Genomic DNA, 57,671 nt, shown 5'->3' on the forward strand with positions numbered 1-57,671 from the left:
GCAGATTCGGTGATAGATTGGTCTGAGACGCACATCACGGAGGTGAAGAATGGACCCGCTTCTGCCGAACGGCAGCGGTTCCCGACTGGGGAATCTCGACGAGAAATCTAAGGCGATCATCGTCGAGCTGCAGCACGACGGAAGGAAATCCTATTCGGCCATCGGCAAGTCCGTCGGCCTGTCCGAGGCCGCCGTGCGCCAGCGGGTGTCGCGGCTCATCGATTCGGGCGTCATGGAGATCGTCGCCGTGACCGACCCGCTGAGTCTGGGATTCGCGCGGCAGGCGATGGTGGGGCTCAAGGTCCGCGGGGACATCTCCGCGGTCGCCGAGAAGCTCCACGACTACGACGAGATCGACTACCTCGTCGTCACCGCCGGTTCGTTCGACCTCCTGGTCGAGATCGTGTGTGAATCGGATCGGCATCTGATCGAGTTCGTCAATGAGGAGCTCCGCTCGATCGATGCCGTCGTGGATACGGAGCTCTTCATGTACCTCTCACTCGAAAAGCAGAAATACAACTGGGGGACGCGATGACAGAAAATGTCACCAGGGCCGGCACTCCTTATCAGGATGCCATCCGCAACAACGTGTGGATGCACATGTCACCACACCAAGCACTGTTCAACGGTGGTGAGGCGCCGGTCATCGTACGCGGCGAGGGCCACCACATCTTCGATGACAAGGGCAAGAAGTACCTCGACGGTCTCGCCGGCCTGTTCACCGTTCAGGTGGGCCACGGTCGTGAGCAGATCGCGAAGGCGATGTACGACCAGACACTGAAGCTGCCGTTCATGCCACTGTGGTCGTATGCCCACCCACAGGCGATCGAGGTCTCGGAACGTCTGGCCAGCTATGCGCCGGGCGATCTCAACCGGGTCTTCCTCACGTCCGGCGGCGGCGACTCGGTCGAGTCTGCCATGAAGCTGGCGAAGAACTACTTCAAGCTCGTCGGCAAGCCCGGCAAGCACAAGATCATCTCGCGGGCCACCGCCTACCACGGCACGCCGCACGGTGCGCTGTCGGTGACCTCGCTGCCGGGCCTGCGTGAGCAGTTCGCTCCGCTGGTCCCCGGTGCCCACAAGGTGCCGAACACGAACTTCTACCGGGCACCTGAGCACCTCGCCCACGATGAGAAGGCCTTCGGCCGCTGGGCCGCCGACCGCATCGGTGAGGCCATCGAGTTCGAAGGTGCCGACTCCGTGGCCGCCGTGTTCCTCGAGCCCGTGCAGAACTCCGGCGGCTGCTTCCCGCCGCCGCCCGGATACTTCGAGCGGGTCCGCGAGATCTGCGACGAGTACGATGTGCTGCTGGTCTCGGACGAGACGATCTGCGCCTACGGCCGCATCGGCGACATGTTCGCCTGCAACGACTTCGGCTATGTTCCCGACATCATCACCTCGGCCAAGGGCATCACCTCCGGCTATGCACCGCTGGGTGCGATGATCGCCTCCGATCGGCTCTTCGAGCCCTTCGGCCCCGGCGGCGATGAGACCTTCTACCACGGCTACACCTTCGGCGGTCACCCCGTCGCCTGTGCCGCGGCGATGGCGAACTTCGACGTCTTCGAAGAGGAGAAGCTCAACAACCACGTGCACGAGAACGCTGCGGCGTTCAAGTTCACGCTCGAGAAGCTCAAGGACCTGCCGATCGTCGGCGACGTCCGCGGTGAGGGATTCTTCTACGGAATCGAACTCGTCAAGGACAAGGACACGAAGGAATCGTTCACCGAAGAGGAGTCCGAGCGAATCCTCAAGAACTTCGTGTCGGCGAAGATGTACGACAGCGGTCTGTACTGCCGCGCCGACGACCGCGGCGACCCGGTCATCCAGCTCTCGCCTCCGCTGACCGTCGGTCAGAACGAGTTCGACGAGATGGAGCAGATCATCCGCGGCGTCCTGCAGGAAGCCTGGACAATGTTCTGACCCCAATTGCTACCCGACGGCGGCCCAGCAACCTGGCGCGAGGTTGCTGAGCTGTGTTGTCTCATGACGTTGCTGACAACCTGACTCATGACGTTGCTGACAGTATGTCTCAATACGTTGTTGACACACTTCGGGCCATGCCTGAAGCCCTTTCACTAGCCAAACGCCGCGCGATCATCGACTTCGACCCCAACGCACCAGACTCACCATCGATCACCGAGTTCTGTCGCCAACACGGCATTACTCGAGCGTCGTTCTACGCAATCCGCAAACGCTACAAAACCGAGGGACTACAGGCACTCCACGCTCGTTCATCGGCACCGAAGAACACCGTGCGAATCTACGACCGGGCCACCACCGATCTCGTGTTGAAGATCCGCACCGAACTCGAGTCCACCGGGTGGGATGCCGGACCGAAATCGATCTGGTATCACGGCGTCGATACCGGACAATTCAGCGAACCCATCCCATCGGTGGCCACGATCGGACGGATTCTTTCCAACTCCGGGCGAGTGAAGGCGAACCCGAAGAAACGTCCCCGATCATCATTGATCCGATTCGTCCGCGCCAACGCCATGGAACTGTGGCAACTCGACGCTTTCGAATTCCCACTCACCGGCAGTGACACCAAGATCACGGTGTATCAGCTCCTCGACGATTCCACCCGCTTCGACGTCGGCACACAAGCCTTCCACGGCGTGGAAAACGGCAATCATGCGATCAAGACGATCTCTGACGCCATCGCCAACTATGGGGTGCCTCAAGAGATGCTGACCGATAACGGTAACGCCTTCAATGGCAACCGTCAGGGTTGGGTCGTGGCCACTCAGCTCTTCCTCGCTGACTATGGGTGCCGAGGAATCTCTGGCAGGCCCGGACACCCACAAACCCAGGGGAAGAACGAACGTGGCCACCAAACACTGCTGAATGTCCTCAGGGCCCACAGACCCCGCAGCCTCGCTGAAGCGCGGAAAGTGGTCGCGATGTTCCGCGACCGCTACAACTATCATCGCCGGCATCAGTCACTGCCAGGCGATATGAATCCTCATCAGGCCTGGCAGGCAGCAATCCACACCCCTTCGGACGGTACGCCGATCCCGCATACTGAAGTCGAAGCGATCGCACGTGAATACGCTCAACGACGACGCGCCCAAGCCGCGATGAACGAGCCACGCGTCGACGAGAAGTCAGTCGGTGAACCTCTCCAGACCGCGGCTGACTCGGTGCCAGACCGTGTCGTCATCGCTTCTGGCAATGCGCAGATCTATTTTCAAGCAGTTGGACTCGGAGTACCGAGATCATTGGCCGGCACCTATCAATCAGTCGTCACTGACGACTTCTACGCACTCTTCGATCCCACCACTGGTGAGGAAGTGGTGTACTTCCCGCTTCCGATCCGCACCGCGGAAACACAGAGACGATATCCGCTGTGGAGAGTCGTCGGCGCCAGGATCCGTGGAGCCACGGATGTGTGGTTGAAGAAGCAACGGGACTACATGCTCATGCACTTCCCCGGCGAGGCCCCGCCTGATTGAACTGTCACGAAATGCCGCTGACAACCTCGTTCGTTTGGTGTGAGCAACCTATGGAGTCAGGTCGTTCACAACCTAGTGAGCGAGGTTGTCAGCAACGTATTGAGTGAGGTTGTCAACAAGGTCGCGAGTTTCCACACGAGGTTGCTGGGCCGCCGTCAGGTAGTTCCGGGGCGAAGTTCAGCGGTTCTGGTCGCGTTCACGGGCCTCGCGACGGGTCATCGGCGGCCGCTCCTCGGTGAGGTCGGCAGCCGTGATCATGCCCGAGTCCGCAGCCGTGATCGTGCCTGGGTTCGGAGCCGTGATCGTGCCGGGCGCAGCAGCGGATCCGGTGGGCCGCCTCGGCGGGCGCACTCCCGATTTCACTACGAGGACACCGAGTCCGGTCGTCAGCGGAATCGCAATGACCAGACCGATCGAGCACACGAGGATGCTCACCACCTCCACTGACATGTCCCCGAGTGTGAACGTGTCGAACAGCGGCTGATCGTGCGCGGAGACGATGATGAGCGTCATCAGCGCCGAGCCCACATACGCGAACGTGATCGTGTAGACGGTCGAGGCGATATGGTCACGCCCGATGCGCATCGCCCGAGAGAACAGCTGACCGGGCTTCATCTCCGGGGCAGCGGCTGCCAGCTCCCACACCGCCGAAGCCTGTGTGATCGTGACGTCGTTGAGCACTCCGAGTCCGGTGATGAGGATCGCGCACACGATGATGTCGGTCATCCCTAGATCGGTCGTATCGACCAGCAGATAACCGTCCTCCGAATAGGCGATGCCCAGATTCGCCCAGGACGTCATCCACGCACCGAGGATGCCTGTGATGACGATGCCGAGCACCGTTCCGAACAGCGCCGTCGACGTCCGCGTCGAGATTCCGTGTGCCAGGTAGAGCGCGATGACCATGATCAGGCTCGCCGAGACCATCGCCACGAGCACCGGCGGTTTGCCGTCGAGCATCGCCGGGAGCATGAAGACGAACAGCACGGCACCGGCGAATCCGAGTCCGATGAGTGCGCGCAGTCCCCGCAGACCGGCGACGAGGAGGACGACGATCCCGTAGATGATCGCCAGGGCGAGCATCGGCACGTTGCGGTCGAAATCGATGAACACGTAGTCGGTGCCCATCTCCGCCCGGTCCGGTGACTTCGTGAAGTCGAGGGCCTTGATCGTGTCTCCGACATCGACGCCGGCCTTGACCGCGTCGGGGGTGACGTAGAGGCTGCCTTCCTGCCCGTTCGCCTCCACGGTGTACGTCGTGCAGTCGGCGCGGACCATCGGGTCCGTCTCCCCCGGGTCGCAGTCCGAAGCGTCGACGGCGGTGACGGTGACCTTCGTATCGGTGGTCCCCTCGGCCGTGTTCGTCGTCGGTCCGCCACCTGGCAGATCCTTGTCGGGTCCCGACGGCCACAGTACGAAGAGTCCGGCGATCGTGACGACGATGAGCGGGATGAGGCAGGCGAGCATGATCAGACGAACCTTCGGCGAGGCCTTCGGTTCGTGTGTGGACGTCATATGCATGGCGATCCTTCAGGGACGGCTGACCGGACAGATGCGGGGCGGTCGACCAGGGCGGAATGGCGGCTGGTGCTCACCGAGGCAGCCAGCCATTATCAGAACTACCTGACGGGGGCCCAGCAACCTGGCGCCAGGTTGCTGGGCCGCCGTCAGGTAGTAATTGGGGTCAGGCTCCGGCGAGGTGGTCGGCCAGGTAGTTCTCCACCTGATCGATGCTCACGCGCTCCTGGCTCATGTCATCACGCTTGCGGATCGTCACTGCCTGATCATCGAGGGTGTCGAAGTCGACGGTGATGCACAGCGGCGTTCCGATCTCGTCCTGGCGACGGTAGCGACGGCCGATGGCGCCGGCATCATCGAAGTCGATGTTCCAGCGTCGACGCAGCGTCGCAGCGAGATCCTTCGCCGCCGGTGTCAGCTTCTCGTTGCGGCTCAACGGCAGCACCGCAGCCTTGACCGGGGCCAGACGCGGATCAAGCTTGAGCACGACGCGCTTGTCGACGCCGCCCTTCGTGTTCGGCGCCTCGTCCTCGCTGTAGGCCTCGACGAGGAAGGCCATCATCGACCGGGTCAGGCCGAAGGAGGGTTCGATGACATATGGGGTGTAGCGGTCTCCGCTGGCCTGGTCGAAGTACTGCAGCTTCGCCCCCGAGACCTCCGTGTGAGTGCCGAGGTCGTAGTCGGTGCGGTTGGCCACACCCATCAGCTCGCCCCACTCGGATCCCTGGAAGCCGAAGCGGTATTCGATGTCGATGGTGCCCGCCGAATAGTGCGCACGGTCCTCGGCGGGAACGTCGAGGCGGCGGACGTTGTCCTCGGAGATGCCGAGATCGAGGAACCAGGACCAGCAGTCTTCGACCCACTGCTTGTAGTAGTCGTCGGCCTCGTCCGGGTGGACGAAGTATTCGATCTCCATCTGCTCGAACTCGCGGGTGCGGAAGATGAAGTTGCCGGGGGTGATCTCGTTGCGGAAGGCCTTGCCGATCTGGCCGATGCCGAACGGCGGTTTCTTCCGGGCAGCGGTGAGCACATTGTTGAAGTTGACGAAGATGCCCTGCGCGGTCTCCGGACGCAGGTAGTGGAGTCCGGCTTCGGAGTCGACGGGTCCGAGGAAGGTCTTGACCAGACCGGAGAACTCCTGCGGCTCGGTCCACTGACCGCGGGTTCCGCAGTCGGGGCAAACGATATCGGCCATGCCGTTCTCCGGAGCCTTCTTGTTCTTCGCCTCATACGCCTCGACGAGGTGGTCCTCGCGGTGGCGCTTGTGGCAGTTGAGGCACTCGACGAGAGGATCGACGAAGGTGGCGACGTGGCCGGAGGCTTCCCAGACGCGCTTGGGCAGGATGATCGAGGAGTCGAGGCCGACGACGTCTTCGCGACCGCGCACGAACTGCTGCCACCACTGGGCCTTGATATTGTCCTTGAGCTCCACGCCCAGGGGCCCGTAGTCCCATGCCGAGCGGGAACCGCCGTAGATCTCTCCTGCTTGGAAGACGAATCCTCTGCGCTTGGCCAGGGCGATGACGGCATCCAACTTGGACTGTGCCACTAGTTCTCTCCTTGTTTCAGTTCGCCGACGGCCGGCTGCCGTGGCTCGCAGGTACCAGCCTAACTGGTCACGCCGTCGCTTCCTCAACACCGACCCGAGCCACCCTGACGCCCGACCTCGGCAACGGCAGGAGACCACCGGAGGCGACTGATCTCACACTCGGATTCCCACTCCGGGACCGCCTCGGCGAGCGTGTGGCATGTAGACTTGGGGTACACCCAAACCTTTCTCCGTACCGACGTCTTCACGTCTGTCCAAGCGAGTTCTTGGATCTCTACGGTTTCGGCCCGGATTGCTCACGATGATTGCACAAGCGGCCGCAGGGTAGATCGCCACTACAGTCATCTGCGATCAAGTGTGTGCCGACGTGAGAGAGATCACTCATGACCGATGTGTCCGCAAACGACGAAACCACTCCGAGATTCTCCGAACTGGGACTCCACCCGCTCGTGCTCAAGGCCGTAGAGGCGCAGGGCTACGAGATCCCCACCCCCATCCAGGCCGAGACGATCCCGACCCTCCTGTCGGGCCGTGACGTCATCGGTCTCGCCCAGACCGGAACCGGCAAGACCGCGGCTTTCGCCCTGCCGGCCCTGTCCGACCTCGCCGAGGCGGGGCGCGCCGACGACGGCCCGTTCGCTCTCGTACTCACCCCCACTCGCGAACTCGCGATCCAGGTCGCCGAGGCGTTCACCTCCTACGCCACGGAACTGTCCGACTTCTCCGTGCTCCCGATCTACGGCGGTCAGGCCTATGGCCCGCAGCTGGCCGGTCTGCGCCGTGGTGCGCAGGTCGTCGTCGGCACCCCCGGTCGTGTCATCGACCACCTCAAGAAGGGATCGCTCAAGCTCGGCAGCCTCAAGCACCTGATCCTCGATGAGGCCGACGAGATGCTCAAGATGGGCTTCGCCGAAGACATCGAAGAGATCTTCAGCCAGGTCGGTCCCGACCGTCAGGTTGCGTTGTTCTCTGCGACCATGCCGACGTCGATCCACCGGATCACCGGCAAGTACCTGGACGACCCGAAGGAAGTCCGGATCGCTGCGAAGTCGCAGACCGGCGCGAACATCCGCCAGCGCTACTTCATGGTTCAGCACTCGCACAAGCTCGATGCGCTGACCCGGATCCTCGAGGTCGAGGAGTACGAGGGCATCATCATGTTCGTGCGCACCAAGCAGGCCACCGAGGAGCTGGCCGAGAAGCTGCGTGCCCGCGGGTTCAAGACCGCCGCGATCAACGGCGACATCCCGCAGCAGGCACGTGAGCGCACGATCGACATGCTGCGTGAGGCGAAGATCGACATCCTCGTCGCCACCGATGTGGCCGCCCGCGGTCTCGACGTCGAGCGCATCACGCTCGTCGTCAACTACGACATCCCGCACGACACCGAGTCCTACGTCCACCGCATCGGCCGCACCGGTCGTGCCGGACGCTCCGGTGAGGCGATCCTCTTCGTCACTCCGCGCGAGCAGCGCATGCTCGGCTCCATCGAGCGCGCCACGAAGCAGAAGGTCGAACCGCTGACCCTGCCCAGCGTCGAAGAGCTGACGAACACTCGCGTCGACAAGTTCACGAAGCGCATCGACGATGTGCTCGCGCAGACCGAACTATCCGAACTCACCGACGTCATCGAGCAGTACTCGCTCTCCCGTGATGTGCCGGCCTCGAACATCGCCGCCGCGCTGGCGTCCCTCGTCCTCGAGTCGAACACGCTCAAGGCCGAGCCGATGCCCGAACCGGCACGTCGTCAGGGACGTGACCGGGACCGCGACGGCGGTCGTGACGGCGGCCGTCCGGGCCGTGGCGGACGTGCCCGTGACGAGAACATGACGACCTACCGTCTGGCCCTGGGACGCAATGAGCGCCTGCAGCCGGGCGCCGTCGTCGGTGCGATCGCGAACGAAGGTGGAATCACCTCGAAGCAGATCGGCCATATCGACATCCGTTCGAACCACACGCTCGTCGACCTGCCCAAGGACCTCGATCCGTCGGTGCTGCGCAAGCTCTCCCACACCGAGATCCAGGGCCGGCCCATCGACATCCGTCCGGATTCCGGTCGTCCGGGACGCCCGTTCAAGAAGCGCAACTTCGACAAGCAGCCCGGTGACGGCCGCAACTTCCGCGGTGATCGCCGAGGCGGCGGCAAGAAGTTCGGCGGACGAGGCGACCGCTCCCGCGACCACTACTGATCCGCCTCCGGGACACGACCGGGGCTCCAGCTCCACGGACATGCTCCCTGACCTCGGTTCGCTCTGAAGTGACAGTTCGGCCCCGCAGCATTGCGCTGCGGGGCCGATCTTCGTACCCAGACCAGTTCTTGACTACCCTCGCGGCTCCATAGCTTGGTGAAACTGCAGCAGCTTGGTCCCTGCACCAAGCTGCTGCAGTTTCACCAAGCTGCTACGGAAATTGCGCGGGGCACCTCAGAAGCCCGTGGCCGCTGTGGCGCAGTCCTCAGCCTTCGCGTCAGGCCGTAGGCGTGTCGACGGCGCCGCCGAAGCGACGGTCGCGGCGGGCGTACTCTTCGATCGCCGCCCACAGGGTGCGCCTGTCGACATCGGGCCACAGCACATCCTGGAAGACCATCTCGGCATAGGCAGACTGCCAGAGCAGGAAGTTCGAGGTCCGCTGCTCCCCCGACGACCGCATGAACAGGTCGACGTCGGGCACGATGGGTGCGTAGAGGCGGGAGCGGACGGTCTTCTCCGAGACCTTGCCGGGTTTGAGCTTCCCGGCGGCCACCTCGGCGGTGATCTCATTGATCGCGTCGACGATCTCGGAGCGTCCACCGTAGTTCACGCAGAACTGGAGCACGAGACCTGTGTTGTTCTTCGTCATCTCCGCGGCGGTCTCGAGTTCGTCGATGACCGAACGCCACAGCCGACCGCGCCGGCCGGACCACACGATCCGCACGCCCAGGGCGTTGAGCTCATCGCGGCGGCGGCGGATGACATCACGGTTGAACCCCATGAGGAAGCGCACCTCTTCGGGTGAGCGCTTCCAGTTCTCCGTCGAGAACGCATACGCCGACAGATAGTCCACGCCGATCTCGATCGCGCCGTGGATGACGTCGAGCAGCGAAGCTTCCCCGGCTCTGTGCCCTTCCGTGCGCGGCAGCCCCCGCTGATTCGCCCACCGACCGTTGCCGTCCATGACGATCGCGACGTGCCTGGGCACGAACTTCGCGTCGATGCGCGGAGGTCTCGTTCCGCTGGGATGGGCCGGTGGTGCGGGGTAGCTCATGTGCTCTCCAGAACTCTCAGTGATCGGATATTGCGCTCGAGGTGCCAGGACACCCAGTCCGAGACCAGCTTCGACCCGTCGATCTGATCGTGCAGGTCGGAGGCCTCGGCACGCTCCCAGTCGCCGGACAGGAGCGCGGCCATATGCTCGAGCGCATCGGTGTCGGGCAGCGCGGCACCGGAGGGGCGACAGTTCGTGCACACGGCCCCGCCCAATGCCGCGGAGAACGCGCGGTGGGGTCCGGGATTCCCGCACTGGGCGCAGTCGAGCAGGCTCGGTGCCCACCCGGCCACGGACATCGCGCGCAGCAGGTACGCATCGAGGGACAGCCTCGGCGGGTGTTCGCGGTTGCACAGCGAACGGATGGCAGAGACGAGGAGGAGGAAATGCGTGCGGGACTGGGGCTCGGCTTCGGTGATGCTGCGTGCCGTTTCGGCCATCACCGAGGCGGCCGAATAGACATCGAAGTCCGTGGCGATTCCGCGGGCGAAGGGTTCGACGAGTTCGACCTGAGTGACGATGTCGAGGCTGCGCCCGACGTGGCATTGCAGGTCGACGAGCATAAAGGGTTCGAGGCGGGAGCCGAACCGCGATTTCGTTCGGCGCACCCCCTTCGCGACGGCGCGGACGAGGCCGTGGCTGCGAGTGAGCACGGTGACGATGCGGTCGGCTTCGCCGAGCTTGTGCCCCTGGAGCACGATGCCTTCATCACGATAGTTGTGCACTCGCCCATTATCGCTGAAGCGCGGCGGGGAATCACCCCGCCGCGCTTAAGCGACTGCTGTGAGATCGACCGCGCAGCCTCAGCTCTGGCGGTCGCGGGCGGCTCGGTTGACGGCCGAGACGACGGCCTTGAGCGAGGCCTTCGTGATGTTCGGGTGCAGACCGGCGCCCCAGACGACGCGGTCTTCGACGGCGAGTTCGACATAGGCTGCGGCGTTGGTGTCAGCGCCGGAGCCGATGGCGTGCTCGGAGTAGTCCTGGAGTCGCACGTCGACGTCGAACTGGTCGATGAGGATCTTCACCAGCGCGTCGATCGGTCCGTTGCCGCGTCCTTCGTAGGTGCGTTCCTGACCGTCGACGATGAGGTCGACCTCGATGCGCTCTGCCGATGAGCCGCCACCGTCGACATTGCCCGATTCGGTGCGCAGACCGACGATCTGGAAGCGGCCCCATGCCTTCTCTGGGTCGTCGACGGGCAGGTATTCGTAGTTGAAGATGCGGCGGATCTCCTCGGCGGTGACCTCGCCGCCGGCTTCGGTGTGCTGCTGCACGGCGCGGGAGAATTCGACCTGCATGCGACGCGGCAGGTCGAGTCCGTACTCGCTCTTGAGCAGGTAGGTCACTCCGCCCTTGCCGGACTGCGAGTTCACACGGATGATCGCCTCGTAGCTGCGGCCCAGGTCCTTCGGGTCGACCGGCAGGTAGGGCATGTCCCATTCCATGAGGTCGACAGGGGTGCCCTGGGCGTGCGCCTTCTTCTCACGATCGGCGAAGGCCTTGTTGATCGCGTCCTGGTGCGAGCCCGAGAACGAGGTGAAGACGAGGTCGCCTCCATAGGGGTGACGTTCGTGGACACCGATCTGGTTGCACTCGGTGACGGTGTGGATGACCTCGTCGATATCGGAGAAGTCGAGCTCCGGGTCGATGCCCTGCGTGTACAGGTTGAGGGCGACGGTGACGAGATCGAGGTTGCCGGTGCGCTCACCATTGCCGAACAGGCAGCCTTCGATGCGGTCGGCACCGGCCATCATTCCCATCTCCGCCGCGGCCACGCCGGTGCCCCGGTCGTTGTGCGGGTGCAGGGACACGGCCACTTCGTCGCGGTAGGGCATATTGCGGCAGAACCATTCGATCTGGTCCGCGTAGGTGTTCGGTGTGCCGCGTTCGACCGTGGCAGGCAGGTTGACGACGGTCTCGCGGCCGGCTGCCGGCTGCCACATGTCGAGGACGCTGCCGACGATGTCGAGGGCGAACTCGGGTTCGGTGTCGACGAAGATCTCCGGCGAATACTGGTAGCCGAAGTCCGCATCGGACAGCAGCGTCTCGGCGTGCTTCATCACGGCCTGAGTGCCCTGCAGCGCGATATCGCGAGTCTGGTCGAAGCCGTCTCCGTCGAAGCCGAAGACGACCTTGCGGAAGACCGGCGCGGTTGCGTTGTAGAGGTGCACGGTGGGCATCTTCGCGCCGACGAGGGATTCGACGGTGCGTTCGATGAGATCCTCACGAGCCTGTGTGAGCACGGAGATGCGGACGTCGTCGGGAATCGCGTCCTGTTCGATGATCTCGCGGACGAAGTCGAAGTCGACCTGGCTGGCGGCCGGGAATCCGACCTCGATCTCCTTGAAGCCGAGCTTCACGAGCAGATCGAACATCTTGCGTTTGCGGTCCGGGGTCATCGGATCGATGAGCGCCTGGTTGCCGTCGCGCAGGTCGGTGCTCAGCCAACGAGGTGCCTTGCTGATGATCTGGTCGGGCCAGGTGCGATCGCGCATATCCAACGCGATGCGGTCCTGGAACGACTTGTACTTGCCGAACGGCATGGGAGAAGGCTTCTGCAGTTTCATTGTTCCTCTATCTCGGTTTCTCAGCGCTTGACCAGCATACGAGGACTCCGCGACGAGCGTGCTGTCCGTTCAGGACTCGTCGCGGCAAGGAAGGAGGAGGAACCTATGAGCCACACGGTCACCGTAGTCCCCCTTCCGCGGTCCGTCCGAATCCCGTCCACATCCTAAGATCGCCGAGGCGGCTCCGGGCTCCTACTTGAGGAAGTCGACCGAGGCGCGGCGGACGTTGAATCCGACTCCGGTGTCGTCGGATTTGCAGGTCATGCCCTCTTCGCTGGAGGTGCAGGTCATCCCCGCCGCGGAGATCGAATCCCCGTAGCCGAGGACGCGTGCCGGGCCGTTGCTCTCGGGAGCCTCGACGCAGGAGAAGCCTGAGCCTTCCTTGTTCGCCACGACGATGGAGCCCCAGTCGTCGAGCTTGCAGTCGTCGGGCTTCTCCGGCGGCGAGTACTCGTAGTCCTTGATCACGCAGCGCGCTCGTTCGGAGTCGATGGTGCAGGCGATATTTCCCGACGGGGAGGTGAAGGTCTCTTCGGCGACGGGAGCCTCCGAGCTGCCCGAATCGGACGGCTCGGGATCATCGGTCTGACCGATCGACGGTTCGTCCGTGGGTCCGACGGTGGTGGTGTCGTCACCCTGGGTGGAGTCCCAAGCGATGTAGCCGACGATGCCGAGGGCGAGGATGAGCGCGATGGCAGCGAGCACCCACAGCCACGCGGGGACCTTCTTCGTCTCATTTCGCCGACCATAGGGGTCGTGCGGTCCGCCGGGATTCCCCGGTCCGCCAGGGCCTCCCGGCCCTCCTGGTCCGCCTGGTCCACCGGGACCGGCAGGTCCGCCCGGCTCATATCCGGCGGCATAGGCACCGCTGTAGGCGGGGGCGGGCCCCGCCTGCCCGTATCCGGGCCCCGCAGGGCGACCGGTGCCGGGCTGAGCGCGATCGGGTCCCGCCGGCGACTGCACCGGCCCGGCGGACTGCGGCTGAGAGGCTGCGGCCTGACCTGCGGCACCGAACTCTCCGCCCCACTGCCCCTGGTGCGGGTGAGAATCTCCTAGATGCGGGTGTGATTCGGGCTGCTGCGAATGCGGCGCGGCCCGGTGCGCGTCCGCAGGCGTCGACTGCGTGCCGGGCAGCGGGTTCCACTGCTTCGGAGCCGAGGGCGCCTCGGCACCGGCGATATCGTCGGAGTTCACCTTGCGCGGCGCGGCCGGCAGACCTCCGGTCTGATATCCATCGGCGGCGGCGAGTCCGCGCAGCTCTTCGAGGCTGAGCACCTCGGTGGCATCGGTGCCGTCGGATTCGACCATCGACCGCAGCCTCTGCAGTTCTGCGGGAGTGAGTGCTTGGGTGGAGCCATCAGCGGCCGCGGACTCATCCTCGCCGATGAACAACTGGGTTGTGATCGACTCCGGAGACTCCTCGGCCGGCTTCCGACGCCCGGGGCGCGGAGGATGGTTCGGCACAGGTGGAATGCTCATGGTGTCATTTTCGCATAGTCGCTACCGGCGAGTTCTCATGCTTCGTGAGATGATGACCTCATGTCCGATGAAGTCCTCCGGCGCGCGGGAGTGCCCGCGCTTCTCGCCTGCGCTCTGCTGGTGACCGCCTGTGGGGCCGATGCCGACGACGGCACGGACGATTCCTCGGCGGCCGAGTCCGCCGGATTCGCCGCTCCGGCACAGCAGACGAGCTTCGGTGATTTCGCAGCCCCGGCACAGGACTCTCCCACCGGCGCCGACTCCGATTCGACTGCATCCGATCAGTCCGGCACCGAGGCGACCGGACCGGTCCACCCCGTCCCTGTCCCCGGTCTGGCGAAGGAGTTCACCGACCAGATCCCGGCAGAGACCTCGCAGGTCCTCGTCGCGACCTCGCCGACAGCCGCTTCGGAGAAGTCGAGCCTGAGCTTCTATGAGTTCACGGACAAGAAGTGGAAGAAGCTCAAGACCTTCGACTCCCACAATGGCTCCAAAGGATGGCTGAAGGATCGCCGCGAGGGCGATAAGACCACCCCGATCGGTGTGTTCACGCTCAGCGACGCGGGCGGTTTCAAGGCGAACCCGGGCACCGACCTGCCGTACACCCAGGACGATCGTCTGCCCTCCTCGGCGACGGTGGCCTATGGGGCGGACTACGAATCGGTCTTCGACTACATCATCGCCATCGACTACAACCGCAGACCCGGCACTCCCCCGACGGACAAGACCCGACCGATGGGCTGGGACAAGGGCGGCGGAATCTGGCTGCACCTCGACCACGATTCGGGCACGAACGGCTGCGTCACCCTCGATGAGGCGGACCTCAAGTGGATCATGCGCACGATCGATCCCGACGCTCACCCGCGCATCGCCATGGGTCCGGCACCCGAAGTCAAGAAATAGCAGAGCCGAAGAAGCAGAAGAGCAGGAGTCCGTGCGCCGTCTCATCATCTCCCTCGTCCAGTCGATCAACGGATCCTTCGCCGAGAACGGCTGGTCGACCGGTGTGTCCACGGACGCTGACTTCCGGCGCTTCCTCGCCCTGCGTCGCAGCGCGAATGCGATCATCGTCGACCGCCGCACCGCGCTGAATCCGCAGCTGCCCGTCATCAACGCCGCAGGCAAAGCGTTGGAGCACACCCCCGTGCATGTGCTCACCGAGTCCGATCCGACGGCCCTGCAGAGCAAGCTCGACGCCCGCGGTCTCGACTATCGTGCCCAGCACTTCACAGCAGACACCATCACCGAGGTGGCTGCCTCGCTGCAGACGGCACCGTCCCCCGAATCGGCACCGACCGATGAGACGGTGCTGCTGTGCGAGTCGGGTCCGAATCTCGCTTTCCGGCTGCTCGAGCATTATCCGGGTGCGGAACTGCATCTGAGCGTGAGTCCTTGCTATATCCGCACTCCCGGCAGCCACTTCTCCGGACTCGAGGCCGAGATCGCACTGCGCCTCATCGATGTGCGCGCCGAGGACGACCAGGTCTTCCTCCGCTACACCCGCGCCTGAGTCGAAGCAGTCAGCCGGCAGAGGTCCCAGCGTTCGCGTGGATCTCGGTGCTCACCTCGAAGCGATCGGGTGAGTCAAGGATCTCAGTGATCCCGTCGGCCACCTCGGTGAGATGGACGGTTTCGACTCCCCCGGACAGATCATTGCGATCATCGCCGCCGATGGGAGCCATGATCCGCAGCTCGCGGAAGGCCACACTCGTCGATTCCGCTGCGGCGACCTCGATGAGCATCTTCTGCGCGGCGCCGAAGACGCTGATCGCCCCTGACCCGGCCAGCGCTTCGACGCTGGCGACACCGTTGAGTGCCAGGTGGACGAATCCCTGGCCCCCGCTCGTCCGGCCGGTGGCCAGGGACTGCGAGATCGCACAGGCCGTGAAGTGCCCGCGCAGGTAGGAGTCATAGTCCGCATCGAACTTCTCCAGGCCTCGGTCGAGCACCGGTTCGTCGATGTACCACCCGCCGATGGCGGCGATGACGGCATCGACCGGCGGCAAGCCACTGGAGGCGAGCGCCGAGGTGACCGCCTCCGGCTCGTCCACCCAGTCCGGCACGGTCACCGGTTCGTATGCCGTCTCCGTGTCCGGAGTGCGGCGGACGATGCCGGTGACTGTGTGCTGCGGACTGAGCTTCTGGGCGAGCCCGGTGCCGACGTGGCCGGAGGCGCCGAAGAGGAGGATGTGCATGAGGCGAGTCTATGTCCCCTGTGTTCGGTCAGGTGAGATAGACCTTGACGCCCTGACTCTTCGTGTAGGTCATGTACCCGTGCTCGAAGTTCTGACGGATCTTGCCCGCCGAGGAGAACTGGTCCGTCTTCGGCAGTCCGAGCTTGCTGCGTTCCCAGCCGAGGGACTTCCACTTCTTGAGCATCTCGCCGCGCATCGGCTGTCCCTTCGTCGCCGACGACCACGTGATCATCCCGTTCTCGTAGTTCTGGTAGTAGGCGCTCTTGCGGTATTTGAAGGTCTTCTCATCGCTGCTGGGGTAGCCGAGGAAGCCCTTGGTGTATCCGGCGCGCTTGTACCCGTTGCGGATTCCGCCCTTGTTCAGGTGCGCCCCTGTCTTCGACGACCAGTACACGGTGCCCTTGGCGAAGCGCTGATAGGCGCCGTTCGGTTTCGACAGCTTCCCTTCGAGGCTGCGGGCCTCGCCCGTCTGCGCGGAGTGCGACCGGTAGTACGTGCCGATGGCTCCCTTCACCGGATAACCACCGACATCGGATTGCATCGACTTCGCACCGGACCGGATCGATCCGAGTCGCGAGTAGAAGGCATTTCCCGGGCAGGCGGTGTAGCTCGTGTCCCGGTGGCCGGAGACCACATTGAGGCTGACCTTCCTGCCTTCGGGATACCGGCTCGTGCTTCCTCCGCCGGAGGTCAGCGTCATCTTTCCCGTCGGGTTGAAGGCGTACTGGTTGGCCTTCCACGCGATGAGCCGCTTGACCGAATTCTGGGCCGCCGTGCTCGGCGCGGACCCTGTGTAGGTGCCCAGTACGCTGATGCCGATCGTGTACGAGTTGAATCCGGAGGCGTGGGCTCCGGTCACAGACAGATCGATGCTGCCGGCACGGCCCTCGTAGATAGTTCCGTATTTGTCGACGAGGAAGTTGTACCCGAGGTCGCACCATCCTCGTTCTTTCGTGTGGTACGCGAGGTAGCCGCGGATGATGCCCGGGGCCTGTGCCTTCGTATAGGAGTTCGATCCGGCGGTGTGGTGGATGAAGACGCCCTTCGAAGTCGACGTCTTGTCGGTGGTGCAGCGGACGAGCTTCTCGTCGGCGCCCCATTCGCGGCGGGTGACGATGTTCGCCCTCAGTTCGTGGTGGGACACCTGCGCTGTCGCCTTCTGTGCGGTGACCGAGGCGGGCTTCTTCACCACGGCCGCATCGGCACCGGTGACGGGGCTTGCGACGTTGGTCACTGCGAGGTCGTTCGTGTCGGCGTTCTTCGCTGTCGCACGGATCTCCACCGAGGTGGAGTCGACCACCGGCACGGCCTCTGTCCGTCCTTCCTGAGCCGCTGCGGGGACCTGCTCGGCCTCGGCCGAGGAACGGTCAGGGCCGGCACCGTCATCGGCCGGCAGGGTCTCCCACGAGGACCAGCCGCCGGAGTCGCGGTAGCGAAGTTCGAGACGTGGGTCGTCTCCCGTCCACTTGGCTCCGATGACATTGACTTCGGAGTCTTTGAGTTTGAGTGCTGTGACTTTTGCCGGAGTGGCCGAATACGTCTTCGTCGTCAATCCTGCGTTCCGGCTCACCTGGGGAGCGTCCGCGGATTCCGCTGTCTTGGTCGCTGCAGGCTCCGTCGGTGTATCCGAATCGGATGATTCCTTCGTCGGTGCGGGCTGCGGCTGGCCCCCGCCGTCGAGTGACGGTGAGCCGCTGTCGCCGAGCGATGGCGCTTCGGCGGCGAGCGCGGGACCACCGGTCATCATCGACACGGTGAGCACCGCAGCCAGTGCGGGGGTGACAAGTCGGATCGGTTTCATCGGGGCTGCTTCCTCTGCAGTCTGTCCGCCTTCTGGTTATCACGGACGCCAATGGGTTCGCGTCGCCGTCGACACTGCCTTGTCGGCGCCGCAGCGTCGCAGCACTCCTGCGACACTGATGCACAGATTAACGGCATTGCCAGTTTCTGTGAAGGTGACTCGCAAGTTCTATTCAGAATTTCACCTCCTTCGGACACGGCGATGTCACACTGCCCGCTCCGACAGCCCGGCCCACTCGCGCGATACGCTGGCACTCCACATTCCCCGCGTCCCCGCCGAAGGACCCAGATGGCCGATCGCCGCGAACTCACTCGGCTCGAGGCAGTCCTCGACGCCTTCGCCGACCGCATTCTCCCCCGCGTCCCCGCCGGGATGCGGGAGTTCCTCGCCTTCGGAATCAAACAGGCGTGGGCGTGTCTCTTCGGTGCTCTCATGCTCGCCGCGATCATCCTCACCGCTTGGCTCTACCCCGATGACGCGGCCATCGCCCGCAACGACTTCCTCGTCATCCTCGCCGTGCTCATCCAGATCGGCATGCTCGTCTCTCGGCTCGAGACCGGCCGCGAGCTCATCGTCATCATCGTCTTCCACATCGTCGGCACCGGCATGGAGATCTTCAAGACCGCCGTGGGGTCATGGAACTACGCCCCCGGCGGAGTCCTCCACATCGGCGCCGTGCCGCTGTTCACCGGGTTCATGTACGCCGCCGTCGGCTCCTATATCGTCCGCGTGTACCGTCTCTTCGACTTGCGTTTCAGCCATTACCCGCCGAGGTGGCTGACCGTGATCATCGCCGCCGCCATCTATGTCAACTTCTTCACCCACCACTTCATCGTCGACCTCCGACTGCTCCTCGTCTTGGCCACCGTCATCGTCTTCTTCCGCTGCCGCATGTACTTCCATATCCATCGCAGGACGCTGACGATGCCCGTGCTGCTCGCTTTCGTCCTCGTCGCCTTCTTCATCTGGGTGGCGGAGAACATCGGGACCGCGGCCGATGCCTGGCTGTATCCGAGTCAGGACGACGGCTGGCACCTGGTGCCGCTGACGAAACTGGTGGCCTGGTTCCTGCTCATGATGATCTCCGTCGTCCTCGTGACCTTCGTCCACAGACCCAGGCCGCCTGAGGTCCGCAGTCCCGAGCCTCCTGACACCTATACTTGCTGAGAACCGAAACTTCCAGGACAGCCGAAGGAGACTCATGGCGGCACCCGATGCGCAGAATGAGAAGGAATCGAGCGCATTGCTCAAGGTGCTCCGCCCATCCAGCGGATCCAACCTGTCGGTCAGCGCTCGTGTGCTGCTGCGCGTCATCGCCGGAGTCCTCGTCCTCGCTCTCATCCTCGCCCTCGTCGGACTGTTCCTCGTCCGCCGGTCCTTCCCGACCACCGACGGCGAGATCTCGCTGCCGGGTCTCGACGCGCCGGTCACCGTCCACCGTGACGAATCAGGTGTTCCCACCATCGAGGCCGAAACCGCCCACGACCTGTTCCTCGCTCAGGGGTTCGTCCACGCTCAGGATCGGTTCTGGGAGATGGACTTCCGCCGACACGTCACCTCGGGACGACTCTCCGAACTCTTCGGCAAATCCCAGCTGGGCACCGACACCTTCATCCGCACACTCGGCTGGCGGAAGGTCGCCGAGCAGGAGGTGAAGAAGCTCGACAAGACGAGTCTGGGCTACTACGAGGCCTACGCGGACGGCGTCAACGCCTATCTCAAGGACAAATCCCCCACCGAGCTGTCCCTCGAATACGCCGTGCTCGGCCTCGAGACCGGCAGCACCGAGGTCGAGAAATGGACCCCGGTCGACAGCGTCGCCTGGCTCAAGGCCATGGCGTGGGATCTGCGATCGAACCTCGAAGACGAGATCGACCGGTCGATCCTCGGCTCGGAGCTCACCGACGAGCAGATGAGCGACCTCTATCCGGATTACCCATATGCCACGCGTCCGACGATCCTCGGCGGCAGAGCCGGCGACAAGGCACCGAAGGACCGCAGCGGCGACGACGTCGAGCAGAAGCCGCGAGTCGACGACCGTGCACGGGAGGACGATGAGGCACATGCCGGAGGCACCGTCACCGAGGCACCCCGAACAGGGAACACCGACACCGAGGCGGCCGTCCCCACCGATGATCTCCTCGAACTACGGAATACGCTCACATCGCTGCCGCCGATGCTGGGACAGAACAGCGACGATATCGGGTCGAACTCGTGGGTGATCTCCGGGGACCACACGAACACCGGTCGACCGCTGCTGTCCAATGACCCGCACCTCGCCCCGGCGATGCCCTCGGTCTGGTACCAGGTGGGACTGCGATGCAAGAAGGTCACCGATGCCTGCCCCTTCGACGTCACCGGTTTCTCCTTCTCCGGACTGCCGGGAGTCGTCATCGGCCACAACCAGTCGATCGCCTGGGGACTGACGAACCTCGGCGCAGATGTCACCGACCTCGTCGTGGAGAAGATCCGCGACGGGAAGGTCATCCACGACGACGGAGACGAACCGCTGCAGGTGCGCAAGGAGACGATCGAGGTCGCGGGCGAGGACCCACGCGAGATCACCATCCGCTCCACCCGCAACGGCCCACTCGTGTCGAAGCTCGACGGCACGTATCGCAAAGCACTCGATGCGACGACCGGGGCGGATTCGCAGGACCCGAAGTCGGGACCGGCCGAGGAGCACTACGGTCTCGCCCTCGATTGGACGGCTCTGCGTCCGGGTACGACCGCCTCGGCGGTGTTCGCCATCAACAAGGCCACGAATTGGCAGGAGTTCCGGCACGCGGCGTCCCTGTTCGACGTGCCCTCCCAGAACCTCGTCTACGCCGATGTCGCCGGGAACATCGGCTATCAGGCCCCCGGAATGATCCCACGCCGAGGCAAGGCCGACGGCACCGTGCCCCGCCGCGGGTGGAAATCCGACGAGGATTGGCAGGGCTGGGTCGATTTCGAGGATCTTCCACACCTGTACAACCCCGAACGCGGATGGATCGTCACCGCGAACAACCCGGTCGCCGCCCCCGGTGAGACAGTGCAGCTGGCTGAGGACTTCGACTACGGGGATCGTGCCCGCCGCATCACGAAACGCATCAAGGACGCGGTCGACGAGGGCCGGAAGCTGCGGCCGATGGACATGGCGGAGATCCAGAACGACGACCAGAATCCGTTCGCCGCGAAGCTCGTACCCGAAGCGGTGAAGATCCACTCCCATGGTGACGAGGACATCCTCGAGGCGAAGAAGCTGCTGAAGAGCTGGAACGGCTTCGACTCCGCGAACAGCGCGGGCGCCGCCTACTTCAATGTGCTCACGAAGACGCTGCTCGAGCAGACGATCAGCTCGAAGCTTCCCGACGGGGTGTCCCCCGCCGGCGGTTCACGGTGGTACCTCGTGCTCTCGGAACTGCTCGAAGACCCGGATTCCCAGTGGTGGTCGAGCAAGGGCGTCGAAGGTCGGGACGAGGCTCTGCGCAAGGCCATGAAGACGGCGTGGGCGGAGACGGAGGACCTGCTGGGACCGGAGCCCGTGACGTGGCGGTGGGGAATCCTGCACCGCCTGACGATCCGCAACGCCAGCCTCGGCGAATCCGGGATCACACCGGTGGAGAAGCTGTTCAACCGCGGCCCCTATGAGGTCTCCGGCGGTTCGGGCGTCGTCCATGCCACCGGGTGGGATGCCTCGGTCGGCTATGAGACGAACTGGGTGCCGTCGATGCGCCAGACGGTCGATCTGGCGAACTTCGACGCCTCGAACTGGATCAACCTCACGGGCGCGTCGGGGCATGCCTTCCACCCGCATTACGACGATCAGACGAATGATTGGGCCGCCAATGTCAATCGTCCGTGGCCGTACTCGCAGCAGGCCGTGGCTGCGGCGGCGGAGGACACACTCACTCTCGAGCCGTGACGACGGGGTTTCAGTCCTTGGGCAGGATCTTCGCTTCGAGGAAGTTCGCGACATCGTCTTCCCAGCGCACCGGATCGATGTTCCATTCCTTCGTGTGATGGGCCTTGCCGTATGACGGCATCGTGACCAGATCCCGTCTGACACCTGCCAGCGCGTGGGAGGGGCCGGAGGGAACGAATTCGTCGTCATCGGAGTGGATGAGCAGGACCGGCACATCGAGTTCGGCTGCACGGGTCACCCAATCCATGCGATCGAGATCGAGCGGGGTCTCCAGTCCGGTGATCGGCCGCGCCCATGGCTGCGTGATCATCTCGAGCGTGAGTTTGGCGATCGGTGTCGGCAGCAGGTTCTTCTTCGCCTGCCCGTCGAGCACGTTCACCCAGTCGACGACGGGTCCGTCGAGGACCAGTGAGGTGACGAACCTGCGGTTGCGTCCGCGGGAGGCCGCCTGCAGGGCGATGGCTCCGCCCATCGACCAGCCGAAGAGCACGACGTTCTTCGCTCCGTGTTCGACCGCGAAGTCGATGGCGGCGTCGACGTCGATCCATTCGGTGTCGCCGAGCCCGTAGCGAGATGTGGTCTCCACCCGCACCTCGGCGTCGTTGCGGTAAGACATCGCGATCGAGGGCACCCCGAGGGTGTTGAGCACGGGAGCGGCGCGCAGTCCCTCGGCGCGGGTGCTGGCTCGGCCGTGGATGAGGATCGCCCAGGTGTCGTGGGGTTCCGGATGGTCGGTCGGCAGCAGCCACGCGGGCAGGTCACCGGCGTCGGAGCGAATCTCGATGTCTTCGAAATTCACTCCGGCAGCGATCGGATCAGGATAGACGACTCCGGTCCACCGTCCCCGCCAGGCCCGTCGGATATCGCCGCGGGTGACGGACAGGATCTCTCGGGAGACGGTGCGCGAGCGGGGATCGTACTCGACGATATCGCCGACGACGGCATGTCCCGCACCCTGGTTGAAGTAGAGACCATAGGTGCCGGGCACCGTGGTCTCCTCATCGGCGGGCAGCTGAATGCGCATATTCGGCGGAAAACCGTCGATGTGCAGGATGTCGAGTTCTTCCGGGGCGTTCTCCGGAACGATGATCTTGCGGGCGAAGTAGGCGGCCAGACCCGACGACGCCACAGAGATCAGGGCACCGAGTCCGGCGCCGACGCCGATACCGGCGGCGAGCAGGCGGGCGGGGAACTTCGTGTCGCGGACCATGAAAACCTCCTGTGTTCATTGTTGCCTACGGAATGATCAGGCACCAAACGCTGTTGTGCGGAATGAGCGAGTGTCACTCGCTGTTGCGCTCACCAGGGGCGGAGATCTTCTCCTCCTCGCCGCAATCACCGTCACTGACAGAGACCGGAGGTCACGATGACTCAGTCATCAGATATCAACGCTGGAACTTCGACGAACGAGGGGGCCGCGGCTGAGGAGATCCGTTGGCAGGACGTGCTCACTCCCGAGGAGTTCGCGGTGCTCCGCCAGGGCGCGACCGAACGCCCCTTCACCGGCGAGTACAACGATGAGACGGCAGCCGGGATGTACCAGTGTCGGGCCTGCGGAGCCGACCTGTTCCCCTCCGATACGAAGTTCGCCTCGCACTGCGGATGGCCGTCGTTCTACGCGCCTCTGGCCGAGGACCGGGTTTGTTACATCCGCGACACCTCGATGGGCATGGAACGCGTCGAGGTCCGCTGCGCGAACTGCGACTCGCATATGGGCCATGTCTTCTCGGGCGAGGGCTACGGCACTCCCACCGATCAGCGCTACTGCATCAACTCGATCTCGTTGAAGCTCAACACCGACGCTGCGGACAGCTGAGGTGGCGACGGACACTCAGCGCACCGAGGCGACCGAGCTCGTCGTGAAGAACTTCGACGAGCTCCGGCCCACGGAGCTCTACGGAATTCTGCAGCTGCGCTCACGGGTCTTCGTCGTCGAACAGGAGTGCGTGTTCCTCGACCCCGATGGGGTGGACTCACTGCCGGAGACTCTGCATTTCTTCTACCCTCGACCGGCCACGGCGATGTCGGACACTCACGGCGCCGAGCATGGACGCGACCTCTCGCCATGGGCCTATGCCCGTCTGCTGCCGGCGGAGTTGCCCGACGGACCGGCGGCCAGGCCGGGAGCACGCAGCATCAGTCGTGTCGCCACCCACCCCGACGCCCGCGGGCAGGGTTGGGGCCGCCGACTGCTCAGCGACATCGTCCACGCCTGGTCGACTGCCCCGCTGACGCTCAATGCGCAGTCGCACCTCGAGGGGCTGTACTCGTCCCTCGGCTTCGCCCCGAACGGTCCGCGCTTCGACGAGGACGGGATCGAGCACACCCCGATGGAGCGCCCGGCCGGCTGACCGATCAGCCCTCGGCCTCGGCAGCGGCGTCGACGGAGGCGATGATCTTCTGCATCACAGCGTGCAGTTGGCGCACTCCGTCGACGTCCATGCCGAGCTTGGCCATCATCGTTCCGGGAATCGCCTCGGCGGTCTTGCGCAGTTCACGGCCGGTGTCGGTGAGGGTGACCTCGACGATCCGCTCATCGCTGTCGCTGCGCGTCTTCGTCACATAGTCCAGCGCTTCGAGGCGTTTGACCAACGGGGACACAGTCGCGGGTTCGAGTCGCAGCAGTCGAGCGATCTCGCGCATCGGCAGCTTCTCGTGCTGCCACAGCGCAAGCATGACCAGATACTGCGGATGCGTCAGACTGATGGGTTCGAGCACGGAGCGATATGCGCCGATCACCCCGCGGGACGCCACCGCCAAGGCGAAGCATATCTGGCTTTCCAGCGCCAGCGGGTTGTCCAGCGGCTCCGTCGAAGCTTCGGATTCCAGCATCGTGTGTCGTCGATCCTCCGTGTCGGCAATCAGGGCGTGCATACTCTTCGAAGATTACTTAGTGCGCTAATGGTTAGTGTACACTAAAGGTGAAACCTGCCCAATCCTCGCCCAAGCGGCACCTCGTCGATAGGATCCTCGCCATGTCGTCCGCCTCGCAGCCTTCCCCCGATGGTTCGAACCGGAAGCAGGACAAGAAGCAGAAGAATTCGGCACTGAAGAAGAACCAGCATCCGGAGTCTCAGCGCGGAGTGGGCTGGCTCAACAACTTCTTCCGCAAGATCGTCGGACCGGCACAGGTCGACAACACTCGCCCGGGCGGATACTTCGAGGACGAGACGCTGCGACACCAGCAGCTCGATGCCATGGGGCTGGAGATGCGCACCGACGCAAACGGCCATTCCTATGTGGTGAAGAAGGGCAGCCGGTAGCCGCCGGTCACTCCCCGACCATGCGCAGGGCCGCCGCACCGAATCGGTGCGGCGGCCCTTTCTCGCTGCATCGGGCCCGGCCGGGCGACCTGCTCTCTGCCTCAGTCCCGGCCGGGTCAATGACGTTCGGTCAGCGCCAGTCGGAGATGATGTCGACGAGTTCGCGACGCGGTCCGGTGTAGAACGGAACCTCTTCGCGCACATGCAGGCGCGCCTCGGTGTTGCGCAGGTCGCGCATCAGGTCGACGATGCGGTGGAGCTCGGCGGCCTCGAAGGCCAGCAGCCATTCGTAGTCGCCGAGCGCGAAGGAGGCGATCGTGTTCGCCTTGATGTCCTTGTACCCGGCGGCGGCCATGCCGTGGTCGCGCAGCATCTTCGCCCGTTCGGCGGGGTCGAGGAGGTACCAGTCGTAGGACCGCACGAACGGGTACACGCAGATGTAATCGCCGGGCTCGGGATCGGTCAGCAGGGCGGGCAGGTGCGCCTTGTTGAACTCCGCCGGGCGGTGGATTCCGACGACGGACCAGACGGGTTCGAGCACTCCACCGATGAGGCTGCGGCGGATCGCCGAGTACGCAGCTTGGACGACCTCGATTTCGGGGGCGTGGTACCAGAACATGACGTCGGCATCGGCTCGCAGGGCGGAGACGTCGTAGATTCCGCGCACGATCAGACCGCGTTCCTTCAGGGGCTCGAGAGCCGCATGCAGCTCATCGGCGAGTTCCCTCCGGTCGGCATCGCCGAGTTCTCCGGCAGAGGCGAAGACGGAGTAGGCGATATACCGCGTCTGCTCGTTCGCTTCTTCGATCTGGGTGTCGGTGGGCTGAGTGTATTCGCTCATATCTGCTCCTTCTGTCTTCTCTTCATTCTGAAGTGTCACGGTGGTCGTCTGCGGGTCGGTTCAGTCTCTGGGCCGCGGCGTCCGCGCGGGCGATGCAGGCGGGAATGCCGACTCCCCCATAGGCGGATCCGGCGAGTTCGAGGCCGGGCAGCGACGCGATCTCGGCGTCGATGGCAGCGATGCGTCCGGCGTGGCCGGGCAGGTACTGCGGCAGTGCGGAGTTCCAGCGCTGGACTTCCGAGCCCAGCAGCTGCGATTCCGGACGGGAGGTGATCGTCTGCCAATCGGCGAAGGCGCGTTCGACGATCTCCTCATCGGAGAGCCTGCTCCACACCTCGGGTCCGTCGCCGAAACGTCCGATGCTCATCCGCACCAGGGCCGTCCCCGCGGGGATATGGTCGGCCGTCCACGGCCATTTGTTCGACACGAAGGTCGAGGCCTTGATGAACGTGCCCTCGGTCGCCGGGACGAGGAACCCCGAGCCCTGCAGCTCGACTCCCCCGAGGTCGACGAGGGCGGCGACCAAGGCGGTGGAGGCATAGGGAATCTCGCCGAGGCGGCTCGCCGATTCCGGGGCCACCGACGCCAGGAGCCCGGCGGTCACATGCGCGGGCGTGGCGAGGACGAGCCCATCGGATTCGATGTCGTCCCCCTCGCCGCGGACGATCCACCTCTCTCCGTCGCGGTCGATCCCGGTGACACCGGCACCGAGGCGGACCGTCCCGCCATTGTTGACGATTGCCTCGTGCAGGGCCGGGATGAGGCGGTTGATTCCGCCTTCGAAGCTCATGAACACCGGTTCCGGACTCGCTGCCGACGCGGTCTGGGCGTCGCGGCCGATGAGGAGCTGTGCGACGAGGTCGAGCACCGAGGTGCCCTCGACGGCGGCGGGCAGCAGCGCGGGCACCGTTTCGGCCAGGGACAGGTCCCGGCAGCGACCGGCGTACACTCCGCCGAGCAGCGGATCGACGAGTTCGTCGACGATGGCGCCGCCGAGGCGCGCGGACAGGAAATCCCCGAGCGAGACGTCATCGCCCTCGACCGGCGGGGTGATCTGTTCGGCCGCCAAGCGAGCGGCCGCCTCGGCGCCGATGAGGGATTCGACCTCGGACGCCTCGGCGGGCACCCCCATGATCGTGCGCTTGGGAATCGCGTGCAGGCTTCCTCGGTTGAGCACCTGCGAGCTGTGCCGGGTCGAGGGGAACACCGAGTCGAGGCCGAGTTCGAAGGCCAAGTTCTTGGTCTCCGGACGTCGGTTGAGGCTCGCTTCGGCTCCCGAGTCGATTCCTACGGGCACGGCTCCATCGAGCGTGGTCGCTTTCAGGCAGCCGCCGAGGCGGTCGCCTGATTCCAGCACTGTGACTCGGTGGTCGGCGGAGAGACGATAGGCGACGACGAGTCCGGAGATCCCTCCTCCGACGACGGTGATCTGGGACATTCGATCAGCCGCGGCTGCCGAGGATCTCGGCCGATACGCGGTGGACGAGTTCGACGACGCGTCCGGGCACCTCGGGGTCGGTGTCGGGCAGGACGCCGTGGCCGAGGTTGAAGACGAAGCCGCGGTCGAGTTCGAGCCCCTTGCGCACGATCGCCTCGACGCGGGCGGACAGCGCCTCCCACGGGGCGAAGAGCAGGGCCGGGTCCAAGTTGCCCTGAAGTGCCTGACCGGGGTTGACGCGAGTGGCGGCATCGGCCAGGTCGACGCGGAAGTCGACGCCGACGGCCGTCGATCCGGCCTGTGCCATGGAGCCGAGCAGCTCACCGGTCTGCACACCGAAATGGATGCTGGGCACATCGTGTCCGGACAGTGCGTCGAAGACTGCGGTGGAGTGTTCGAGGACGTGGTTCTCGTAGTCCTCCCGAGCGAGGTAACCGGCCCAGGAGTCGAAGAGCTGGAAGGCCTTGGCGCCGGCGTTCAGCTGCACATCGATGAATGTCGCCGACATCTTCGCAAGCTTGTCCAGCAGGGCCGAGAACGCCTCGGGGTCGGAGACCATGAGTGATTTCGTCTTCTCGTGGTTCTTGCTCGGACCGCCTTCGATGAGGTAGCTGGCCAGGGTGAACGGGGCACCGGCGAAACCGATGAGCGGGGTGGCATCGCCGAGTTCGGCGGTCACCCGCTGGATCGATTCGGCGATGTCCGGGATATCGGCGGCATCAAGTTCGGGCAGGGCGTCGATATCTGCGCGGGAGCGCACCGGGGAGGCGATGACCGGGCCGACGCCGGGAACGATCTCCACATCGACTCCGGCGGCCTGGAGCGGGACGACGATATCGGAGAAGAAGATGGCCGCGTCGACGCCGTGGCGGCGGACCGGCTGGAGGGTGATCTCGGAGACCATCTCGGGGTCGCGGCAGGCATCGAGCATCTGAGTGCCTTCGCGCAGCTTGCGGTACTCAGGCAGGGAGCGGCCGGCCTGCCGCATGAACCAGACGGGAGTGTGTGAAACCGGCTCCGAACGCAGGGCAGCCAACAGGGGTGATGTCATGGGGCCATCTTCCCATTCTTCGATCGCTCATGCCCACTCGATCTCGGTTTCAAGACGAGCCGTCTTGCCGTCTCAGCATTCGTCCGAGGACACGGTCCGACGGATTGTCCGGGGCCGCCTCGGCGTGGATGATTCCTCTGCACGCACGGCTGATCTATCGTGGCAACTGTGGTCAACACCTCACCTCTCAATCGCATTCCGGCGGAGTTCTCCGCCGTGACGTCGGTGCTGCGTCAGGCGCGCAGCACGAACAACGTGTCGATTTCCGAGATTCCCGCTCCGGCCCGCCTGGCTCCCTACTCCTATGCGCTCGGGGCCGAGGTCAGCGCCGATGAGACCTTTCTGCGAGCCAGCGGCGAGGCCATCGACGAACTCGCCACGGGCCGCATCGTCGTCCTCTTCGATCCCGCCGCCCCCGAGGAGTGGGAAGGCTCCTTCCGAGTCGTCTCCTATATCCGCGCCGAACTCGAACACGAACTCGGCAATGAGACGATGCTCGGACATGTGGCATGGAGCTGGCTCGAAGATGCCCTCGATGCCAACGACTGCCAGGTGCTCGCCGTCGGCGGGACGACCACACGGGTGCTGTCCGAGAGCTTCGGCACCTTGGCCGACCGCCCGGCCACGATAGACTTGGAGCTGCGCGCCTCGTGGACACCCGTGATTGACGAGCCGGATCTGATCGGCAATCACTTCGAGGCCTGGATCGATCTGCTCAGCACAGTCGCCGGACTGCCACCACTTCCTGAAGGAGTCACAGCCCTGCCCGGGCGCCGTCGATGACATCTGAACTACCGCTTTTGGAGACACCCGCGAACGGCATCCCCGACGTCGTCGATACCCCGGAGGACCTCTCCTCCTCGATTGCCAGTCTGGCAGCCGCCAACGGTCCGATCGCCGTCGACGCCGAACGCGCTTCCGGAATCAGATACGGACAGCGTGCCTTCCTCGTCCAGCTGCGCCGGGAGGGTGCGGGCACCTTCCTCCTCGATTCCGAGACGCTCGGTGACCTCAGCGACCTCAACCCGGCTCTCGGCTCCGATGAGTGGGTCATCCATTCGGTGACGCAGGATCTGCCGTGCCTGCAGGAGCGCGGAATGCGCCCGGCGGCTCTGTTCGACACCGAGCTGGCCGCCAGGCTGCTCGGATGGGAGAAGTTCGGTCTGGCCGCGGTCGCCGAACGCACCCTCGGGGTGCGTCTGGCGAAGGAGCATTCGGCCGCCGATTGGTCGACGCGTCCGCTGCCGAAGGAGTGGCTGAACTATGCCGCCCTCGACGTCGAAGTGCTCCTGCCGATCCGCGATATCCTCCACCAGCAGCTTCTCGACTCGGACCGGTGGGAGTTTGCGCAGCAGGAGTTCACGCACCTGCTCGATTTCACGCCGAAGCACTTCGATGAGCCGTGGCGACGCACGCATGGACTGTCGAAGATCAGGTCCCGCCGCGACATCGCCCGAGTCCGTGAGCTCTGGCAGGCCCGTGACTCCATGGCCCGTGAAGCCGATCTGGCTCCCACGAAGATCCTGCGCGATCGTGAGCTCGTCGCCCTCGCCCAATCCGGTGTGAAGTCCAGCGACGACATCCTGGCTCAGTGGCGCAGGCTCTCCCGCGCCGAGGCGGCCCGACTCTTCCGTGCCTACCGCAAGGCCTCCCGTTTGGGCGCCGAAGAGCTGCCGGGACGGTCCGAGCGCGGACGGTCGAAACGCAGCGAATTCAACCCGGCGGAGATCAAAGAGCGGGTGGCGGCGCTCAAGGCCGCCATGTCGGAGCTCTCCGAAGAGCTGACGATCCCCCACGATGTGCTCCTCCAGCCGGCAATCGTGAAGTCCCTGGCCGCGGAGTCGAGCGTCGACGTCGAAGGCTACCTCGCCGAGGCGGGAGCCCGACCCTGGCAGATCGAGCTCAGTGCCCCCGTGCTGAAGAAGACCTTGGCCGGGCTCCCCCAGGCCTGAACTCACACCGCGCGGCGGGAACTCTGATCGGCTCGATCGGCCACCTCGGTGGGCAGGGCCTTGAGGATTTCGGACACGATCGTGTCGACGTCGAGGCCCACCTCGGCGAGGATCTCTTCACGTGTCCCCTGCGGCAGGAACTCATCAGGCACGCCGAGTTCGAGCACCCCGATCCGCGAATCGGCCTCGCGCAGGTCGGAGCGGACCTGTGAACCCACACCGCCGATCTTCACTCCGTCTTCGATGACGGCCACCAGACTGTGGTCGGTCGCGAGGTCGATGACGGATGCGGGCACTGGCAGCACCCATCTGGCGTCGATGATCGTCGCTCTCAATCCCTGTTCTGCCAGACGGTCGGCGACGTCACCGGCCAACGTGGCGAAGGGCCCAACGGAGACGATGAGCACATGGGGCTTCGACCCGGCCGGCGCCTCACGGAGGATGTCGACGCCGTCGTCGAGCCGCCTCAGCGCGGGGATGTCGGCCCCGACGCTGCCGCGGGGAAATCTCACCACGGTCGGGGCGTCGGTGACGGTGACGGCTTCGCGCAGCTCTTCGGTCAGCCGTGCGGCGTCGCGGGGTGCGGCCAGGCGCAGTCCGGGGACGACGCGCAGCATCGCGATGTCCCAGATTCCGTGGTGGCTGGCTCCGTCGGGGCCGGTGATGCCGGAACGGTCGAGGACGAAGGTCACACCCTGCCGGTGGAGGGCAACGTCCATGAGCACTTGGTCGAAGGCGCGGGAGAGGAACGTGGAGTAGATGCACACGACGGGGTGGAGTCCGCCGTAGGACAGGCCCGCCGCCGAGGCGACCGCATGCTGTTCGGCGATGCCGACGTCGAAGACGCGGTCGGGGAACTCCTCGGCGAATTTCGCCAGCCCCACGGGCAGGAGCATGGCGGCGGTGATGGCGACGATGTCATCGCGTTCCTCGGCGAGTGCGCAGATCTCGGTGCCGAACACGGAGGTCCATGACGTCGATTTCGACGGTGTCGATCTCCCGGTGACGGGGTCGATGACGCCGACGGAGTGGAACTGGTCGGCGTCGTCGTTGACGGCCGGGTCGAATCCGTGCCCTTTCTGCGTGATCATGTGGACGATGATGGGGCCGCCGTCGAACTGTTTGGCCAGTTGGAGGGCCTTGTCGACCGAGGGCAGGTCGTGTCCGTCGACAGGGCCCAAGTATTTGATTCCGAGTTCGTCGAACATTCCGGTCTCGGGTGGGCTGACCATGTCTTTGAGTCCGCGTTTGACGCCGTGGATGGCGCTGTAGGCGGCGCGGCCGGGTCGGCCGGATTGGCGGAGCGTCTCCTTGCCCCAGGTGAGCAGCCTCTCGTAGCTCGAGGTGGTGCGCAGCTCGTCGAGATGGGCGGCGAATCCGCCGACGGTCGGGGCGTAGGAGCGGCCGTTGTCGTTGACGATGATGACCAACCGCCTCGGCGGGGTGGAGGTGTCGGCAGCGATGGTGTTGAGCGCTTCCCAGGCCATTCCCCCGGTCAGGGCTCCGTCGCCGATGACGGCGACGACGTGACGGTCTCGCTCACCGGTGAGCTGGCGAGCCTTGGCGATGCCGTCGGCCCAGGACAGGGAGGCCGAGGCGTGGGAGTTCTCGACGACGTCGTGCTCGCTCTCGCGTCGGCTCGGGTAGCCGGAGAGTCCGTCACGCTGCCGCAGGGTGGAGAACTCCTCGCGGCGGCCGGTGAGCAGTTTGTGCACATATGTCTGGTGGCCGACGTCGAAGATGATCGTGTCGCGCGGCGAGGCGAACGTGCGGTGAAGGCCCATCGTCAGTTCGACGACGCCGAGGTTGGGTCCCAGATGTCCGCCGGTGCCGGACACGGTCGTGATGAGGTAGTCGCGGATCTCTTTGGCCAGCACTTCGCATTCGCCAGCCGAGAGTCGACGCAGATCGGCGGGCGAGCCGAGGGATTCGAGAAAGGACATGCGGCCTCAGTTCTGACGACATCGTTGGCGGACAGATTCCATTCGCCCCATCCTATCGCTCGCCGCAGGTTGTGACTCATCCCGTTTCATGCGTGCCCTGCAGCTGGGCTCTCACCCGGCCGCTCCTCTTGCTGCGGGTCGCGTGTCCTCCCGCTTGGCGCGTCTCCTAGGGTGCCGACACAACTGACACCGGCCGCCGCTCGCCACCCCTTTGGCGGCAATTCATACGGCTGGCAGCGCACCATTCATCCGTGGCGGCACACCACCCTGGTGCACCACGTCATCATGCGGCCGCCAGCGCGTGATGCGCGTGTTTCAGTGCGCAATGTCTCCCACGAGGATGCTCGGGGACGAAGTTTCCGAGGTCAGCGGGAGCGGCCGAGTGTGGCGAGGAGGTCTTCGTGGAGTTCGAACCAGACTCGGTGCGCGGACTCCCGGTCAGCCCCGGTCACCCAGGCGGGGTCGCTCGCAGCGAGGCGGATAGCCGTGCTGAATCGTTCGTGGTAGCCGCGGAACCGTGGCAAGCGGTGCACCAACCGCTCTTCGAGGCTTGCCCACGCCTCCCCTGCCCGCGCGAGGTCCTTGATGGTCTCAGCCGGGCTCACCTGCGTTTCGGCGATGCCCATTTCGGCCAACTGCCAGCGTGTGCAGGCCTCGGTAACCCCTTGATTGAGCGGTTCGAACTCGTCCATGACCGACTCCACCACGACTCGTGCGCCCGCGCGTTCCAGCTCTTCGCTCAGGAGCTTTTCGCCTTCTGCCTTGCCGGCCTCGGTCAGCGACCATCCGCCTTCGTCCGCGAACCGGGTCCAGACTACCTGCCCTGCTGTCTGCGCATCGAGCAGGGCTTCGTCGACAAGGGCCGCCGGGAGACTCGTACGCTCGCCCACGGGAACAGTTCCGGCGTAGCCGAGGATCCGCACAGCACGGAGGACCTGCAGCCGGATGTCATCGTCTGACGTCATTGGGACTCCTTCAAGGTGATGGTTCCGGTGGTGCCGTCGACGACAACGAGCGCGTCGTCGGGCAGGCACATGGCGGAAGTCATGTCAGTGATGGCTGGGATGCGGAATTCGCGCGCGATGATCGCTGCGTGCGACAGCACCCCACCGCGGGTGGTGATGACAGCCGACGCCCGGGCAAGCAAAGGCGTCCACGCCGGCGATGTCGCCTCGCAGACCAACACGTGACCGGCTTCAAAGCGGGAGAAGTCATCGAAGCCCGAGATGATGCGCAAGCGCCCGCATGCGGTGCCCGGGCTCGATGGTGTGCCGGACGTTGCACCCACCGTCGGCGTCTTCACATTCGGCCTCGGGGCAGCAGGAGAGTATTCGATGGTCACAGGTGCGGTTACCGGCCGGGCCTGCAGCAGCCACACTCGATCGCCTGCAATCGCCCACTCCATGTCCTGCGGGCCGCCGACATGCTCCTCGACCGATTTCGCGGTCCGGCCTATTTCTGCGGCTTGTGCAGGGTCGAGGACTGAGTACTGCGTTTGGCAGCGAGGCTCCTCCTCCGGCCTGATCCGCCATCGCTCCGCGTGCGCATCGCCGGACACGAGCCGATCGCCTAAGCCGTGGACGGCCTCGACGATGAGGTCTCGTCGTCCGGTGACGGGATCAATTGTGAAGGTGACACCGGCCGCAGAGGGCGACAGCATCCGCTGCACGATGACGGCGACGTGGCCCGGTACGTACTTACCGACAGCGGAGGCGTATATGTGTGACTTGGCGACAGCGCCACGTGTCCTACGCACCTCGGCCTCGACCTCGGCGTACTCCACCTCCAGCCGCGTGTGGAACTGACCGGCGAACGACGACTCGCGCCCGTCCTCGGCCATCCCCGAAGACCGCACCGCGAAGTTGGAGCCGCCCAGCGCGTCCAGAACGTCGGGCAGTTCGCGTTCCCAACCATCGCCCGGATCGATCGGCAGGACGAATCCGTCCGGGATCGCGAATCCAGCCCGAGACAGTTCGCCCAGCACAGCTGCCTTTGACCCGCACGCCTCGTCTGCGTCGCGAAGCGAAACGAAGGCATTCACGGCCGAGCATCCAAGCGGGCGAGCACGCGCGCCATCCGCTGCTGCGCGGCCTGCCCCGACCTCAGGCCCAACGCGGCGGCGATCTGTTGGAATGTCACGCCTCCCGCTCTTGCAGCGAACAACAGGGCCGCCTCGACCTGGTCCAGCTCAGCTCGTGCGGCGCCGATCAGCCCCAACCCAGCGGTCACGACATCCTGTTCGACGTGCTCGTCCGCAGCCTTGTGAGCCGCCAGCCTCACCAGGTCACAGTCACTCGCCGGCTGCTGCGAATGCTGCCACGGTCGCGCCGTCAATTCGTCGCCTCCGGCAGCGCCGAGGACAGCACGATGGGCGGCAAGAGCATCAGCGTGAGTACGTTCATTCAGAGCCATAGAACAATGCTGATCCATCAACATTCTGTTGTCAACAATGTGTTGATACCGGCGCAGTGGACTCGAAGGAGCGCCGGCAACGCAATCCGACCCGCATGACAGCGACCGTCCCTCACCTTTCGCCGCACAGCGCACCGCTGCAATGAGGCGATTTGCCACGAACGGTGACGGATTCCTTGGCATCAGTGTGTTTTGTCACGAGCGGTGAGGGATGCCCAACTGCGTGGAGGACGTGACGCGAACGGTGAGGGATGCTCGATCAACGGCACCTCCGCACACCGTCCGGGGACGACGAAGGCCGGTGGGAAGAATCCCACCGGCCTCCGTTGTGCTCCAGCTCAGCGCTTCAGCGCGAACCGACTGCCGCAAGTCGGAGACTCACAGCACCTCAGCGTCTTCTGCGATCAGGCTTCTGCGAGCTGACGCAGAACGTACTGAGACATGCTTCGATGACCAGTCTCGCCTGTAAAACGTCTACGCAAGAACAAAACACCTGGTCAGAAAGTCAGAGCGGTCCCGAAGTCGACTACCGCTCAATTGATGAAGCACGTCAGTCAACATGCTTCCATTGCGGCAACTGACGCGAACCGGCATCTCTCGGCTTGTGGACATCGACCCCGTAGTCGAGCGGTCACGATCACCAGCAATGAGCCGACCTTACGGCTGTGTCCGGCACCGACTGCCGAATTGTTGGCACTGGATAGGCCGTCCGTGGCGGCTGTCGAGCGCAGCGACGTGGAACACGCAATTTGTGTGTGACACCAGCGACTCGGATGACCAGATCCACGGCTTTCGCTCGCGGTACCACGTCACTGGTCCACGACTGCTCCGTCAGCCCCAAGTCGCGACAGTGTCTCAACCCTAGTGGCTGGATTTCGGCTCGCTATCTCGAAGTCCAGGTCAATGCCTATTCCAGAACCAGTAGGAACGGATACGTGACCGTCGACGGTCTCGGGTATCGGACTCAGCATCGCGGTCTGGTCGAACTCCTGCCGTTCGCTTTGGTTTGAAGCGGTGTACCTTTCTGTGGCGGAAGCGACCGAGTGATCGGGCAGCTCCATTATTCCCAGATTCGCGACTGCACTGGAGACTTGCAAACATGCAGCGGTGCTCACTGGACTGAGCGGATTATGAGGAACAACTTTTGACCCGACGGATTCCGCAATGGCAGCGATCTTCATGGCACCTGTAATGCCTCCGGCCAAACAGACACTGATCCTCGTGTAAGCCAACGGATATCGGCTGAGCAACATCTGAAACTCTTCAGGCGTGTGCAACCGCTCCCCCGTCGCTACCGGCACCGGCACCGAGGACGCGACAAGCGCCATCGAGTCGAGGTTGTCCGGACGGACTGGGTCCTCGATGAACATAGGCATCACATCCGCGACAGCGCGGCCGAACGTCACAGACTCGCTAATGCTCAGTCGCCGATGCAGCTCGACGCACAGATCAAGTCCGTCACCGACCTCGTCGCGCAACTTCTCGAGCACCATGACTGCCCCGCTGATGTATTGAGCATTCGACGTTTCCAGCCTCTCGCCGCGGTCAATATCGAGGAACGGCGACAGGTGCCCCACCGCTGTATACCCCTCATCCTGAGCCTTCTTGCAGTCTTCGACGAGCTCATCGACAGTTGCCCCGGCAACATGTTTATACACTCGCACTCGTTCTCTCGCTGCCCCGCCGAGGAGTTCATAAACAGGCACGCCGAGACGCTTTCCCGCCAAGTCCCACAGCGCGATGTCGATCGCGCTCAACGCCCCCATGATGACGGCACCGCGGAAATGATATGCGCGATACATGAACTGCCAGTGGTGCTCGATCCTCCGCGGATCCTGTCCGACGAGGTAATCAGCGAAAGTCTTCACCACTTCGGCGGCAGCTTCCTGGTAGGCCCAGGCACCGGACTCACCGACCCCGTACAGTCCGTCATCGGTTTCGATGCTGACGTAGAGAATCCGGTTGACCTGGACAGGGCGAACAGCAGTGATCTTTGGCATCAAGCCTCCTGTTGAATTAGTTGGTGCGTAGTTACGAGCCGAGTGGAATCAGCCGATAGGTTTTCGCTGGCTTTCACTTCGTCCACGCAAGGCGAGGCGTGGACGAAACGCCTTGGACATCTATAGAAGGAAGGGAGCCATGATCGACAGAATGATGAGCATCATCGCCCCGCCAAGGCGGGAAGCGATCTGAAGGAACGGCATCAATTCGAGTCGACCTGCCGCGGAGAGGACGGCGACGTCTCCCGACCCGCCCATATCAGCCATTCCGAGGCCCCCGCTGATGGAGGATTCGACAAAGTAGAAGCCGACCAGCATTCCTGCCCCGCCCGCAGCTGCGGCCGCAACGATCACGGTCACCACGACGATGAGGAGGTAGCGAGGATCGGACGCGATCTCGACGATGGCATCGAAGTCGACCATGCCGGCGCTGATCGAGACGAGAACGGCAGGGATCCAGGCGTGCGAGATGAAGTTATACCACTGCTCAGCACCGAGATTGAGGTGTTCTGGCAAGAGGTTGAAAATCTTGAGCACAGCAGCCACCACGATGATCCACACGTAAGCATGCAGCCCCGGAATCAAGGACGACAGTATCTCTCCAACCATGTAGATCGTGATCGACAGCACCAGGCCAACGGTGATGTCTTTAATCGTGAGAGGCGCTTCGTCTGAAGCCTTCGAATAATCGAAGTCGCCTTTGCGCATCATTCGGCCCTCGCCGCTGAAGCTCTTTGCCGTCACGGCCTTACCGATCCCGTTGAGGATTCCCGCGATGATGATGCAAACAACGTTGGCGACGATGACTGCTGGGGCGATCTGCTCGAGGAACGAACCGGCGTCTCCCCCGCTTGCTGAGGCGAAGATTTCCGACATTGGAACAGCACCCGCAGCCATGCCGCCGCCCATGACTGGCCCTACGACCAACATGACTGCTCGGCCGACGCCGAACCCGGTGATCAATCCCATCAGCGCACCGACGAGAAATGCTGTGACGACGCCGGCGATGATCGGGAAGAAGAAGCGCGCGCCGACGCTGACCAATAGTTTCCGATTCATTCCGAGAATAGATCCGACGATCAGCCCCGTGACGACGAGTTCAGAGAATCCGAGCTCGTTGTAGAACGAATCAGCCAAGTCGGCGAACTCCTGAGGGAATACCCCGGTGAAGACGATCAAGGCCGGAACGACGATGCACAGCAGCGATCCTCCACCGAATGTATTGAACACAGGAATAGAGTCGCCGATGTATTTCAGGGCACCGCCGACGATCATCGCTATCGCCATACCGCTGACGATGTTGACTGGCATGACATTGAGGAAGATGGCGGCGATAATCACCACCAGGAAGGCCAGATAGAAGGGCCACGGGAAGCCCATGATTGTGCGTTGCTTGCTGTCCTGGTACTGGTTGTGCTCGGGTGCCTCAGCGTTGCCGCGAGCTTGCGCGATCTGAGATTCGTAATGCGTCATTGCATCTCCCTTTTTTGGGTTCGCCCATAGCCGCAATGCGCTACGCCAACCGGCACCGCACATTGCGCTACGTTAAGTTACTAGTCTGTGTACGCGATTCGAGTGATCGCTGGCCTGCTCGAGGCCCGTGGCCTCGCCTCAAATCTGGTCCGCGGTCGACGAGCCACGCCTAAAGTGTGCTCTCTACTTGGTGGTTTCACTCCCCTCGAAGCACGTCGATGATGGCTTGACCGAGTGTCTCCGTGGTGCCATGTCCTCCGACGTCGGGCGTCAGCACTGTCGGGTCTGCGGTCCGGAGGACTTCGTCGATGGCTTCCTCGATATCTGTTCCAGCTGCCTCAGAGCCGAGGTGGTCGAGCATCATCGCTCCCGACCAGATCTGGCCGATCGGGTTGGCAATTCCTTGGCCTGCGATGTCGGGGGCCGAACCGTGGACGGGCTCGAACAGGCTGGGAAACTCGCCCGTCGGGTTGATGTTGGCACTCGGTGCCACACCGATCGTGCCCGTGCACGCAGGACCGAGGTCCGAGAGTATGTCACCGAAAAGATTGGATGCGACGACGACGTCGAACCATTCCGGGTGCTGGACGAAGTGAGCAGTGAGGATGTCAATGTGAAATTGGTTCGTCTCGATGCCTGGGTGATTCGCCTGGATCGCTTCGAACCTCGTGTCCCAGTACGGCATGGTGATCGAGATACCATTGCTCTTCGTCGCCGACGTCACCTTCTTGCGGCGCTTCGCGGCCTGAGCGAAGGCATACTCCATGACACGGTCGACGCCGATCCGCGTCATCACCGTCTCCTGCATGGCAAGCTCACGGTCAGTCCCTTCGAACAGCACGCCGCCCGCGTTGGAATATTCCCCTTCTGTGTTCTCTCGGACAACGAGGAAGTCAACGTCGCCGGGCTCTTTGTCACGCAGGGGCGGAGTGATACCGGGAAGGATCTTGCACGGCCGGAGATTCACGTACTGGTCGAACTGCCTTCTGAACTGCAGGAGGCTCCCCCACAGGGACACATGGTCGGGAACCACATCGGGCCAGCCAACAGCGCCGAAGAAGATCGAGTCGAACTCACTCAACTGGTTTTTCCAACCATCAGGCAACATCTGGCCGTGCTGTTGGTAGTACTCGACGCTCGCAAAGTCGAACCATTCGAACTCCACGTCAACACCCTGACGCTGACCGGCAACTTCGACGGCCTGCACACCAAATGGCATGACTTCCTTTCCGATCCCGTCTCCTGGAATGACTGCAATCTTCGGCATGTACGTACCTCCACTTTCCTGTGCGTCGGGCCCGTACTAGAGGGGATCCCGACGATGCTTTGATTCGCTTGGCCACGAATCTAACAGCGAAATCAGTCGTTTCACCCGCCGTTCGAATCAACTCAGGCTTGATCAGAATGCAATGATGATCCGACCAATGTTGAACGGTCTCTACCTAGACTGGGACCGTGAGAGTCGACGATTTCCAGTTCTTCGCCACGATCGGCGAAGAGATGAACCTGACTGCAGCGGCCAGGTCAATGGGAATGTCGGTGTCAGCAGTGAGCAGGCGGCTCACACAATTGGAGAACCGACTCGGCGTCCAGTTGATCAAACGCACCTCGCGTCAGATGCTATTGACCAGCGAGGGCCTGCGCTATTTCGAGGGCGCTCGACGCATCGTGCATGAGGCCGACGTACTACACGCCGACATCTCCAACAGCGTCGACAGCGAACGTGGGACTCTCGTTGTGTTCGGCACTTTGGGATTCGGGCGCACGCACCTGTCTGAGTTGGTGGCGGACTTTCACACGCTGTACCCGAATATCGAGATTCATCTAGAGCTCTCAGGCGACCCATTCGACCTGGAGAACACTCATTTCGACATGCTCGTCGGAGTCGGCGCAGCAAAAGACTCTCAACTGACTTACCGCAGGCTCCTGACTAACCGTCGGGTACTTTGCGCGTCACCCGACTACGTCAATCGCAGAGGCTACCCGAGCTCAGTTTCTGAGCTACCTGACCACGACTGCATCATTCTCAATGAGCATGAGCCCGACTTCACTCTGTGGAAGTTCGAGCTCGATGGCGTCGTCATACCGGTCCGGGTCCGTGGGCCGTTGCGATGCAATGACGGCGACACAGTCACCAAATGGGCAGTTCTCGGGCACGGAATTGCAATGCGCTCGATTTGGAACGTCCGCAGGTTCTTGGAAAGCGGCCAACTGGTCCCGATACTGCCGAATGTGCCGACCATTCGATCAGACGTATACCTCGCCTTTCCCAATAACGAGTACTTCCCGCTACGCGCCAGGCGCTTCACCGAGTTCCTGCAGCAGGAGATCCCAAAGCGGGTGAAGTCGGCGGCCGACTTCGTCGACTACACCGACTAAGCACCATACTGGCGTTTCAAAAGACCCGCCCACCACTCAAAGGAGAGAACACTATGGCCAAGATACTCATCATGGGACTAGGAGCACTCGGATCGGTCTACGCTGCGCTGATGAAGAGCGCCGGCCACGAAGTCCACGGAGTGGGGCTGGCAGCTGACCACATAGATGCAATCGCGGATCATGGCCTAAGAGTCAGCGGTGCCAGCGGAGACCGCACGGTCCAACTCGACTCGGTCAGCACGACGGCCGACAGGCTCGCCGCCGATTTCGACCTGATTGTCATCGCCACGAAAGCCTACGACGTTGAGCAAGCAGCGCTCGATACAGCACCATTGGTCGGTCGGAACACAGTCGTCCAGTCGATCCAGAATGGAGTCGGATCGATGGATCTCGTCGCTCCGCATCTTCCGCAATCTCAACTATGCCTAGGGGTCGTGGGCGGATTCGGTGCATCGCTACCCGAACCAGGACACGCCCATCACAACGGAATGGCATTAGTCCGCTTCTCTCCGTATTCAGATCTGCCGATGCCTGAAGTCGACGAAGTGGTCGAGATCTGGCGATCCGCGGGCTTCGACGCCACCTCACTACGCGACCCTTCCCGTGTCATCTGGGAAAAGCTGATCATGAATGTCGCATTCTCCGGCCCTGGAGTACTCAACAAGCTCACCATTGGCGACATGATGACAAACGAAAACGCCTGGCAGGTCTCTAAGGCTTGCCTCTTGGAAGCGTTCGCTGTCGCACAAGCACTGGAAGTCCCAATCCAGATCACCGACCCGGTGCACCACGTGCGTACGCTCGCAGGAAACATCCCTGACGCGAAGCCCTCCATGCTCCTCGACGCACTGCGGGGTTCCCAAGGTGAGATCGACGTGATCAACGGTTCCGTCGTCCGCTTCGGCGCAGAAGCCGGGGTGCCGACTCCTGTCAATTCGACGGTAGTCAATCTCGTCAAAGCATGGGAGACAACTCTCTAGACCAAACGGCTGAAAGTTATAACGCAGATCAAAAGCTAGGTCTCGTCGAATTTGGTTTCGGGCGACAGAAAGGAGATCGTCGAACTCATTCGATAGGGGCTACCAACCGAGCCGACAGTCTGGGCCCGAGAAGGGCCATCAAAGCAGATTCTGATACTCCGCATGCTCGAGAAGTAACTCTTCTTCAAGAACACTGGCGAGCTCGGCAACCCTGCCACGAGGTTTAGCATCTGACGGCCACGCCAATCCAACAGTCTGCACGAGATCGGCCTCTGCAATCCGGACAAAGGGGACATTTGGATACCCCTGGCGGATCACCGCCTGGATCGGTACGAACGTGAGCCCAGCCGAATGAGCGGACAGCTGCACGCCGGCGCTCACACTGCTACCCCGGATCACCTTTCTCGGCTTCACACCGAGGCGTGTTAGGAAGTCAGCCACTATTGCACCGAGGTTATGATCAGCGTGCATCAAAATGAGTCGCTGGCTTTGCAATATCGGCTTTAGCTTCGCCGCTGGCACACAACTACCCGATCGAAAGGAACCAGCATGGTCCCCAAGGGATTTGAGAACTTCGCCGGCGACGACAACTTCTTCCTCGGTTATCTTGTGAAAATCGACACCGACCCCTGCACGCACAGCTGACATCACAGCCAGATCAAGATTCTTGGACCTGACCAGTCCCATCAAGTCCGCATTTGACAATCCAAAGAAGCTAATCTGCAACTCTGGGTGATGCCGCAAAATTGCCGGAAGGGCACGTGGTAGTAGGATTTCTGACCGCCATGTCGTGGCCCCCAAACGAACAGACTCGCCAGCGAGCTGGCCCATATCAGCCAGATCTGTTTCCATTCGCGAGCGAAGCCGATTTACCGCCACGAGGTACTCGTAATAGCGATGTCCCTCAGGCGTCAGTTCCAACGGCTGGTTTGTCCGATCGATCAGAACGACACCCACAGATCGCTCTAAACGGGATAGATAGCGGCTTAATGCCGGTTGGCTAATGAAGAGGGACTCGGCCGCGCGGGTGAGATTTCCCTGGTCGATGATAGCTCTCAGATACCGCAGTGATTCTTCCATTAATCGCCTCCTATTACATACATGTTATGACATGTAGCAGGTTTTGGCATTGGACGACGGTGAGCAGGCTCACTTAGTGTCGATGTCGAGGGGGCTCTGGATGCAAAAGAAAATCAGAGGCATCTACTTGCATTAGACGAGGCCCTGAGGGAATAGGTAACAGTTCTTCACATGAGCGACGGGTCCAACGCTCAGGCGGTCCAAGTCCAAGTTGTCTACTCCATGGAAACGATTCAACTTTAACCAGAACGTCCGAGGAAACGGTCGGACCGATCCGACACCTGTTCAAGCAAGCTTCATCTTGAACTAAGAGGCCACAACGGCCGTCAATGAGTCGCCAGTCGCACCTGGCTGCACATCAAGAAAGGAATCGAATGGCCATCACATCGGTATCAGCACGGGGAGTACGTGTCCCCGTCTCTGTCGACATCAGCCAATCAACCCGAAAATTGAACCAACGAGATTACGTCATCGTTCAGATCCGAGATTCCGAATCCGAGTGCGTTGGTGAAGGACTGTCGTATGTTGGAACGGCAGGTGCCAAGTCAGCCGTCGAACTGATCGACGATGTCCTCTCATCGACGATTATCGGTGGAGACCCAGCTGACACCTCAGGCTTGTACGCACGTCTGTATCAGGAAGGGCTCATGCAGGGCCGCCGAGGAATTCTCGTCCGCTGCATCGCGGCAATTGATACAGCGCTTTGGGATCTTGCAGCAAAGCGAGCTGGTCTGCCTTTGGCATCCATGCTCGGAGGACACACAGGTCCGGTGCCGGCGTACGCCTCGGGCGGATATTACAAGGCTGAAGATACCGACAGGCCCCAAACAGTTCGCGAAGAAATCGAATTCAACAAGTCGCTAGGGTTCAAAGACCACAAGATCAAAGTCGGCGGTACCTCCGTCAAGGAAGATGCAGAACGCATCAAAGCAGCAATCTCTGTGTTGGACTCCAATGAGCGCTTGGCAGTAGACGCGAACAACGCCTACAAAACTCCAGCTGAAGCAATTCACGCCACGCGATCGCTGGAGGCCGCGACTGAGGGCCACGGACTCTGGTGGATGGAAGAGCCCCTAACGCCGGATGATATTGCTGGCCACGCTCGTATAAGTCGATCAGTCGATACTCCAATAGCCACAGGTGAAGTCCACCAGACACGACACGAATTCCTGCAACTCTTACAGCAGGAAGCTGCATCTATTCTCCAGACTGACGCGGGAGTTGTCGGTGGCATTACCGAATGGGTGACAATCGCCCGCACCGCGTTGTCGTTTGGCGTCCCCGTAGCACCGCATTGGCACGCGAATATTCACGTCCATCTGGTCGCCTCAGCGGAGAACGGCCTAGTAGTCGAACATTTCGCCAAGGCCAAGGGCATTTACAACATGGAGGAACTGATGACGCCAGAAAGTCGACTTGAGTTCAAGGACGGAAACGTCATCGTTCCTGACCGACCAGGACTCGGATGGGAATTCGATACAGACAAGATCGCTCGGTACGAGGTGAAGTGAGCTGAGTCAGATTGAACAAGTCTGTGCCGGAGCATCGACCGAATTGAGGCCAAGGCAAGGGTGGCGGACGCAATGCGGTCGACACATGCCACAGCGCGCCTCGAACGCCAGAGCTATCCTCTTAATCCATTTCAGTTGAAAGGCATGTAATGACGCATCCTGAAACTCACGACAACCGCACAGAACTGCGCCCGTCGAGTAGGAGCGAGCCGCCACAAGGCTGGCGACAGCTCAGACACGTTGGACCTGGACTAATCATCGCCGCCACAGGAATCGGGGCTGGCGATATGGTTAACGGCCTCAACGCAGGAACGAATTACGGTGGCCTGCTGCTGTGGGCAATCATTCTGGGCACAGTCATAAAGTTCCCGCTCAGTGAGGCGACAGGAAGACTGTTCATGGTGACCGGCAAGACAGTGCTTGAGGCATGGCACGAATGGAGCAAAGCGGCTTCGGGATACTTCATGGTCTTCTTCTTCCTTGCCAGCTTCATCACTGCTGCTGGAATCTGCTCCGCAGCAGGACTTGCTATGTCGGCGCTCTTCCCCGGTCTTATGCCGCTATGGGCATGGGCAATACTGCATTCGTTACTGGGATTCGTTCTGGTGTGGGTGGGCCGCTATGGACTCTTCGAGAAGGTCATGGGAGTTCTCATCGGCCTCATGTTCATCACGGTCATTGCTCTAGCATTCCTGACGGAACCGGACTACACCGCTTTGGGCACCGGGCTGATCCCGAACATTCCGGATGGCGCTTCGTTGGCTATTCTGGCGCTCATCGGTGGCATCGGTGGGTCGCAGTCATTGGCCTTCTATCCGTATTGGGTGAAGGAACGCGGCTGGACCAGCCCGAAATGGATCCCGATGATGCGAACAGACCTCACAATTGGTTATGCCGCAACTGGAATCTTCATGCTGGCGATGATGCTGATTGGCTCGGGACTACTTTTCGGCACGGGTCTGAACATCAGTGGCTCCGAAGGATTAGTGACACTGGTTCAGCCGCTACAGGAGCGGGTCGGCTACGTGGCAAGGGTGATGTTCCTCATCGGTTTCTGGGCCGCGGCTACAAGTACGATCTTCGGAGTCTGGGACGGCAGTAGTCACCTGTTTGCTGACTTCATCAGAATCGTCAAGAAGGCAACAGGAGAACAGGCCGCAGCCATACTCAACCCAAAAGGCATCTGGGCTCGAGGCTTCCTCGTCTTCATCGCCTTCCCACCAATGGTCCTCTTGGTCTTTGACCGGCCCGTCCTACTTGTCATTATCTACTCGGCGCTCGGCGCAATCTTCTTCCCCTTCTTGGCAGCCTCACTGCTGTGGTTCATGAACAAACAGGGTCTGGCAAAAGGGCATCGGAACGGAATACTTTCAAATGCCTTCCTAACGATAAGCGGGCTGTTCTTTGTCGCTTTCGGCATTCTCGCTGTCACAGGCGCGGTCTAGTCCGGATGCAGAAGCCAACAAGTAGTAGAACGAGGCAACAAAGCATAAAGCTGAAGCACCCATTGCTATCAGAAAGGCACCAATGAGCTCTCTCACTTACGCACAGGCGGCAGCTCAGGGAATATGGAACTCACAAGTCGACGAGATCGGCTACATTCCCTCGGTTACGGTCGCCCCGGTCATTGATCATCTTGTAGAACTTGATGGGGGAAATAATGGACGATCGTCTCATGTCAACCCGCTGTCCCGCGAGGAAGAAGCAGTCGGAGTCATTGGCGCTCTCCCCCTTGCGGGTAAATTTGGGGCCGTCGTTATGCAGGACAACGGTTTCGGCAATAACATCACAGCGCTGACCACCTTCTCCATCTCCTACCACCTGCCAATGCTCATCTTTGCCAATACCAGGGGGAGCCTCGGCGAATACAACTCGATGATTCATTCCGTCAGCCAGCCAGTCCCCGACTTGCTCCGCAGATTGGGTCTGCCCGTCATTGAACTCGACAGGAGATCTTCTGCCCAAGACTGGGAAGACACGGTCTCCGAGGCCGGCAACCACGCGAAGATGACGTACCGCCCAGTCATCGTACTTGGATCATTCTGGAACACGGATGGAAAGGTCGCCTGAAATGAGAAGATATCAAGCTCTCCAGTTGATTAACGAACTCACCGCTGATCTCCCCCTGGTGGTGACGTGCGCGGCCACGAGCCGCGAACTGGCTGCCGGTGAAACGCGAGACAATCACTTCTACGTACTCGATTCAATGGGACTCGTCGGATCTATTGCGACCGGACTGGCTATTGCGGCCAAAGGATCTGATGTTCAAAAGGTGATTGGTCTTGAGGGAGACGGTTCGCTATTCATGAATCCCAACGTATTGCCGACAGGCGGCTTCCTTTCCCCGAACAGGCTCTTTCTCATTCTTCTCGACAATCAGGTATATGGGTCGACCGCAGACATACCCACATACGCCGATCGCGTGGACCTTGGAGCGATCGCAGAAGCATCGGGCTGGACAGTGGGACGAGCAGACGATGAGGCTAGCTTCAGAAGCGAGTACGCCCGTCTACTAAACACAGCCGGGCCGACATTCCTCCACATGAGAATTGAGCCAGGCAACGCCACCGATGTGCCGAAGCTGCTGGTCGATCCGGTGACGATAACAAATCGCTTTCAGGCGTGGTTCACTCACCGCCTGGGACAGGGGACTGAGGTCAACGCGTGACTGGTACAAACTTCAAAATCGGCGCAGGGATACAAACCATCAATCCGACCAGCGGCAATATCATTGACGAATTCGAGTTCACAGGCCCTAAGGAACTCTCTGAGATCTTGGACGAAGCAACCGCAACATTTGCACAGTTCAAACGATCTACCGTGACGCAACGCGTCGAAGGCATACGTCGGCTAAGCGCCATCTTGTCGCGACAGCGCGACGAGTTCGCCACCCAGATCACTCGCGAAATGGGAAAACCGACAACTCAGGCTCACGGTGAGATCGACAAATGCATCAACGCATGCGAGTACTACGCGACTCACCTACCCGAGATGCTGAAACCACGCGACATCGAAGTCACTCCCGACCGCGCGGCTGTGCACCTACGTCCTCTCGGTGTGATCTTCGCGATTTTGCCGTGGAACTATCCGTGGTGGCAGGTGGTACGCGCAATGTTGCCAGCAATCGCAGTCGGCAATGTCGTCGTGCTCAAACATGCAGAGTCTGTAACCGGATGCGCATTTTCAATACAAGATGCGTTCCGAGAAGCATTCGGAAGCAAAATCATGAACACAGTAGTTCTGCCAGGAGAGCGTGCTTCGGAGACAATCGGGGACGACAGAATTGCCGCTGTTACCTTCACTGGCAGTGAGCGGGTTGGTGCCCTGGTTGCGCAAGCAGCTGGTGCTGCTCTGAAGAAATGTGTTCTTGAACTCGGCGGCTCCGACCCGTTCATCGTTCTCGATGACGCAGATGTCGAGAGCGCGGCCAAGGCCGCAGTAAAGTCGCGGTTCCTCAATAATGGGCAATCGTGCATTGCGGCAAAACGCATACTGGTACCAAGAAAACAGAGAAGCGAATTTGTCGCGTCTCTCGACCGACACTTGCAAGAATTGTCGGTGGGTGATCCCATGGATCCAAAGGTCGAAGTTGGTCCTATTGCTAGGTACGACCTGTTAAACCACTTAAATGATCAAAGAAGTCGAGCGGTGGCCTTGGGCGATCTGGTGCTCGGGGAAACTACACATCCGGCTGGACCGGGCGCTTGGTTCGCGCCGATCCTGATGGAAGTACAAAGTTCAGACTCCCCGCTGTTAAGGGAAGAGACCTTCGGACCACTCGGTGCTGTGACCTTCTATGAAACTGAGGAAGATGCCGTGGCGATCGCCAATGACACTCAATACGGTTTAAGTTCCGCGGTGTGGAGCAGTGATGAAACACGCGCCCAAAGAGTCGCAGCTCGAATCAAAGCCGGATCAGTGTTCATCAACGGAATCTCCGCGTCCGACCCTCGTTTGCCCGTCGGAGGAATCAAAGCCAGCGGCTACGGACGTGAACTTGCTGACTATGGCATAGCCGAGTTTGCCAACATTCAAGCAGTGCGAGTCACGTCTACTGGTAGCTGAAAACCCGCGGATGGCAACAATCGAAATCTAGTCTCGGCGCGAGAGGTATGCCAAAAGCAACCGACTTCGACCGATTGGTCTAGAGTTCTTTCGATGATTGACCATTCCAAATGTCACGTTAGAGACGTAACGGCCAAACTACGACGCCGAGTTTTCACAGATGATCAACAGACAGTACTTGATTCGCTACTGGCAAAACATGGGCAGACGGGCCCGCCCGTTTGAGAGCGACTTTGGAAGCGGTGTTCGCTGCGGTGGCCACTGTTCGATGTCGCCTGGTCAACTCGGTCAATAGGCGTCCGCCTCTTCCCCTGTCCTCTGACTGGATTTGTCGGCCAAGAATGTAAAGTCTGTGCCGACGGTGTCGGTTCAGATACCGTCGGCACAGACGGCCGAATACGTCAGCCGAACTGCTCCATCCACAGGTTGGCAATATCATCTCGGCGCGCGAACCAGACCTTACCCTTGGCCTGACAGTGCTCAATGAACTCTCGCAGGGCGTTCGTCCGTCCCGCCTGTCCGATGAGACGCGGATGAAGTCCGACCGACATCATCTTCGGAGCGCCTCGCTCCCCTTCAAGCCACAGTTCGTCGAAACCGCGGCGAGCGAACTCGAAAAAGTCGCCTGGAGCTTTCGTCCCCTGGATATCGTTGTACGTCAACGAGTATGGAACGACGAGATGGCGCTCTCCTTGTACTTCGGTGAAGTACGGGAGGTCATCGTTGTAGGCGTCTGAATCGTAGAGGAAGCCACCGTGCTCGACGACGAGTTCACGCGTGTTCACGGAGGGACCGTAGCGGCAGTACCACCCATTGGGTGCCGACCCCCAGGTGGTTTTAAATGATTCGACAGCATCATGAATGCGCTGCGCTTCTTCCTCGCGCGTCATCCGCCAGTGCTCTTCCCAGCGGTAACCGTGGGAGACGAGGTCGTGGCCGAGCTGACGCGCGGCAGTGGCGACATCCGGGTTCATCTCGAACGCACGTGCGCAGGCGAAGAAAGTGGCATTGATACCGAACTCCTCGAACAATCTCAGCAGACGCCACACGCCCACTCGAGAACCGTATTCGTACATTGATTCGGTCGCCAGATCACGGACTTCGCTTGGGAACGGGTAGGCGACTTCCGCGATCGAGTCGTTCTCGCCGTCGCCGAGGAAGTGACTGTACTCGGATCCCTCTTCGTAGTTGACGACAAGGTTGACGGCCACATTGGCCCCGCCGGGGAACTGGGGGTGTGGTGGGTTCTCACCGTAGCCGACCAGATCGCGGATCGGGCCATAGGATTCGTTATTCATGGTTTCTCCTAGGAGTTCGGTGGGGTCAGTCGGTAGGGTCGAGTTCCTCGAATGAACGGTTGTGCGTCTCCGTGACAACACGAGAAATAATGAAAATGCCGATATAGATGATGACGACGATGCCGAAGGTCATGTACTCGTTGACGTTCTCAAACAGCGCTGACGCAGCCAGCGGGATCAGGGCTCCGCCAATGAAGCCGATGTTGACGACGACTGAGGTGCCCAGTCCGCGGATTTTTGTCGGGAAGAGTTCAGGCGACCAGGTCCAGATCGTCGTGTTGACGACCATGACGCTGAAGTTGAACAGGAATCCGAGGAGCATGATTAGGAAGGGGCTCGTGGCGAAGAACGCGAAGAGGATAATCGTTACAGCCGCTAGAACTGAACCGATGGCGATCATACGTTTGCGTGGGAACGAATAGGCACCGATCGAAGCGAGGATCGCGCCGAGCAATCCGCCGATGTTCTGGACCATCGTGAAGGTCAGGCTGCCGCTGATCGAGTAGCCGCGCTCGACGAGGAGCAGTGGCATGACGAGCAAGATACTGAATTGAGCGCCCCAGGCGAGGAACGCCACGATCGAAAGACCGATGGTGCGCTTGCGCTGCCCGGAGATGAACAAGTCGGAGACTCGACCGCTTTCCGAGACCTCAGCGGAAGCAGCATCCACTTCCGCGGCGCTGAAGTACTCGACCGCTTCGCCCGCAGTTCTCAAACGCATCTTGCCCTGCTCGAGTCGCGTCAGAGATGCGTTGAGTTCTGACGTCCGGTGCTTTTCCAGCAGAAACCGTGGCGTCTCGGGGAGATAGCGGCGGAAGAAGAAGACGAGCACTGCGGGGATGCCAAGCAGGCCGAATGCCCATCGCCACGCTTCATCTCCGGCTGAGATCATCGCGGCAAACGGTCCGAGAACGAAGATTGTGTAGGCGAACGCGATGAACATGCCGACGCCAGCGGAGATCGTGTTGAACAGAGAGACGAACAGTCCGCGAATGCGGGTGGGCGTCAGCTCTGATAAGTAGGTCAGTCCGACGGCGATCTCACCGCCGACGCCGATCCCCGTAATGATGCGGGCGACGGTGAGCATTTCGTAGTTCATCGAGAAAGCTGCGACGACTGATCCGAAAGAATAGATGCCGACGCTGACGGCGAGAACCGCACGGCGGCCCGCTCGGTCAGCGAGGTATCCCCCAGTGACTCCGCCGACGGCGATGGCCAGTAGGGTCGCGGTCGACAGCAGGGCGATGTCTTGGGCCGACGCGCCGAATGCTTCCTGCAGTGACGGGCCAAGTGAGGCAAGGATGAGCTGTTCCATGACCTCGAAGAGTCCGCCGGTCACGACCAGCAGCAGCGCGAGGTAATGGACTTTCGTCAGTTTGATTCCGTCGACTATGTCGCCTAATCGACTATGATTCTTATCGTGGTATGTCGTGTTCATGAGAACTCCATCGTTCGATTCAGTTGAATGCGATATATCCTCCCCGGCGGTATCCGGGGTTCCCCGAATAGCGAACTGGCAGGTTCGCTATTCGGGACCGGAACTTTCTTTCGATGTCCCGGCAGTCTGTGAATTCTGACAACCACTGGCGCGGCCATCAATCGTTGCGATCTCGTGCGGATCCCCCGCACTGATCAGGTGTGGCGCTTCTCCGCGGAGGAGAAGACTTCAGTGTGGTGTGGTGCTGTCTGCTGGTCTGTTGGGGGCGGGAAAGCTGAAGACCGATACGAGAACCGACTCCCCCGTGTTACGCAGCGCATGTTTAAGGTCTGCCGGGATGTAGATCGCGTCGCCTTTGGAGAACTCCACAGTTCCCTCGGACGTGATCAGCTCGCCTCGCCCTTCAGCTACGAACATGACTTCCGCCGTGCTGTGAGCGAGTTCGGCCGTGGCTGGCTCACCTGCGTTCACCGCCGCAACGCCCAGGCATTGGCTGATTTCGGGAACGTTGATGTCGCTGAGTAGCATCGCAGATTCGCCGACCTGCCCCGAACTCGGGTCTAGTCCGGCAGAAGCCCGAACGGGCTGGTACTTCTGGTTCGTCATCGAACCTCCTCTTGTGTTGTGAATGCAATCAGGAGTGAGGCAGGATTCGTGACTTGTTCCTGCTCAGGTGGGTTTTCATGGTCGCGTAGGCAAGGTCGATATCTCCATCAGCAACTGTGTCGAGAACCTGCTGATGTTCTTCGTAGAGCCGGTGCCGATGATCGACATCTTGAAGTGAGAGCTGGTTGATCAGTGCCCAAAGTGGCTGATTGTCGATGGAGATGACTTCGTAGGCGAGCTCTCCCAGCAGCTGATTGTCGAGAGCAGCGGCGAGTTCGAGATGAAACTGGAGCGCGAGTTGAGTGAACTCCGGTACGTTCTCGTCGACTTCGAGGATCGCTCCGGCGTTTTCGTGAACCTTTCGTGCTCCGTCGATAGCGGCATGGCTGCCGGCGAGCTCTCCGGCGATGCTCGGCTCGATGACCAAACGCGTATCGATGACATGTTCCGGGCGTGCACCGTATTGGAACTGTTCGGACGATTGCAGGCGCTCGACTCTCGTCGAGATGTAGGTGCCGTCCCCGTGACGGACATCGATGACCCCGATCATGTCGAGGGCGAAGATTGCCTCGCGAACGGTGCTCCGGGAGGCGTTATAGCGTTCGGCAAGGTCTCGATCCGATGGCAGTTTCTTTTCCGTCCGGCCGTCTTCGGCCTGAATCTCTCGCAGTAGATCCTGCGCGATTGGAATGTATCGTCGCTTCGGCTGCGCCGTCTTGCGCGATTGGTCCGATGACTTCATATACAGAGGTTAGACCTGAGCTGCAGTAATCGTCAATAGCGCAAATGAGTGAAACGGAAGCAACCTGTCAAGAGGCCTCGATAACGCTGGAGATGGAATTGCCCAGCAGCTGAGGTGCCCTGCGCCCGATTGCATTCGAACCCCAAGGACAACCTTTGACTCGGAAGGCGAACTCCGCATACGCTGTTCTTCGGATATACGAACTACCGTTTCTATATGCGAAAGACAGTGAGGTCATGTCGCGATACAAAAGCTCGGGCACGCGCCCAAGGCTCAAACGCTCATTGCTCCCTTTAGCGGCCGGTATGTTGCTGGCGGTCACTGCGACTGCGGGCTGTGCACCAGTGGAGAGATCGGGGAATCCAACACTCAGCCTGGCTGACTCGTATTCTCCCAAGCACCCGTTCGGCAAGTACGGTGTCAGCGTCTTCCTCGACAAACTCAAAGGAGACGGCATCGACACCGAGTACTACCCGTCTGGTCAGATGGGGAACGCCGAGGATCTTGCCTCTCTCATTTCCACTGACAACATCGACATCGGCCCGGCATCAGCTGCTTATCTGGAAGACAAACTTCCGCTGTCCAGCGTCGGCGACCTGCCCATGATGACGACAGATGCCTGCGTTGCCTCCGATTCGATGATGGACCTCCTCGATGAGGACGGCATCCTCTACAAAGAGGAATACGAAGACCGCGGACTTCGACCGCTTTGGGTCTCAATCATCCCCGGATACGAAGTGATGACGAGCAAAACCAAGGTCGAAGATCCCGCTGACGTGCGTGGACTGCTTCTCCGCTCCTCGGGTGGTGCATTCGACGTCACGATGGAGACAATCGGGGCATCGGCGGTGAGCATGTCGGCGGCCGATACCTACGAGGCGATGACACGTAACACCGTCGATGGAACCGCCATGCCGTTCGTCAGCGTGCTCTCTTACAACCTCGAGCAGGTCGCCAAATACTCGACCAAGGGCCTCAACCTCGGTTCTGTTGGCATCCCGTATGTCATCAGTGAACGCACCTGGGATGGTCTTAGCTCGCAGGAACAAGACAAAGTCACTGACGCTGCCGCTCAGGCTCAGCAATCATTGTGCGCTGGCCTCAACAAGGAAAAGTCCGAAGCCGAATCACTGATGAAAGACGCCGGCGTCGAGCTCGTCCCAATCACTGGCGATGCCAAAGATCAGTGGACTGATGAACTGAGTCGGGCCAAGTCTGATTGGGCTACCAGCCTCGATTCGGCTGGCCTCCCCGGAACCGAAGTATTGACCGAATTCGAGAAGGCGGTGACCACGAATGAGCGAAATCGATCAAACTCCTGACCACTACACTCATCGCTACGGCAACACCCACCGAGCGATCGTGTCCACGTCAAAATGGTGTGCGATCGTCGCGCTAGCGCTGATCACAGTGCTTATGCTCACTGAGGTCGTGCTTCGATACTTCGCTGGAAGCCCGCTGGGGTGGAACGTCTCGTTCATCGAAAAAGTTCTACTGCCTGCCATCGTCTTCCTCGGCATGCCATGGGGCTACGCAGTCAGCGCACACGTCGCTGCGGACATGCTATATGAGCACCTTCCTGCCAAAGTGCAGTCGGCCGCACGATGGCTCAGCCTCATCGTCGTATTCGTGGGAATCGCCGCGTTGGCTATCGCTGGGACGATCACAATGCTCGAAGCACTCAAACACGGAGACATTCCACCGCCGCTGTCATCCCAGCTACCGATCTACAGCTGGATCTGGCAGGCATTCCTCCCGCTCGGGAGCCTGTTCACCGCTGTCGTCATTCTCCTGGAATCCAAGACCTTCCTCAAAGGCGGTGCAGCCTGATGCTTGTACTCACCATCACAGCACTCTTGCTGGCCCTCATCCTGCTCCGGATACCGATCGCCTTCACCATCCTGATCAGCGGCATCATCGGCCTGTTGGCACTCGGCGGTCCAGCCGATGTCATCGGTGTACTGATGACGATCCCGCAAAGCGCGGTCAGCAACAATTCGTTGGCAGCGATCCCCCTGTTCATCCTCATGGCGCAGTTCGTCCTCCACAGCGGTGCACTCTCCAGCCTGTTCGACTCGGCAAAGGTCCTCGTCGGCCGCATGCGCGGCGGAACGGCACACGCCGCTGTCGGAGCCGGAGCAATCTTCGCTGCGGTCTCGGGATCATCCACCGCCGCGGCAGCGACTCTTGCTCATACTTCAACCGGCGAACTCATTCGCCAGGGCTACAACAACCGCCTCAGCGCCGGAGTCGTGGCCGCAGCAGGAACACTGGCGGCCATGATCCCACCCAGCGTGCTCCTCATCTTCTACGCCATCACAGCCGAAGCCGGAGTCGGACCCACCCTCATCGCCGGGATCATCCCTGGCCTCCTCGTGGCAGTGGCACTAGTCATCACGATCACCATTCTGATCACGTTCAACTCCTCATCAGCACCACGAGGCGAATCCAGCACTGGGCGTGAGAAGTTCCTCAGTCTTGCCGGCCTCTTGCCGATTGCTGCGCTCTTCATCCTCGTCGTCGGCCTTGTCTTCCTCGGTGTAACGACCGCAACCGAAGCCGCCGCAGTCGGATGTCTAGGTGCTTTGGGACTGATGCTCGGCAAGAAGAAGCTCACGTGGGCGAACCTGACGAAATCGTTCGCAGAGGCGCTGAGCTCATCGATCATGATCCTGACGATCATCATGGCTGCCCACGTCTTCGGACATTTCATCACCGAATCGCAGGTGACACCTCATTTGGTCGATTCCCTTTCGGCGCTGCCTGTTGCTCCGATCGTCGTCATCGCAATCATCGCCTTTGGCTACCTGATTCTCGGCTTCTTCATGGACCAGATGGCGATCATCGCGCTGACCGTACCGGTGACTCTGCCGGTCGTGACAGAACTAGGATTCGACCCGATCTGGTTCGGAATCGTCGTCATTCTGCTGGCCGAAATCGGGCTGATCACTCCCCCGCTGGGCCTCAATGTCTTCGTCGTCGCTCAAGCGGCCAGAATGCCGGTCGAGGATGTCTTCCGTGGCAGTGTTCCGTTCGTCTTCGCGATTCTGGCCGTCGGAGTCCTGCTCTTCGCCTTTCCGCAAATCGTCCTCTTACTGCCAGAAATGATGGGAAGTCTATGACCCACACACATCCCGTGCAGAATGCTCAGGTCAAGGGGCCGCTCGACGGACTGATAGTCGTCGAGATCGCCACGGTCATTATGGGACCCTTGGCCGGACGGCTCTTCGCCAAGCTCGGCGCAGAGGTCATTCACATCGAAGCTCCCAGCGGAGATGTGATCCGCCGGTCTGGCCAATCTCGAAACCCCGGGATGTCAGCTGCCGCGCTCAGCCTCGGAGATGGAAAGAAGAACATCACACTCGACTTCTCAAGCGCTGAGGACCAACGTACGCTGAACGACCTCATCGGTATCGCGGACATCATCGTCACCAACTACCTTCCGCGACAGCGTCAGAAATATGGTTTCGACTGGGACTCAGTTGCTGAGATCAACCCGCAATGTGTTCTCATCACGGCGCAAGGATTCTCTTCGAACAGTCCAGAACGTGACCGGCCCGCGTATGACGACATCATTCAAGCAGCCAGTGGTCTCAGCGATGTCTATCGCAAATCATTGGGCCGGCCACAGTACGCTCCGTATGTCGTCGCCGACAAAGTCTGCGCCCTGTCGATGGTCTATTCCGGACTCGCTGCGATCCACCGCCGCCATATCACCGGGCTCGGGCAGTGGGTCGATGTTCCCATGTTCGATGTGATGTCCGACTTCAACATGGTCGAACAGCTCAACGACTACACGTTCGAGCCCCCACTGGGAGACGCTGGCTGGCACCGAACAATCAATCCGGCTCGACGACCACACCGCACCACAGACGGATGGGTCTGTGTGCTGCCCTACAACGACCGACAGTGGCAAACTTTCCTCGCCCTTGACGATCCAACCGTCGCGGACGGAGCTGTGCCTTATGCAACGAATCGCGACCGCAACGCCCACGTCGAAGAAACACAGGCCCTCATCGCCGAATTCGCCGCGCACCGCTCGACAAGCGAAGTCATCAAACTCTGCCACGACCACGACATTCCGGCCCAAGCACTCAACAGGATCGAAGACCTCGTCGACGACGAATATCTCAGACGACGCGGGACTGTGGAACGAGTCGATCACCCCACAGAAGGCACCTACTGGCGAACCACGCCGAACGTCGGCTATTCAGAGTCACCACTGCAGCCAGTCAATGTGGCTTCGTCGGCTGACGGAGATCGCGAGGGCATCATGACTCTCATCAAACAAAGGAGAAACAAATGACCAGCGAATCGATCAAGCACTATGTCGGCGAGGAACTCAAGGCCTACACACCGCCGCGCCACACTTTGACATCAAATCTCAGGCTCTTGCCTGGCGACGATGCCAACGGAGAAGTCTCTGTCGTACGCGGAACGATCGAGCACGGCGGATCTGCACTCCCCCACCGCCATCTGAAGAGTACCCAATTCCTCCATATCCTCTCGGGTCGCTGTTCAGTCGAACTCGGCGCACAAACCCTCGAACTGGGCGGAGGCGACTCAGTGCTGATCCCGACCGACGTCGTTCACCATGTTGAAGTCCTCTCAACAGAGCCACTGGAGCTCATCAACGTGTACTACCCCGCCCTTGCAGCCGACGACACGATCGAATAATCATGAAACGTCGACATGCAGCCGAGTGCGTCATCTAGGCTGGCGTCATGGTTGAGAAGCACCGGACAGTCAGCCGTGTCGTCGGCATCCTCGAGTTCGTCGTGCGTTCCCCCAACGGCGCATCTCTTTCTGAGATCGCCGGACATCTGGACGCTCCGAAGTCATCCGTCTACGGCTTCGTGCGCGGACTCGAAGCCGAGGGTTACTTGAAGGAAAACGAAGCTGGACACTTTGTCTTCGGTCTGGGCGCTCATACCTTGTTGGCATCCCAGGCGACTTCCCTCGTCGAACTTGCTGCACCAGTGATGAACACCATCGGGAGCAAGCTCGGTGAAACCATCACCCTCGCAGTATTCCTCGATCACGAACTGACCTACGTCCACTCGGTCCCTTCCAACCAGCGGATCGGCTACAACCCCGAGATGCACACCCGCCGCCCACTCTGGCCCACAAGTGCCGGCAAGATTCTATTGGCAGCGTCTGAGACTCCAGAGCTCAAGATGCATGTCTTGACGTCAGAAGATCTCGAGGCAGAAACCCTTGAAGCCGAGATCACATCAGTGCGTAAAAGAGGCTACGGCCTCAACATCGGCGAAACAGTCGCTGATGTGTCCGCATTCGCCCTCGGGCTCAAGATCGGATCCTCCTTGGCCGCAGCCATTACGGTCGGCGGCCCAAACGTCCGGATGCGGCCCCATATTGAAGAAATGGTCAGTACTGCTCGGTCGGCCATCAGCAGCAGTGGCCTCGACGTGTGGAGTTTCACCTAGTCAATGAAGGCCCCTATCGTTTCGACCATTCTTCC

The 57,671-nt window shown here is 61.7% G+C and carries 51 protein-coding genes; 26 read left to right on the forward strand and 25 right to left on the reverse strand.

Annotated elements, in window-relative coordinates; translation table 11 throughout:
• Positions 1-49 precede the first annotated feature (49 nt).
• The 3 genes from AC3CD9_RS06895 to AC3CD9_RS06905 all read left to right on the forward strand — a co-directional run bounded on the left by AC3CD9_RS06895 (position 50) and on the right by AC3CD9_RS06905 (position 3,458).
• Positions 50-535, forward strand: coding sequence for an Lrp/AsnC family transcriptional regulator (locus AC3CD9_RS06895; RefSeq protein ID WP_101547408.1), 486 nt, complete (start codon positions 50-52; stop codon positions 533-535).
• Complete coding sequence (locus tag AC3CD9_RS06900; RefSeq protein WP_488366937.1) at positions 532-1,923, forward strand: aspartate aminotransferase family protein; 1,392 nt, start codon at positions 532-534, stop codon at positions 1,921-1,923. Before AC3CD9_RS06895 ends, AC3CD9_RS06900 begins: the two co-directional genes overlap by 4 nt.
• Positions 1,924-2,060: 137 nt before the next feature.
• On the forward strand, positions 2,061-3,458 hold the full coding sequence (locus tag AC3CD9_RS06905) for an integrase core domain-containing protein (RefSeq protein ID WP_488365421.1): 1,398 nt from the start codon (positions 2,061-2,063) through the stop codon (positions 3,456-3,458).
• Between the two features lie 177 nt (positions 3,459-3,635).
• On the opposite strand, the gene AC3CD9_RS06910 is transcribed toward AC3CD9_RS06905, so the two are convergent.
• Both AC3CD9_RS06910 and AC3CD9_RS06915 read right to left on the reverse strand, forming a co-directional pair.
• A complete protein-coding gene (locus tag AC3CD9_RS06910; protein WP_488366938.1) occupies positions 3,636-4,973 on the reverse strand; it encodes a YibE/F family protein in 1,338 nt (445 codons plus the stop codon).
• A 169-nt stretch (positions 4,974-5,142) separates the two neighbouring features.
• Positions 5,143-6,525, reverse strand: coding sequence for a glycine--tRNA ligase (locus AC3CD9_RS06915; protein ID WP_139469819.1), 1,383 nt, complete (start codon positions 6,523-6,525; stop codon positions 5,143-5,145).
• Positions 6,526-6,908: 383 nt separating this feature from the next.
• Between AC3CD9_RS06915 and AC3CD9_RS06920 the strand changes: the two genes are divergently transcribed.
• Positions 6,909-8,714: a DEAD/DEAH box helicase gene (locus tag AC3CD9_RS06920; RefSeq protein ID WP_488366939.1), complete on the forward strand. Its 1,806-nt coding sequence runs from the start codon at positions 6,909-6,911 to the stop codon at positions 8,712-8,714.
• Positions 8,715-8,991: 277 nt separating this feature from the next.
• Here the strand turns inward: AC3CD9_RS06920 and AC3CD9_RS06925 are convergent, their stop codons facing one another.
• The 4 genes from AC3CD9_RS06925 to AC3CD9_RS06940 form a co-directional block, all read right to left on the reverse strand.
• Positions 8,992-9,768 carry an isoprenyl transferase gene (locus AC3CD9_RS06925; protein WP_488366940.1) on the reverse strand — a complete coding sequence of 259 codons (777 nt, stop codon included), beginning with the start codon at positions 9,766-9,768 and terminating at the stop codon, positions 8,992-8,994.
• On the reverse strand, positions 9,765-10,493 hold the full coding sequence (recO, locus tag AC3CD9_RS06930) for a DNA repair protein RecO (protein ID WP_262774816.1): 729 nt from the start codon (positions 10,491-10,493) through the stop codon (positions 9,765-9,767). The genes AC3CD9_RS06925 and recO overlap by 4 nt, the downstream gene beginning before the upstream one ends.
• A gap of 78 nt (positions 10,494-10,571) precedes the next feature.
• A complete protein-coding gene (gene leuA, locus AC3CD9_RS06935; protein ID WP_488366941.1) occupies positions 10,572-12,335 on the reverse strand; it encodes a 2-isopropylmalate synthase in 1,764 nt (587 codons plus the stop codon).
• Positions 12,336-12,527: 192 nt separating this feature from the next.
• Positions 12,528-13,814 (reverse strand): DUF6636 domain-containing protein, encoded by a 1,287-nt coding sequence (locus AC3CD9_RS06940; RefSeq protein WP_488366943.1) that lies wholly within the window; start codon positions 13,812-13,814, stop codon positions 12,528-12,530.
• 60 nt (positions 13,815-13,874) lie between these two features.
• Between AC3CD9_RS06940 and AC3CD9_RS06945 the strand changes: the two genes are divergently transcribed.
• Together AC3CD9_RS06945 and AC3CD9_RS06950 are read left to right on the forward strand one after the other, a co-directional pair.
• Complete coding sequence (locus AC3CD9_RS06945; protein WP_488366945.1) at positions 13,875-14,717, forward strand: L,D-transpeptidase family protein; 843 nt, start codon at positions 13,875-13,877, stop codon at positions 14,715-14,717.
• A 31-nt stretch (positions 14,718-14,748) separates the two neighbouring features.
• A complete protein-coding gene (locus AC3CD9_RS06950) occupies positions 14,749-15,324 on the forward strand; it encodes a hypothetical protein (protein ID WP_488366946.1) in 576 nt (191 codons plus the stop codon).
• A 10-nt stretch (positions 15,325-15,334) separates the two neighbouring features.
• On the opposite strand, the gene AC3CD9_RS06955 is transcribed toward AC3CD9_RS06950, so the two are convergent.
• Positions 15,335-16,009: an NAD(P)-dependent oxidoreductase gene (locus AC3CD9_RS06955; protein ID WP_488366947.1), complete on the reverse strand. Its 675-nt coding sequence runs from the start codon at positions 16,007-16,009 to the stop codon at positions 15,335-15,337.
• Positions 16,010-16,037: 28 nt separating this feature from the next.
• On the reverse strand, positions 16,038-17,810 hold the full coding sequence (locus tag AC3CD9_RS06960) for an N-acetylmuramoyl-L-alanine amidase (protein WP_488366948.1): 1,773 nt from the start codon (positions 17,808-17,810) through the stop codon (positions 16,038-16,040).
• Positions 17,811-18,098: 288 nt separating this feature from the next.
• On the opposite strand from AC3CD9_RS06960, the gene AC3CD9_RS06965 reads away from it, so the two are divergent.
• Both AC3CD9_RS06965 and AC3CD9_RS06970 read left to right on the forward strand, forming a co-directional pair.
• A complete protein-coding gene (locus AC3CD9_RS06965; protein ID WP_488366949.1) occupies positions 18,099-18,977 on the forward strand; it encodes a DUF817 domain-containing protein in 879 nt (292 codons plus the stop codon).
• Between the two features lie 34 nt (positions 18,978-19,011).
• Positions 19,012-21,717, forward strand: coding sequence for a penicillin acylase family protein (locus AC3CD9_RS06970; protein WP_488366950.1), 2,706 nt, complete (start codon positions 19,012-19,014; stop codon positions 21,715-21,717).
• A gap of 10 nt (positions 21,718-21,727) precedes the next feature.
• Here AC3CD9_RS06970 and AC3CD9_RS06975 read toward each other — a convergent pair whose 3' ends face one another.
• Complete coding sequence (locus tag AC3CD9_RS06975; RefSeq protein ID WP_488366951.1) at positions 21,728-22,927, reverse strand: alpha/beta hydrolase family protein; 1,200 nt, start codon at positions 22,925-22,927, stop codon at positions 21,728-21,730.
• Positions 22,928-23,083: 156 nt separating this feature from the next.
• Here AC3CD9_RS06975 and msrB point away from each other — a divergent pair, with 156 nt between their 5' ends.
• Positions 23,084-23,533 carry a peptide-methionine (R)-S-oxide reductase MsrB gene (gene msrB, locus AC3CD9_RS06980; protein ID WP_488366952.1) on the forward strand — a complete coding sequence of 150 codons (450 nt, stop codon included), beginning with the start codon at positions 23,084-23,086 and terminating at the stop codon, positions 23,531-23,533.
• 1 nt (position 23,534) lies between these two features.
• A complete protein-coding gene (locus AC3CD9_RS06985) occupies positions 23,535-24,068 on the forward strand; it encodes a GNAT family N-acetyltransferase (RefSeq protein WP_434589816.1) in 534 nt (177 codons plus the stop codon).
• 4 nt (positions 24,069-24,072) lie between these two features.
• Here the strand turns inward: AC3CD9_RS06985 and AC3CD9_RS06990 are convergent, their stop codons facing one another.
• Complete coding sequence (locus AC3CD9_RS06990; protein ID WP_488366953.1) at positions 24,073-24,591, reverse strand: MarR family winged helix-turn-helix transcriptional regulator; 519 nt, start codon at positions 24,589-24,591, stop codon at positions 24,073-24,075.
• A gap of 47 nt (positions 24,592-24,638) precedes the next feature.
• On the opposite strand from AC3CD9_RS06990, the gene AC3CD9_RS06995 reads away from it, so the two are divergent.
• On the forward strand, positions 24,639-24,980 hold the full coding sequence (locus tag AC3CD9_RS06995; RefSeq protein WP_488366954.1) for a hypothetical protein: 342 nt from the start codon (positions 24,639-24,641) through the stop codon (positions 24,978-24,980).
• A 130-nt stretch (positions 24,981-25,110) separates the two neighbouring features.
• On the opposite strand, the gene hemQ is transcribed toward AC3CD9_RS06995, so the two are convergent.
• From hemQ to hemE, 3 genes are read right to left on the reverse strand one after another with little or no spacing between them, the layout of a single operon-like run.
• Positions 25,111-25,821 carry a hydrogen peroxide-dependent heme synthase gene (gene hemQ, locus AC3CD9_RS07000; RefSeq protein ID WP_488366955.1) on the reverse strand — a complete coding sequence of 237 codons (711 nt, stop codon included), beginning with the start codon at positions 25,819-25,821 and terminating at the stop codon, positions 25,111-25,113.
• A gap of 22 nt (positions 25,822-25,843) precedes the next feature.
• A complete protein-coding gene (gene hemG, locus AC3CD9_RS07005; RefSeq protein WP_488366956.1) occupies positions 25,844-27,259 on the reverse strand; it encodes a protoporphyrinogen oxidase in 1,416 nt (471 codons plus the stop codon).
• 4 nt (positions 27,260-27,263) lie between these two features.
• Positions 27,264-28,310 (reverse strand): uroporphyrinogen decarboxylase, encoded by a 1,047-nt coding sequence (gene hemE, locus AC3CD9_RS07010; protein ID WP_488366957.1) that lies wholly within the window; start codon positions 28,308-28,310, stop codon positions 27,264-27,266.
• A gap of 168 nt (positions 28,311-28,478) precedes the next feature.
• Between hemE and AC3CD9_RS07015 the strand changes: the two genes are divergently transcribed.
• Positions 28,479-29,093, forward strand: a complete 615-nt coding sequence (locus tag AC3CD9_RS07015; protein WP_488366958.1) for a DUF3000 domain-containing protein — start codon at positions 28,479-28,481, stop codon at positions 29,091-29,093.
• 17 nt (positions 29,094-29,110) lie between these two features.
• Complete coding sequence (locus AC3CD9_RS07020) at positions 29,111-30,262, forward strand: HRDC domain-containing protein (protein ID WP_488366959.1); 1,152 nt, start codon at positions 29,111-29,113, stop codon at positions 30,260-30,262.
• A 2-nt stretch (positions 30,263-30,264) separates the two neighbouring features.
• On the opposite strand, the gene dxs is transcribed toward AC3CD9_RS07020, so the two are convergent.
• The 7 genes from dxs to AC3CD9_RS07055 form a co-directional block, all read right to left on the reverse strand.
• A complete protein-coding gene (dxs, locus tag AC3CD9_RS07025; protein WP_488366960.1) occupies positions 30,265-32,205 on the reverse strand; it encodes a 1-deoxy-D-xylulose-5-phosphate synthase in 1,941 nt (646 codons plus the stop codon).
• A 365-nt stretch (positions 32,206-32,570) separates the two neighbouring features.
• Positions 32,571-33,170: a hypothetical protein gene (locus tag AC3CD9_RS07030; protein ID WP_488366961.1), complete on the reverse strand. Its 600-nt coding sequence runs from the start codon at positions 33,168-33,170 to the stop codon at positions 32,571-32,573.
• Positions 33,167-34,246, reverse strand: coding sequence for a PEP/pyruvate-binding domain-containing protein (locus AC3CD9_RS07035; RefSeq protein WP_488366962.1), 1,080 nt, complete (start codon positions 34,244-34,246; stop codon positions 33,167-33,169). The genes AC3CD9_RS07030 and AC3CD9_RS07035 overlap by 4 nt, the downstream gene beginning before the upstream one ends.
• Positions 34,243-34,617 (reverse strand): hypothetical protein, encoded by a 375-nt coding sequence (locus tag AC3CD9_RS07040; RefSeq protein ID WP_488366963.1) that lies wholly within the window; start codon positions 34,615-34,617, stop codon positions 34,243-34,245. The genes AC3CD9_RS07035 and AC3CD9_RS07040 overlap by 4 nt, the downstream gene beginning before the upstream one ends.
• Positions 34,618-35,426: 809 nt before the next feature.
• Positions 35,427-36,617, reverse strand: a complete 1,191-nt coding sequence (locus tag AC3CD9_RS07045; protein WP_488366964.1) for a mandelate racemase/muconate lactonizing enzyme family protein — start codon at positions 36,615-36,617, stop codon at positions 35,427-35,429.
• 120 nt (positions 36,618-36,737) lie between these two features.
• Entirely contained in the window at positions 36,738-38,090 is a 1,353-nt protein-coding gene (locus tag AC3CD9_RS07050) for a 2-hydroxycarboxylate transporter family protein (protein WP_488366965.1), read from the reverse strand.
• Positions 38,091-38,286: 196 nt separating this feature from the next.
• The gene (locus AC3CD9_RS07055; RefSeq protein ID WP_488366966.1) at positions 38,287-39,357 is read right to left on the reverse strand and encodes a tartrate dehydrogenase; all 1,071 of its coding nucleotides are present in this window, start codon (positions 39,355-39,357) and stop codon (positions 38,287-38,289) included.
• Positions 39,358-39,545: 188 nt separating this feature from the next.
• On the opposite strand from AC3CD9_RS07055, the gene AC3CD9_RS07060 reads away from it, so the two are divergent.
• Together AC3CD9_RS07060 and AC3CD9_RS07065 are read left to right on the forward strand one after the other, a co-directional pair.
• Positions 39,546-40,469 (forward strand): LysR family transcriptional regulator, encoded by a 924-nt coding sequence (locus tag AC3CD9_RS07060; protein WP_488366967.1) that lies wholly within the window; start codon positions 39,546-39,548, stop codon positions 40,467-40,469.
• A gap of 53 nt (positions 40,470-40,522) precedes the next feature.
• Positions 40,523-41,449, forward strand: a complete 927-nt coding sequence (locus tag AC3CD9_RS07065; protein ID WP_488366968.1) for a ketopantoate reductase family protein — start codon at positions 40,523-40,525, stop codon at positions 41,447-41,449.
• A 138-nt stretch (positions 41,450-41,587) separates the two neighbouring features.
• Here AC3CD9_RS07065 and AC3CD9_RS07070 read toward each other — a convergent pair whose 3' ends face one another.
• A complete protein-coding gene (locus tag AC3CD9_RS07070) occupies positions 41,588-42,529 on the reverse strand; it encodes a LysR family transcriptional regulator (RefSeq protein WP_488366969.1) in 942 nt (313 codons plus the stop codon).
• Positions 42,530-42,903: 374 nt separating this feature from the next.
• Here AC3CD9_RS07070 and AC3CD9_RS07075 point away from each other — a divergent pair, with 374 nt between their 5' ends.
• From AC3CD9_RS07075 to AC3CD9_RS07095, 5 genes are all read left to right on the forward strand, one after another.
• Entirely contained in the window at positions 42,904-44,040 is a 1,137-nt protein-coding gene (locus AC3CD9_RS07075) for a mandelate racemase/muconate lactonizing enzyme family protein (RefSeq protein WP_488366971.1), read from the forward strand.
• 149 nt (positions 44,041-44,189) lie between these two features.
• Positions 44,190-45,485 (forward strand): Nramp family divalent metal transporter, encoded by a 1,296-nt coding sequence (locus AC3CD9_RS07080; protein ID WP_488366972.1) that lies wholly within the window; start codon positions 44,190-44,192, stop codon positions 45,483-45,485.
• Positions 45,486-45,567: 82 nt separating this feature from the next.
• Positions 45,568-46,110: a thiamine pyrophosphate-binding protein gene (locus AC3CD9_RS07085; protein WP_488366973.1), complete on the forward strand. Its 543-nt coding sequence runs from the start codon at positions 45,568-45,570 to the stop codon at positions 46,108-46,110.
• Position 46,111: 1 nt separating this feature from the next.
• Positions 46,112-46,708 carry a thiamine pyrophosphate-dependent enzyme gene (locus tag AC3CD9_RS07090; protein ID WP_488366974.1) on the forward strand — a complete coding sequence of 199 codons (597 nt, stop codon included), beginning with the start codon at positions 46,112-46,114 and terminating at the stop codon, positions 46,706-46,708.
• A complete protein-coding gene (locus AC3CD9_RS07095) occupies positions 46,705-48,105 on the forward strand; it encodes an aldehyde dehydrogenase family protein (RefSeq protein WP_488366975.1) in 1,401 nt (466 codons plus the stop codon). Before AC3CD9_RS07090 ends, AC3CD9_RS07095 begins: the two co-directional genes overlap by 4 nt.
• Positions 48,106-48,506: 401 nt before the next feature.
• Here AC3CD9_RS07095 and AC3CD9_RS07100 read toward each other — a convergent pair whose 3' ends face one another.
• From AC3CD9_RS07100 to AC3CD9_RS07115, 4 genes are all read right to left on the reverse strand, one after another.
• The gene (locus tag AC3CD9_RS07100; protein WP_488366977.1) at positions 48,507-49,403 is read right to left on the reverse strand and encodes a polysaccharide deacetylase family protein; all 897 of its coding nucleotides are present in this window, start codon (positions 49,401-49,403) and stop codon (positions 48,507-48,509) included.
• 25 nt (positions 49,404-49,428) lie between these two features.
• The gene (locus AC3CD9_RS07105; RefSeq protein WP_488366978.1) at positions 49,429-50,841 is read right to left on the reverse strand and encodes an MFS transporter; all 1,413 of its coding nucleotides are present in this window, start codon (positions 50,839-50,841) and stop codon (positions 49,429-49,431) included.
• A 228-nt stretch (positions 50,842-51,069) separates the two neighbouring features.
• Positions 51,070-51,447, reverse strand: a complete 378-nt coding sequence (locus AC3CD9_RS07110) for a cupin domain-containing protein (RefSeq protein WP_488366979.1) — start codon at positions 51,445-51,447, stop codon at positions 51,070-51,072.
• A gap of 28 nt (positions 51,448-51,475) precedes the next feature.
• The gene (locus AC3CD9_RS07115; RefSeq protein WP_488366980.1) at positions 51,476-52,189 is read right to left on the reverse strand and encodes a FadR/GntR family transcriptional regulator; all 714 of its coding nucleotides are present in this window, start codon (positions 52,187-52,189) and stop codon (positions 51,476-51,478) included.
• Positions 52,190-52,425: 236 nt separating this feature from the next.
• Between AC3CD9_RS07115 and dctP the strand changes: the two genes are divergently transcribed.
• The 6 genes from dctP to AC3CD9_RS07145 are packed head-to-tail and all read left to right on the forward strand — an operon-like array spanning position 52,426 to position 57,636.
• Complete coding sequence (gene dctP / locus AC3CD9_RS07120; RefSeq protein WP_488366981.1) at positions 52,426-53,511, forward strand: TRAP transporter substrate-binding protein DctP; 1,086 nt, start codon at positions 52,426-52,428, stop codon at positions 53,509-53,511.
• The gene (locus tag AC3CD9_RS07125) at positions 53,486-54,019 is read left to right on the forward strand and encodes a TRAP transporter small permease (RefSeq protein ID WP_488366982.1); all 534 of its coding nucleotides are present in this window, start codon (positions 53,486-53,488) and stop codon (positions 54,017-54,019) included. Before dctP ends, AC3CD9_RS07125 begins: the two co-directional genes overlap by 26 nt.
• Entirely contained in the window at positions 54,019-55,311 is a 1,293-nt protein-coding gene (locus AC3CD9_RS07130) for a TRAP transporter large permease (RefSeq protein ID WP_488366983.1), read from the forward strand. Before AC3CD9_RS07125 ends, AC3CD9_RS07130 begins: the two co-directional genes overlap by 1 nt.
• The gene (locus AC3CD9_RS07135; protein WP_488366984.1) at positions 55,308-56,495 is read left to right on the forward strand and encodes a CaiB/BaiF CoA transferase family protein; all 1,188 of its coding nucleotides are present in this window, start codon (positions 55,308-55,310) and stop codon (positions 56,493-56,495) included. The genes AC3CD9_RS07130 and AC3CD9_RS07135 overlap by 4 nt, the downstream gene beginning before the upstream one ends.
• The gene (locus AC3CD9_RS07140) at positions 56,492-56,866 is read left to right on the forward strand and encodes a cupin domain-containing protein (protein ID WP_488366985.1); all 375 of its coding nucleotides are present in this window, start codon (positions 56,492-56,494) and stop codon (positions 56,864-56,866) included. The genes AC3CD9_RS07135 and AC3CD9_RS07140 overlap by 4 nt, the downstream gene beginning before the upstream one ends.
• A gap of 47 nt (positions 56,867-56,913) precedes the next feature.
• Complete coding sequence (locus AC3CD9_RS07145) at positions 56,914-57,636, forward strand: IclR family transcriptional regulator (protein WP_488366986.1); 723 nt, start codon at positions 56,914-56,916, stop codon at positions 57,634-57,636.
• The last annotated feature ends 35 nt before the right edge of the window (positions 57,637-57,671 follow it).

The organism is Brevibacterium sp. MGP-B1, assembly GCF_057766545.1.

Coding starts and splice junctions, on each gene's coding strand:
- AC3CD9_RS06895 (WP_101547408.1), top strand. CDS start 50: ATGGACCCGCTTCTGCCGAACGGCAGCGGTTCCCGACTGGGGAATCTC.
- AC3CD9_RS07040 (WP_488366963.1), bottom strand. CDS start 34,617: ATGGCTCTGAATGAACGTACTCACGCTGATGCTCTTGCCGCCCATCGT.
- AC3CD9_RS07100 (WP_488366977.1), bottom strand. CDS start 49,403: ATGAATAACGAATCCTATGGCCCGATCCGCGATCTGGTCGGCTACGGT.
- AC3CD9_RS06960 (WP_488366948.1), bottom strand. CDS start 17,810: ATGAAACCGATCCGACTTGTCACCCCCGCACTGGCTGCGGTGCTCACC.
- AC3CD9_RS07070 (WP_488366969.1), bottom strand. CDS start 42,529: ATGGAAGAATCACTGCGGTATCTGAGAGCTATCATCGACCAGGGAAAT.
- AC3CD9_RS06905 (WP_488365421.1), top strand. CDS start 2,061: ATGCCTGAAGCCCTTTCACTAGCCAAACGCCGCGCGATCATCGACTTC.
- AC3CD9_RS07135 (WP_488366984.1), top strand. CDS start 55,308: ATGACCCACACACATCCCGTGCAGAATGCTCAGGTCAAGGGGCCGCTC.
- AC3CD9_RS07030 (WP_488366961.1), bottom strand. CDS start 33,170: ATGACGTCAGACGATGACATCCGGCTGCAGGTCCTCCGTGCTGTGCGG.
- hemQ (WP_488366955.1), bottom strand. CDS start 25,821: ATGAGCGAATACACTCAGCCCACCGACACCCAGATCGAAGAAGCGAAC.
- AC3CD9_RS07115 (WP_488366980.1), bottom strand. CDS start 52,189: ATGAAGTCATCGGACCAATCGCGCAAGACGGCGCAGCCGAAGCGACGA.
- dxs (WP_488366960.1), bottom strand. CDS start 32,205: ATGTCCTTTCTCGAATCCCTCGGCTCGCCCGCCGATCTGCGTCGACTC.
- hemG (WP_488366956.1), bottom strand. CDS start 27,259: ATGTCCCAGATCACCGTCGTCGGAGGAGGGATCTCCGGACTCGTCGTC.
- AC3CD9_RS06965 (WP_488366949.1), top strand. CDS start 18,099: ATGGCCGATCGCCGCGAACTCACTCGGCTCGAGGCAGTCCTCGACGCC.
- AC3CD9_RS07075 (WP_488366971.1), top strand. CDS start 42,904: ATGGCCATCACATCGGTATCAGCACGGGGAGTACGTGTCCCCGTCTCT.
- AC3CD9_RS06940 (WP_488366943.1), bottom strand. CDS start 13,814: ATGAGCATTCCACCTGTGCCGAACCATCCTCCGCGCCCCGGGCGTCGG.
- AC3CD9_RS07065 (WP_488366968.1), top strand. CDS start 40,523: ATGGCCAAGATACTCATCATGGGACTAGGAGCACTCGGATCGGTCTAC.
- AC3CD9_RS06920 (WP_488366939.1), top strand. CDS start 6,909: ATGACCGATGTGTCCGCAAACGACGAAACCACTCCGAGATTCTCCGAA.
- hemE (WP_488366957.1), bottom strand. CDS start 28,310: ATGACATCACCCCTGTTGGCTGCCCTGCGTTCGGAGCCGGTTTCACAC.
- msrB (WP_488366952.1), top strand. CDS start 23,084: ATGACTCAGTCATCAGATATCAACGCTGGAACTTCGACGAACGAGGGG.
- AC3CD9_RS06945 (WP_488366945.1), top strand. CDS start 13,875: ATGTCCGATGAAGTCCTCCGGCGCGCGGGAGTGCCCGCGCTTCTCGCC.
- AC3CD9_RS07080 (WP_488366972.1), top strand. CDS start 44,190: ATGACGCATCCTGAAACTCACGACAACCGCACAGAACTGCGCCCGTCG.
- AC3CD9_RS06990 (WP_488366953.1), bottom strand. CDS start 24,591: ATGCACGCCCTGATTGCCGACACGGAGGATCGACGACACACGATGCTG.
- AC3CD9_RS07105 (WP_488366978.1), bottom strand. CDS start 50,841: ATGAACACGACATACCACGATAAGAATCATAGTCGATTAGGCGACATA.
- AC3CD9_RS07045 (WP_488366964.1), bottom strand. CDS start 36,617: ATGCCAAAGATCACTGCTGTTCGCCCTGTCCAGGTCAACCGGATTCTC.
- AC3CD9_RS07125 (WP_488366982.1), top strand. CDS start 53,486: ATGAGCGAAATCGATCAAACTCCTGACCACTACACTCATCGCTACGGC.
- dctP (WP_488366981.1), top strand. CDS start 52,426: ATGTCGCGATACAAAAGCTCGGGCACGCGCCCAAGGCTCAAACGCTCA.
- AC3CD9_RS07055 (WP_488366966.1), bottom strand. CDS start 39,357: ATGCCGAAGATTGCAGTCATTCCAGGAGACGGGATCGGAAAGGAAGTC.
- AC3CD9_RS07130 (WP_488366983.1), top strand. CDS start 54,019: ATGCTTGTACTCACCATCACAGCACTCTTGCTGGCCCTCATCCTGCTC.
- AC3CD9_RS06900 (WP_488366937.1), top strand. CDS start 532: ATGACAGAAAATGTCACCAGGGCCGGCACTCCTTATCAGGATGCCATC.
- AC3CD9_RS07110 (WP_488366979.1), bottom strand. CDS start 51,447: ATGACGAACCAGAAGTACCAGCCCGTTCGGGCTTCTGCCGGACTAGAC.
- AC3CD9_RS06910 (WP_488366938.1), bottom strand. CDS start 4,973: ATGACGTCCACACACGAACCGAAGGCCTCGCCGAAGGTTCGTCTGATC.
- AC3CD9_RS06925 (WP_488366940.1), bottom strand. CDS start 9,768: ATGAGCTACCCCGCACCACCGGCCCATCCCAGCGGAACGAGACCTCCG.
- leuA (WP_488366941.1), bottom strand. CDS start 12,335: ATGAAACTGCAGAAGCCTTCTCCCATGCCGTTCGGCAAGTACAAGTCG.
- AC3CD9_RS06955 (WP_488366947.1), bottom strand. CDS start 16,009: ATGCACATCCTCCTCTTCGGCGCCTCCGGCCACGTCGGCACCGGGCTC.
- AC3CD9_RS07140 (WP_488366985.1), top strand. CDS start 56,492: ATGACCAGCGAATCGATCAAGCACTATGTCGGCGAGGAACTCAAGGCC.
- AC3CD9_RS07145 (WP_488366986.1), top strand. CDS start 56,914: ATGGTTGAGAAGCACCGGACAGTCAGCCGTGTCGTCGGCATCCTCGAG.
- AC3CD9_RS06975 (WP_488366951.1), bottom strand. CDS start 22,927: ATGGTCCGCGACACGAAGTTCCCCGCCCGCCTGCTCGCCGCCGGTATC.
- AC3CD9_RS06970 (WP_488366950.1), top strand. CDS start 19,012: ATGGCGGCACCCGATGCGCAGAATGAGAAGGAATCGAGCGCATTGCTC.
- AC3CD9_RS07090 (WP_488366974.1), top strand. CDS start 46,112: ATGAGAAGATATCAAGCTCTCCAGTTGATTAACGAACTCACCGCTGAT.
- AC3CD9_RS07085 (WP_488366973.1), top strand. CDS start 45,568: ATGAGCTCTCTCACTTACGCACAGGCGGCAGCTCAGGGAATATGGAAC.
- AC3CD9_RS07050 (WP_488366965.1), bottom strand. CDS start 38,090: ATGACGCATTACGAATCTCAGATCGCGCAAGCTCGCGGCAACGCTGAG.